Raw genomic sequence first — 56167 nt, 5'->3', positions numbered from 1 at the left:
GCAATATGACGATGCCCTTCTCGATGCCTATTCGGCGACGGTCGCCGATGCCGTCGACCGCATCGGGCCCGCCGTCTGCCGCATCGAGCGCATCGGTGGCCCGGGTGGCCATGGCTCCGGCTTCGTCATCGCGCAGGACGGGCTGGTCGTCACCAACTTCCACGTCGTCGGCGATGCGCGCAGCGTACGCGTGTCAATGCCGGACGGCGCCTCCAGGGAAGGCCGCGTGCTCGGCCGCGATCCCGACACCGACATTGCGCTGGTGCGCGCCGACGGCAACTTTGCCGACGTCGCGCCGCTTGGCGATTCCAAGCGTTTGAGGCGCGGCCAGATTGCAATTGCCATCGGCAATCCGCTCGGCTTCGAATGGACCGTCACCACTGGCGTCGTCTCGGCACTCGGCCGCTCGATGCGTGCCTCCACCGGCCGGCTGATCGACGACGTCATCCAGACCGACGCCGCGCTCAACCCCGGCAATTCTGGCGGACCGCTGGTGTCCTCGGCTGGCGAGGTGATCGGCGTTAACACCGCGATGATCCACGGTGCGCAAGGCATCGCCTTCGCGGTTGCTTCCAACACCGCCAATTTCGTCATCTCGGAAATCATCCGCTTCGGCCGTGTGCGCCGTGCCTTCATCGGCGTTTCCGCCGATACCACCAACCTGCCGCGCCGCGCAGCCCTTTTGTCGCAAGTATCGAGCAGCACGGCGGTGCGCCTGCGCACCGTCGAAAAGAACAGCCCGGCGGCCAAAGCCGGCCTCAGGGAAGGCGACATTATTGCCGCCATCGACGGCCGTCCGGTCACCGGCGTCGACGATCTGGTGCGCATGCTCGACGCCGAGCGAATCGGCCGCGAGACACTATGCACGGTGGTGCGCCGCTCCGGCATTACTCAGGTCACCGTGATGCCGTTGGCGAGGGCAAGCTAGCGCGCCGCAGCACCCTGCGCATATTGCGCCATAAATTCTGGGCTCGGCGGGATTTGCCTGATCACGTCGATCAGCACGCCGTTGGGATCCCTGGTGATGAAATGACGCTGGCCGAAGGGTTCGTCGCGCAGCGTCCGCAGGATCGGCAGGCCAGCGGCGGTGATCCGCTTATAGATGGCATCCGGATCCCTGACCTCGAAATTGATCAGCAGACCAGATGTGCGGCCCCGCCCTTCCTCCGGGATCGTCTCATGATCGCCCTGGACGATGCCGAGGTTGACGCGACGGTCTTCGGCTGAGCGCAGATGCACGTACCAGTCGGCCTCAAACAGCGGCTTGAAGCCGAAATGCGCAACATAAAAGGCTGCCGTGCCGGCAACGTCGCTCGTCATCAGCACCGGATAATAGCTCGTCGTCCTCATCTTTCCTTCTCCCGGCAAATAACATACAGTCTGCATGTAAATGGCAATAACATACAGGCTGCATGTATGCAACAAGGATCCGCTCGTCGCTCCAACCGTGATCGCACCGAGGCGACACGCGCTGAGCTCATCGCCGCGGCTCGCAAACTGTTCACCGAAAAGTCCTATGCCGAGACCGGCACACCCGAGATCGTCGCCGCTGCCGGCGTCACGCGCGGCGCGCTCTATCATCACTTTGCCGACAAGCAGGCGTTGTTTGCCGCTGTGGTCGAACAGGAGGCGCAAGCCGTCTCGGAAGAGATCGAACGCGCGTCGCCGCCTTCGCTATTTGCCCGCGATGCGCTGATTGCCGGCTCGGATGCCTATCTGGCTGCCATGCGTGCGCCCGGCCGCACGCGGCTCTTGCTGCTTGACGGCCCGGCCGTGCTCGGCCGCGCCGCCATGGATGCGATCGACAATCGCCATGGCAACCGTTCGCTGCGCGACGGCCTTGTTGCCGCGATGCGCTCGCACTCCATGACGAGACTGCCTGTGGAAGCACTGACCGCTTTGCTCGCAGCCGCCTTCGACCGCGCAGCGCTCGCAATCGAAACTGGAGCATCGATCGAGGACTATCGCGCCGTTCTCATGGCGCTGATCGACGGCCTGTCTCCGGCTCCTCCTCAGGTATCTCACCCGGTTCGAACTCGTTGAAACAGCCTAGCTGGCGCTTGAACTGGTCGATCAGCCAGGCGGCCGCCGGTTTCGGGCTGCGATCGGCGCGGTGCATGGCATAGAGCGGCGAGCGGACTTCGCTGTAAGGCTCGAGATCGAGTTCGACGAGCCGGCCGGTCGCCAGATCATCGGCGATGAGCCATCGCGGCAGCCCGCCCCAGCCCAGCCCCTCGCGCATCAGCACGTGCTTGGTGCGCACATCCGTCAGCCGCCAGGTGCGGTAGGCGAAGACGCCATAGTCACGCCCGCGCGTACGCTCGGACTGGTCCGAGACGACCAGTTGGATGTGTTCGCGGACATCCTCTAGCGCCACTGGTCTCGGCAGCAGCGCCAGAGGGTGATCAGGCGCTGCGGCTGGCACCAGGGAGAAGAAGCCGATGCGAAGCAGATTCACGTCCGTCTCACCCAGAAGCCCCCCGATGCCGAGATCGGCCTGTCCGCCGACAACATGATCGAGGATAAGGCCAAGCGAGCCGATATGCAGACGCAGCGTCACGGCCGGGAACTGCGCCTCGAATGCCTTTAGCACCCGAACCAGCACCGGCGACGGTAGCGTCACGTCGACCGACAGCGTCACTTCCGCCTCCAATCCCTGCCGGTATCCGTCGACACGCGAGCGGATGCGTTGCAGCACGCCGACCATGCGCCGCGCATCTTCCAGCGTCGCCTTGCCGACATCGGTCAGTTGCGGTTCACGCGTGCCCTCGCGCTCGAACAGCTTCAGCCCGAGCTGCGCTTCGAGGTTGGCGATGGCGTAGCTGATCACCGATTGCGCGCGATTCAATTTGCGCCCGGCGGCCGAGAAGCTGCCGGTCTCGGCCACCGCAACCAGGATCTGCAGTTGGTCAAGCGTCGGGTTCGGTTGCATCGTTCAATCCACATTTTAGATGGATAATATACAAAATATACCAGTTTTTCAAATGGGTCTGCGCACACATATCTGCCGGGAGATTTTGATCCAACCCTGGAGACCCCATTATGTCCATCCTTCTTGTCACATCGAGCCCGCGCGGCGCTGCCTCACACTCGACCCGTATTGCTACTGAATTCGCCGAAAAGCTTGTTGCCGCCGATCCGTCGAACACGCTTGTCGTGCGCGACCTCGTCGCCAATCCGTTGCCGCACATCGATGCCGATTATGCGACCGGCATCTACACGCCGGCCGAAGCGCGCACCTCGCGCCAGGCTGAAGTCGTTGGCGTCTCCGATGTCGTGCTAGATGAACTGTTCGCCGCCGATTCGGTGATTCTCGCCACCGGCTTCATCAACTTCAACATCTCCTCGACGCTGAAGTCCTGGGTCGATCACATTGCCCGTTCCGGCAAGAGCTTTGCCTATGGCGAGAACGGCCCCAAGGGCCTCGTCACCGGCAAGAAGGTCTACATCGTGCTGGCTTCGGGCGGCATCTATTCCGAAGGTGCGGCCGTGCAGTTCGATCACGCCATTCCCTACCTGCGCAGCGTGCTTGGCTTCCTCGGCATGACCGATCTCGAGGTCATCCGCATCGAAGGAGTCGGTATGGGCGCCGATGCGGTGGCAGCAGCGCTGGCCAAGGCCTCGACCAAGGTCGACGCCATTGTGGCCGCGACCGGTAATGCCGAGCGCGTCGCCACCGCGGCGTAAAGCGTCAGCATCGTCTGAATTGTACAAGGGCAGGCGCCCGGCGCCTGCCCTTGTTGTCGTTGGCGACAACCTATTGTGGTGGGCCACACAACCGCCATTGGTTATTCCGCTTGTCTGCGCTATCGGTCGCGGATGTTCCTTTCCGTTGCCACAACGCACCGTCCGGCCACCGATCTCGGCTTCTTGCTGCACAAGCATCCGGATCGCCTGCACGAGACCGACCTGTCTTTCGGCAAGGCGTGGCTGTTCTATCCCGAGGCAACCGAAGAGCGTTGCGAGGCTGCACTCCTGCTCGACGTCGACCCGGTGGGACTGGTGCGAGGCAAGGGCCAGTCAGAAGGCTTGCTAGACCAATTTGTGAACGACCGGCCTTACGCTGCATCATCCTTCCTGTCGGTGGCGCTGAACAAAATGCTGCGGACGGCGATGACCGGTATATCGAAGGAGCGCCAGGAACTAGCCGACAGCGAACTGCCGCTGGAAGCCGTGGTCACGCCACTGCCAACGCGCGGCGGTGAGGTTCTGGTTCGAAGTTTGTTCGAACCCTTGGGCTGGACAGTCGATCTGACGCCAATCGAAGGAATCGGGGGTGCTGCGGGCGAGCCCCGATACGGCCATCTGAAGCTGACCGGCACGGGCCGGCTCAGCGCCTTGTTGAACCACCTCTATGTGCTGATCCCGGTGATGGACGATGCCAAGCATTACTGGGTCGGCGAAGCAGAGATCGACAAGCTGCTGTCCAAAGGCGAAGGCTGGCTGGAAAACCATCCGGCCAAAGACCTGATCGTGCGCCGCTATCTGGGCAATCGCCGGGCTTTGGCCCGCATCGCCCTGGAGCGGCTGGCTCCCGAGACGGCTGGCGAGGCACAACCTGCCGAGCCGCGCGTTACGCCCGAGGAAGCGCTGGAGACGCCTATCCGGCTCAACGATCTGCGCATGGACGCAGTTGTCCACGCCATTCGGGCGACGGGAGGAACCACTGTTGCGGACCTGGGATGCGGTGAAGGCAAGCTGCTCGACAGGCTGGTGCGCGAGCGATGGATTCACAAGCTGTTCGGTCTGGATCCGGCGGCGCGCGAACTGGAATGGGCCGCAAAGCGTCTCAAGCTGAACGAATTAGGCGGGCCGCCCGAGGGCCGGGTCACGCTGCTGCATGGATCGCTGACCTACCGCGACAGCCGTTGGGCCGCAGCCGACGTCGCCGTTCTGGTCGAGGTCATCGAGCATCTCGACGAGGACAGGCTGCCCCTGGTCGAACGCATCGTTTTCGGTGAGACGGCGCCCAAATCCGTCATTGTGACCACTCCGAATGCGGACTACAACGCTCTGTTTCCAAGACTGGTCCCTGGCGCATTTCGCCATCCCGATCACCGTTTCGAATGGAGCCGGGCTCAGTTCCAAGCCTGGGCGGCCAAAATCGGCGAGATCTATGGCTATGCAGCCACCTTCAGCGGTATCGGAGCCGAGGACCCGACCCTCGGCGCCCCCACCCAGACGGCAGTGTTCACCCGATGAGAGAACCTGATAAGACCAACCTCACCATTCCTGACTTCGCCCTCGTCGTGCTGATCGGCTCGACCGGATCGGGCAAGTCGACTTTCGCCACCAAGCATTTCCTGACGACTGAGATTATCTCCTCGGACCAGTGCCGGGCGCTGATCTCCGACGACGAAACCGACCAGGACGTCTCTGCGGATGCCTTCGATCTGGTTCGCGAAATAGCCGGCAAGCGGCTCAAACACCGCAGGCTGGCCGTCATCGATGCCACCAATGTGCGAGCCGCCGACCGCAAGCCCTGGATTGAGCTGGCGCGCAAGTGGCACGCTTTGCCCGTCGCCGTGGTCCTCGATCCAGGCGTCGAGGTGTGCGTCGCACGCAATGCGGTGCGAGCCGACCGGCAGTTCGGCGCCGGGGTCGCCCAGCGCATGACAACCGAGGTCCGCAAGGGTCTTGGGGGCCTCCAACGCGAGGGCTTCCGCCAAGTCTGGAAGCTTACCAGCGAGGCCAGCATCGACGCGGCCGAGGTGTCGCGACAGCCGCTGTGGACCGATAAGCGCGACGACCATGGCCCGTTCGATATCATTGGCGACATCCACGGCTGTTCGGATGAACTTCATATCCTGCTCGCTCGACTGGGCTACAGCGTCGCCTGGTCTGAGTATCAGGGCGACCGAACGGTCACCGTGGTTCCACCAGAGGGCCGCAAGATCGTCTTTGTCGGCGACCTCGTCGATCGCGGCCCCAACTCGCCCGACGTGCTGCGCATTGCCGTGAGCATGGTCGCGGCTGGAACGGCTTACTGTGTCCAGGGCAACCATGAACGCAAACTCAGCCGCTGGCTAGAAGGCCGCAAGGTCACTGTCGCTCACGGCCTCCAGCAGACTCTCGATCAGCTAACTGCACAGGACCGAGGCCTGCGCGAGGCGCTGCCGGCCTTTCTCGACGGCCTGCGCAGCCATGTCTGGCTCGATGGCGGAGGCCTCGCCGTCGCCCATGCCGGCCTCAAGGAAGAGATGATCGGACGCGGTTCAGGCGCTGTGCGCGAGTTCGCTCTGTACGGCGAGACCACAGGCGAGACCGACGAGTTCGGGCTGCCCGTCCGTGCCGACTGGGCTGCGGCCTATCGTGGCAAGACGGCCATTATCTATGGACATACGCCCACGCTATCGGCCGAATGGGTCAACAACACCCTGTGCATCGACACCGGATGCGTATTCGGCGGCAAGCTGACGGCCTTGCGCTGGCCGGAACGCGAACTGGTCGAGGTGCCGGCAATCCAGACCTGGTCGGAGCCGATACGTCCGCTGGGCGGGTCCGGTCCCGGTAAATCGGCACAGGCCGACGCCGACGGCGTGCTCGATTATCAGGATGTCTCCGGTCGCCGTTGGATCGAGACCGGACTGAGGGGCCGGATTGTCGTGGCCGAGGAGAACGCGTCGGCAGCACTGGAGGTGATGAGCCGCTTCGCGCTCTCGCCGCAATGGCTGATCTATCTGCCGCCGACCATGTCGCCGTCCGAGACCAGCAGCCAGGACGGCTGGCTGGAACGTCCGGAGGATGCCTTCGCTTACTTCCGCGAGCGCGGCGTTGCGCAGATCGTGTGCGAGGAGAAGCACATGGGTTCGCGGGCAGTGATCGCGCTCTGCCGGAACGCGCAGGCGGCACGCAGCCGCTTCGGGGTCCCTGGCGACGAAACCGGCGCAATCTGGACCCGCACCGGACGCTCCTTTTTCAATGACAGTGCCATGACGGAGGACCTGCTCGCCCGTCTTCGCACCGAGGTCGACGCGGCGGATCTGTGGAAGGAATTGAACAGCGACTGGCTGCTGCTGGACGCCGAGATAATGCCTTGGTCGGCCAAGGCCGGCAGTCTGATCGAAAGCCAGTATGCGCCTGTGGCGATATCCTCTGCCGCCGGTTTCAAGGCCAGCAACGAGGCGCTGGCCCGTGCGATGGCGCGCGGCGTCGATGCAGCCGGCCTGAACGCACGCCTTGAAGACCGGGCCGTCCGCGCAGCCAAATACGCCACCGCCTGGGCGCCCTACGTATGGCCAGTTTCGGGCGTCGAGGACCTTAAGGCCGCGCCTTTCCACCTGCTGGCCAGCGAGGGACGTGTTTGGTTTGACCAGGACCATGTCTGGCACATGTCGCTCGCGGACCGTCTGGCTGCCCGTGGCGGCGTGGTCACGCCGACTCGATGGCGTATGGTTGACCTCGCCGACGGCAGCGCGTGTGCCGAGGCCGTCGCCTGGTGGGAAGCACTGACCGGCTCAGGCGGCGAAGGCATGGTGGTCAAACCACGCGACTTCGTCAGCCGTGGCGAGAAGGGGCTCATCCAGCCGGCGCTGAAGGTCCGCGGCCCGGAATATTTGCGCATCATCTATGGTCCCGAATATGATGCACCCGACAATCTCATCCGCCTCCGAGAACGCGGCCTGGCCGGCAAGCGCAGCCTGGCGCTCCGGGAGTTCGCGCTTGGCCACGAAGCGCTAACGCGATTTGTCGCCAAGCAGCCGCTACGCCGGGTTCACGAGTGTGTCTTCGCCGTGCTGGCGTTGGAAAGCGAGCCAATCGACCCAAGGCTGTAGTAGCCGATCTATCCGAAGATCTTTTCGCCCTGCTCGTCGACCAGCTGGATGCCCTTTTTGATCGAGATGTCGACGGCATCATCAAGCCCGGCAAAGCGGTCGGCGCGGATGAATTTGTGCTCCTTCATCACGCCGTCGATCTCTTTCGAAACCACGCCGCAGGTCTGGTACTGGCCCTCCGCCTTGTAGGGCGTGGCGCTGATCAAAAATCCCTTGTGCTCGATCTGCTTTGCCGGCGCCGCTGTCTTTGGCTCGGCGGCTTCGTTGCCTCCGCCGAAAAGACGCTTCAGAAAAGACATGGGGTATCCTCCAACGGCAATCATCCTGCACCACATAGCGCGACGCAGGATGATTTTCAGTACCGGTCCTTGGCTGGACCGGCAAGGGCCGCCTGCGGCTTGCCGTTAGAGGTCAGTCGCGCGTCAGTGCTTCCAGGGCTTCCGCGGCAGCTTCCAATATGCTGATTGCCTCGGCCTGCTTTGCTTCAGGCGCATCGACGATCTCGCCGAGCGCGGCGCGTAGCCGGTGGCGCACGGCGCGAAACTCGTCGCGCTTTTCCGAGCGGCCGCGGCCGCGCCGGCCACCGTCGCCGTCATCGTTCCAGCCGAACCAGTCGCGCGCCTTGGCCATCTTGCGGCCGAAGCGCTCGAGATGTTCGAGCACGTGGTCGATCATCTCGCGATTTTCGTTGAGGTGCGCCTGCCCAGCCTCGGTGATTGAAAACACCTTCTTGTTGCCTTCCGCCGCAGAAACGGCGTAGCCGGCCTCCTCCAGGAAGGTCAGCGTCGGATAGACCACGCCGGGGCTCGGGCTGTAGACGCCGCTGGTGCGCTCCTCCAGCGCCTTGATGATGTCGTAGCCGTGCCGCGGCGCCTCGGCCAGCAGTGACAGCGTGATCAGCTTGAGATCGCCGTCGGCCAGCATGCGGCCGGCGCGGAACATGTCGCCCGGCCCGCCGCGTCCGCCGCCTCTCATGCCATGCCCGAACGGGCCAAAGCCGCCGCCACGTCCGCCGAACTTGCCGGCCATATGCATGAAGACGCGCTCGGCGCGTTCGCCGAAACGATGATGGCTGAAATGATTGTCTTTGTGCATTGTCTGCTCCTTGAGTTATGTCTTACGATATATCTCAACTAAGTGCCCGCCACGGCCGAGTCAAGATATATCTTACGATGTATCTGAAAATGGCACCAGCAGGATTGATTTCGCCAGCGAGGGCAGCTAGACGGTGCATGAGGGCCGAAGGCCGCTCCGTAAGCGTCTGACGTGAAGCAACGCATCCACCCCGGTCGTTCCGGGCAGTTACGCCGACAATACCGGCGAATGGGTGCAAGGCGACGAACCGGATGCTTCAGGGAAATCCAAATGACCATGAAAACCCCGCGCAGCAGGCTGCCTGCGCGCTATGCCGCCGTGCTCGGCCCGCTGGTGCTGTCGTTGCTGACGACGTTCATCGTGTCGTTCATCTCGACACTGAAAAGCCTTGGCTTCCAGCCCGACATGCTGGCCACTTGGCTGACGGCTTGAGGCCTGTCCTGGCTGGTGGCCTTTCCGACGCTGCTGCTGGTGCTGCCGGCGGTGCGCCGCATCGTTGGCTGGCTTTGCGAGCCCGTGGCTCGATAGCAGGGCACGCGAAAGGCCCGGAAACAATCTCCGGACCTTTCGGTGCGGAGCGCATAATACCCGTTACCAGCGGCCTTTGCGCCGGTTCCAGGCATAGAGCAGATCGGCAAAGCGATCATAGCCATAGCGCGTCAACGGCAGTGCGCCGGGATTGCCGAACAGTGTTGCGAGCCAGGCTTCGCCGGGCGTCGTGCGCCATACAGCAATGGCAACATCGGCGCCGACCAGCAATTTGCCGTCGGCGTCGATCGCATGCAGCCGGCGCCGGATGTCCTCCAGGCCGATGCCGTACCCGGCCAGCGCCGCCGGTTCGGCATTGATGTCGCGAAATTCGATCCGCCCGGCCTTGACCGCCTCGATCAGCCGCCGCTTCTGCCGGCTGATGCCGGCATCGCAGACCGGACAGCGCGTATTGTACCAGACAGTCAGCAGAGGCTTGGCCATGTTTCGAAACGGCACCAGAGGACACGCACGGATTATCCGAGAAATGCCGTTGCGCCGCAACGTGACACGATACCGGCGGAATGGCCGGCTTCGCTGATCCAGGTCGCCCAAAGGGTACGCAGCGGTTTTACGATAACGACATGCATAAAAAGAAGAGTTTAAAGCGCGTCGCAAGGGCCGTTCAGCGCGACGCGCTTCAGGCGCCGCGGCTCAGCCGAGCGAGGTGATGATCTCGCGATAGGCATCCTCGGGGAAAGCCTTGAGTGTCCGCGTCCTGACGTTTCCGCCTGTCGCCAGCATCAGCGAGAAACGAGCCAGGACAGCATCGTCGGGCGCTTCGAGCACGGCCACCATGTCGCAATCCCCCATGGTGAGATAGAATGCCTTAAAGGACCCGCCCATGTCTCCCAGCAGCTTCTTGGCGGCATCGAGCCGCTTCGGCGATTCGCGCACATTTTTGGCGCCTTGCTCCGTCCAGTTGATCAGCACGATGTAAGTTGTCATGGCACACCTCCCTCCGGTGCCACGGAGCACGGCGTCAAACCGCCGGGGCGGGCATCCGGGTTTGTCGCCCAGAGAATGCGTCCGTCGCGGAATTATCCTCTCGTAGGGCACGACCCGCAAGAGCGGCGCGTCCAATCGTGATCGCCTGTGTCCAAACGGAAAAGGGCGCCACCGGCGCCCTTTAAACTGCTTGTCCGTCACCCGGCCTCAGCTGTCGAGGAAGCTTCTGAGCTTGCGCGACCGGCTCGGGTGCTTGAGCTTGCGCAGCGCCTTGGCTTCGATCTGGCGGATGCGCTCGCGGGTGACTGAGAACTGCTGGCCGACCTCTTCAAGCGTGTGGTCGGTGTTCATGCCGATACCGAAGCGCATTCTGAGCACGCGCTCTTCGCGCGGCGTCAGCGAGGCCAGCACGCGCGTCGTCGTCTCGCGCAGATTGGCCTGGATCGCCGCGTCGATCGGCAGGATCGCCATCTTGTCCTCGATGAAGTCGCCAAGATGCGAATCCTCCTCGTCGCCGACCGGCGTTTCGAGCGAGATCGGCTCCTTGGCGATCTTCAGCACCTTGCGCACTTTTTCCAGCGGCATGGCGAGCTTTTCCGCCAGTTCTTCCGGCGTCGGCTCGCGGCCGATCTCATGCAGCATCTGGCGCGAGGTGCGCACGATCTTGTTGATCGTTTCGATCATGTGCACCGGAATGCGGATGGTGCGCGCCTGATCGGCGATCGAACGGGTGATCGCCTGCCGGATCCACCACGTCGCGTAGGTCGAGAACTTGTAGCCGCGGCGGTATTCGAATTTGTCGACCGCCTTCATCAGGCCGATATTGCCTTCCTGGATCAGGTCGAGGAACTGCAGGCCGCGATTGGTGTATTTCTTGGCGATGGAGATGACGAGGCGCAGATTGGCCTCGACCATTTCCTTCTTGGCGATCGCGGCTTCGCGCTCGCCCTTCTGCACCTGGTTAACGATCTTGCGGAATTCCTGGATCGAAATCGCCGTCTCGGTGGCGAGGTTCTGGATCTCGGCGCGCAGGTCGCGGATGGCGTCCTTCTCGTTCTTGGTGAATTCCTTCCAGCCGCGCGAGGTCAGATTGCCGATCGAGCGCGTCCAGTTGGGATCGAGCTCCGAGCCCTGATATTCCTTGAGGAATTCCTCGCGGCGCACGCCATAGCTTTCGGCCAGCCTGAGCAGCTTGCCTTCGTTCTGCACCAGGCGCTTGTTGATGTCGTAGAGCTGCTCGACCAGCGCCTCGATGCGCGCCGTGTTCAAGGACAGCGACTTCACCGCCTTGATCAGCTGGTCCTTCAATTCCTTCAGCCGGCGGTCCTGGCTGGGCGACAGCGTGCCCGCGGCAGCCAGCCGGTTCTCGACCTGCTGGTCCTGCAGCTTGCGCAGTTTCTTGTAGGTGTCGGCAATGACGTCGAGCGTCTCCATCACCTGCGGGCGCAGTTCCGCTTCCATCGCCGCCAGCGACAGGCTCGCCTCGTCATCGTCTTCCTCGTCGTCGTCCACCAGGCCACGCGTGTCGCCGCCGACATTGGTAATGTCGTCCTCGTCCTCGCGCGAACGGCGCGACTTTTCCTCGGTCTTGGCTTCCTCGATACGCTCGACAACCGGCGCCTGCTTGGCCTCCGGCCCGGCATAGGTCGCTTCAAGATCGATGATCTCGCGCAGCAGGATCTTCGATTCGTTGAGCTCGTCACGCCAGATGATGATGGCCTGGAAAGTCAGCGGGCTTTCGCACAGGCCCGCGATCATCGTCTCGCGGCCGGCCTCGATGCGTTTGGCGATCGCGATTTCGCCCTCGCGCGACAGAAGCTCGACTGAGCCCATCTCGCGCAGATACATGCGGACCGGATCGTCGGTGCGGTCGGTCGGCTCTTTCTTGGTCGTGGTGGCGGCGACGGCGGTGCCGGTCTGCTCGGCCAGCTCGTTGGCGTCTTCCTCGGCGTCAGCGGCGGTGTCGGCGGCTTCGGGCTCCTCGCCCTGCTCGTCGTCCTCGACCACGTTGATGCCCATGTCGGAAAGCATGGCCATCGTGTCCTCGATCTGCTCGGAGGTCACTTCCTCCGAGGGCAGCACCGAATTCAGCTCGTCCATGGTGACATAACCGCGCTTCTTGGCGGCCTTGATCATCTTCTTGACAGCATCGTCGGAAAGGTCGAGCAGAGGGCCATCGGTCGCGGCCTCGCGTTCGGTCTCGACTTCTTCCTTTTCTTTTGTCGCCATAGTCTTTATTTTCTCCAAGCGGCTGAGTATCAAAGCCGCGTAAGCTGCCGGTCCGGTCAAATTGGATGCGCTCTTTCCAGAACGCGCTTTACCGGGCCAGTAACTGCATCTCTCGTTAAGTCCAGATTAACCCTGATATCTGTGGCAAGCTGACTGCCTGTCCAGTGATCAGTACCTTACATCGCTGCATTCCCGTCGATGCCGGGGCGGGTTAACGTTTCGAATCGACCTGATTCCGCCATTCTGCCGGAAGGTCAAGCGCCTCTCGCATGATTCGCATGAAAAAAGCGAATCAATTACCCGACTTAGAGCACCGCACGCTTGATTCAACGCGCAAGCACGTCCTTACATTTCAGTCTTCTGGAGGCTTCAATCTAAACGCGCCCAGCTCTGCCCGACGATATGCCAAACCCTTCGATCAGCGCTTCCGTTGCCTGCACATCACGAAATTGCGCCTGGATTTCGACCAGGTGCCGGTAATTTTCGTCCGTGGGATCGCTGGCGAGCGCTGCTTCCGCCTGCTTCAGCTCCTTATGTAAGGTGCGCGCGCTGCGCTGCAAGTGGAGAGCTTGGCTGAACGCATCGCGAGCATCGTCGAGCGCTGCCGTTTCCAGCGCCGGCCATTGCCGCGCACGCTTGATCAGCGCCACCGCGCGCTGCCAGATCTCACCGCAGCCGGCCCGCTCGATCGTCGCGATTACAGCCTCGCGGTTGTTGGCCATATCGTGCGCCATGGCGTCGAGGATGGCCGCATGCAGCCGCTTCAGATCGGAATTGGCGAGATCGAGGAACTCGACATGGGCGAAATTCTCGTCGATCAGCACGGGATGGTTGACGAGGGCCGCAATGATCGTCGCCTCGCGCACCGACATGCCCTCGCCGCCGCGTTTGACCAGCGCCGAGCGGCCGAGGCTTTCGGTGATCGCGGTGCGCCCACCGGCATTGCCGCCACGTGCAAACTGTCCGCCGGGTGCTGAGACCCTGCCCGGGAAGCGCTCACCGGGCCGTCCGTCCTGACGTCCCTGGCGTCCGCGCTGGGCACCGAAGAAGCTCTGCACGCGCTCGCGCATTTCCTGTTGGTAGTGGTAACGAAGGCTCTCGTCGCGGATGCGGCTGGTCAGTTCGCGTAGCGTCTTTTCGAGCTCCGCCCGCCGTTCAGGCGTGTCGAAGATGCCGCCGGCGGTCTCGCGCATCCACAAGAGGTCGGCCAGCGGCCGTGCCTCGGAAAGCACGGCGCGGAACGCATCCGGCCCGTCACCCTTGACCAGATCGTCGGGATCCTTGCCCTCCGGCAGCAGGGCGAAGCGCACGGAGCGGCCTGCCTGGACCGCCGGCAGCGCCATGTCGGCGGCGCGCCACGCTGCCTTCAACCCGGCCTGGTCGCCGTCGAAGCACAGCACCGGCTCGCCAGCCATGCGCCATAGAAGTTCGAGCTGGTTTTCAGTCAACGCGGTGCCGAGCGGCGCCACCACGTTTTCGAAGCCGGCCTGCGCCAGCGCGATCACATCCATGTAGCCCTCTACGGCAATGACCGTGCCGCCCTTGGCCAGCGCCCCCTTTCCGAGCGCTTGGCGCGCACGGGCGAAATTGTAGAGCACGTTGCCTTTGTGGAAGAGCTCCGTATCGGGCGAGTTCATGTATTTGGCCGGCGCATCCGGCGCCAGTGCCCGCCCGCCGAAGGCGATGATCTTGCCCCTGGAATCCGGGATCGGGAACATGATGCGGTCGCGGAACCAATCGTAGGAAACCGGGACGTCGTCGCCATGGCGCACCAGCCCGCACGCCTCGATGTCGGCCTTGGGGACACCCTTGGCGGCAAGATGCTCCTTCAGCGCATTGCGGCTGTCGGGGGCATAGCCGAGGCGGAAAGACTGCTGCGTCGCCGGTGTCAGCCCCCGGTCGCGCAGATAGGCGCGGGCCTTTGCCCCTTCCGGTCCCTGCAGCCGTTCCTGGAAGAACGCCGTCGCCATCTCCATGACGTCAGTCAGGCTGGCGCGTTCCTTTTCGCGCCGCTCCTCCTGGGCATCGCGAACCGGCATCGGCACGCCGGCCATGTCGGCGATCTTCTCAACCGCTTCAGGAAAGCTCATCCCGTCAAGTTCGGTCAGGAACTTGAAATGGTCGCCCGAAACCGAGCAGCCGAAGCAATGGTAGCGGCCCTTCTTGTCCTCGCAGTGGAAGGACGGGCTCTTCTCGCCATGGAAGGGACAGCAGGCCCAATAGTCGCCGCGCGGCGCGTTAGTCTTCTTCCTGTCCCACGCGACGCGCTGGCCGATCACCGAAGAAATCGGCACGCGGTCGCGGATCTCGTCGAGGAAAGCAGGCGGAAAGCGCATGGGGGACAGCTCGTTTGGCCTCCATATAATCACGCCGGCGAAGCCCGACGACTCCTAATGCGGAACCATACCCGGTTTTCACAGGGCCAAGGGGTCCAGGCGCCTGACGTTGCGTGGCCGCCACACCGCAGCGGGAATAGTCTCAAGCTTACCTGACCCGTGGCTTCAAGATTGACTTTGCATGAACTCGCCAATCTAGATGATCATAAGCAAAGGCGACTCGTCCGGAATTCAGCGCCCGTAGAGAGCAGGCCCGCCGGTCGGGGGATTTTGGGGGACGGGGTGACCGTAGCTCTGGATGCGCATGTCACCATGCGGCTGCGGCGTTTGCCGTTGTCCGCACTTTCCTTTCTGTTGTCGTCGATTTTCCTGCTTTTGTTCGCAACGCTGAGGCGCGCCCTCGCCGCCATTCTCGTGCTCGTGCTCGTGCCGACCGCGGCGTTCGCGCTGCCGACGGTGACCATCAACCAGGCAGCGGGCCAGAGCGATCCGGCGGGTTCGTCACCAATTCGGTTCGACGTGGTCTTCAGCGAGCCGGTGACCGGCTTCAATGGCAGCGACGTCGATCTTTCCGGCACCGCCGGCGCCACCACCGCGTCCGTTACCGGCTCCGGCAGCTCCTACAGCGTTGTGGTCAGCGGCATGACGGGTTCAGGTTCCGTCGTGGCCACAATACCGGCCGGCGTGGCAACCAACGCCAGCGTTGATCCGAACGAGCCCTCGACCAGCACCGACAATACCGTCACCTACAATCTGCCGCCGCCAGCGCCGCTGACAGTGACCATCAACCAGGCTGCCGGCCAGAGCGATCCGACCGGTTCCTCACCAATTCGGTTCGACGTGGTCTTCAGCGAGCCGGTGACCGGCTTCAATGGCAGCGACGTCGATCTTTCCGGCACCGCCGGCGCCACCACCGCGTCCGTTACCGGCTCCGGCAGCTCCTACAGCGTTGTGGTCAGCGGCATGACGGGTTCGGGGTCCGTCGTGGCCACAATACCGGCCGGCGTGGCGACCAACGCCGCCGTCGATCCGAACGAGCCCTCGACCAGCACCGACAATACCGTCACCTACAATCTGCCGCCACCGCCGCTGACAGTGACCATCAACCAGGCTGCCGGCCAGAGCGATCCGACCGGTTCGTCGCCAATCCTCTTCGACGTGGTCTTCAGCGAGCCGGTGACCGGCTTCAGCGGCAGCGACGTTGTGCTTTCCGGCACCGCCGGCGCCACCATCGCTGTCGTCACCGGCTCCGGCAGCACTTTCAGCGTCGCGGTCAGCGGCATGACGGGTTCAGGGTCCGTCGTGGCCACAATACCGGCCGGCGTGGCAACCAATGCCGCCGTCGATGCGAACGAAGCCTCGACCAGCACCGACAACACGGTCACCTTTACACCGCCCGTGATCACGGTCTCGCCGCCGTCATTGCCCAGTCCGGTCTACAACCAGGCCTATTCGCAGCAGCTGACGGCCAGCGGCGGTATGACGCCCTACACTTTCGCGCTGACGTCCGGAACCCTCCCGTCGGGCATCAGCTTCGACGCGGCCGGTCTGCTCTCCGGAATCCCGACTAATACCGGCACGTTCAACCTGGTCGTGGCGGCAACCGACGCAAACGGTTTCATCGGTTCGAAATCCTACACGCTGATCATTGCCGAGCCGACCGTCGAGCTGACGCCGGCATCCTTGCCAAACCCCGTATACAACCAGGCCTATTCGCAACAGCTTGCGGCCAGCGGCGGCGCGGTGCCTTATACTTTCGCGCTGACGTCCGGAACCCTCCCGTCGGGCATCAGCTTCGACGCGACCGGTCTGCTCTCCGGTACCCCGACCAATACCGGCACATTCGACTTCACCGCAGTTGCAACCGATCAGAATCGGAAATCCGGTTCCAAGGCCTATTCGGTGACCATCGACAAGCTTGGCACCACCACCTTGGTCGTTTCCAGCCTCAACCCTTCCAATCAGGGCGATCAGGTCACTTTCACGGCAACGGTTTCGGCTCCCGGCAATCCGCCGCCGGCCGGAACGGTCACCTTCAGTGTCGACGGCTCGCCCGCTGCTACGGTCGCGCTCGCCGGCGGTACCGCCGCCCTGACGACGTCCGCCCTCCCGGTCGGCACCCGTCAGGTCGTCGCGACCTACAATGGCGACGCGAACAACGCGACAAGCACCTCCAGCGCGCTCGCCCAGGAAGTCCACGCCCTAGGCTCCATCACCATCCGCCAGACCACCGACAGCGGCGACGGCTCCTTCGGCTTCTCCTCGCCGGCGCCCGGCCTCAACTTCACCATCGCCACCAGCAGCGGCTCCGGCGACGGACCGGCCGTTTCGCTGCAGACCGGCTCCTACAGCGTCACCGCCGCCGACATGACCGCCGCCGGCTTCGCCTTGACCTCGATCAGTTGCAACGATGGCGATTCCGTCGGCAATGTGGCGAACCGCACGGCCGTGATCAACCTGGCGCCCGGCGAAAGCGTCGTCTGCACGTTCGCCAGCACCAATTCACGCGAAAATACCACGGCGCTCATCAAGGAATTCATGGAGACACGCGCCAGCCTCATCCTGGAGAACCAGCCCGACATCCAGCGCCGCATCGACCGGCTCGACGGCGTCGCCGGCGGCGGCAGCCCAGTGGCCACCCTGCTCGCGTACCTGCCCGGCATGGCCGACACCAACTCGGTCAATGTCAGCGCAAGCCTTGCCTCCATGCGGCGGCTTGGCGGGGAAGATGCCAACAGCCTGTTCGACATCTGGTTCGAAGGCACTTACAGCCGCTTCGACATCAATGACCAAGACGGCAAATTCGCCCTCGCAACCTTCGGCGCCGACTATCTGGTCAGCCGCAATCTGCTTGTTGGCGCCTTCGTCCAGATCGATCGTACCGACGGCTTCACCGGCAGCGGCGGCGGAACCGCCGAGGGCACCGGCTGGATCGCTGGGCCTTATTTGACCGCTCGGCTGACGGACAATCTGTATTTCGATTTGCTCGCCGGAGCTGGAAAATCCTCGAACAGCGTCAGCCCCATGGATACCTACACCGACGGCTTCGACGCCAGCCGTTGGATGGTCAGCGCCACGCTGCAAGGGGAATGGCAATATGACGCCTGGACCTTCTCGCCGCGGGCGCGGTTCTCCTATTTCGAGGAAAAATCGGGAGCCTATGTCGACGGCCTGAACGTCCCCATTCCCTCCGTCACCGCCGGCCTCGGCCAGATCGCCTTCGGCCCCGGCGTTTCCTATCGCCATGTCACGGATGACGATGTTACCCTCGACTTTAACCTGCGGCTCGACGGCGTCTTCGACATAAGCGACACAGCGACCGAAAGCGGCGCCGACAATTTCCATGGCCGCGTCGGAGCCGGCGTCGATACCCGCATGCCGGGCGGCATGCGTCTCGGCCTCTCCACCAGCTATGGCGGCATCGGCTCCGATTCGGCGAAGTATTTCAGCGGAACCGTGAAACTTTCGGCCGCGCTGAATTAGGATCAAGATGGGCCAATGAAAAAAGGCGGCCTTGGCGGGCCGCCTCTCTTTCATTGACCAGCGCCGTGCCGGTCAGACGTTCCGCGGTCACTGCGTGGCGATGGCGCCGAAGATCAAGCCGGAAAGAACGCTGACCAGCAGATAGTCATTGCCAACCCGGATCCATTCCTGCCCGGGACCCGGACGGCGCAGGCCATAGTGGCGATAGTCGCGGATCGGCTGGTGACGCTTCCAGCTGGAATATCTCTGGCCGTTGCGCCAATGGCTGCGCTTCACAACGATCTTCTTCTTCACTAGGACGCGCTTGTTCACGTCGACATGCTTGTTCACGTCGACATGCCTGCCAGGCTTCTGCCAGTCGACCTGGCTGTAGTTCGACTGCGGCGCGTTTGGTGTGTTCAGAGGTGCGGCCTGGCCCTGCCAGGTGGTTGCAGCCAGCATCGAGAAGGCAATGGCGGAAAGAACGATGCGTTTCATGGCGGGTACTCCTTGGTTGTCGATGCCTACGGAATAGAGCCGGAAGGATGAACCGAAACTGAACACCGAGATTACGTTTTCGTAATGATTTCTTACATTTAGAACGACTAATTCAGCGCTACCTTTAAAGCGGACGCCCGAGAATGGACGCATGACCCGCCGCAACTCCGCAGGCTATGCAACCATTTTGTCAGCCATCCATTTCCGACACGCCCCGTCGCGTGGCAACACGCGTCCGAACCGGGCAAAATTTATTATTCGGCTAAAATAAATCGGAGTAATATCAACGTCTGCAATGTCCACGATTCGCGCCCACTTTTGCCTCTTTGACTTCACCGCGCCCGCGTCGCTGGCACCTGTCGCGTTGCGGGGCCTGGCATGAGTGGCTCGGTCGTCTTGCTGCACCTGGCCGGTGCGGTCGCACTGATGCTGTTTGCCACCCGTCTGGTGAAGACCGGCGTCGAGCGCGCCTATGGCGATGTGCTGCGCCACAAACTGCGCGCGACAATGCGCAATCCGTTCATGGCGGTTCTGGCCGGCTGCGGCCTGGCTGTCGCGCTGCAAAGCTCGACCGCCGTCACCTTGCTGGTCGGCTCGTTCGCCGGCTCCGGTATTGTCAGCGGCATGTCGGGCCAGCTTGCGGTGCGCGGCGCCGAGATCGGCTCGGCACTGGTGGTCAAGCTGCTCACCTTCGATCTGTCGCTGCTGGTGCCGATCTGCCTGGTCGCCGGCACCGTCATGTTCATGGCCACCGAGCGGCGCGACTGGCGCCAGTTCGGCCGCATCCTGGTCGGCATCGGCCTGCTGCTTCTGTCGCTGGAGATGATCGGCCAGGCGTCGGAGCCACTGCGCCAGAGCACGCTGATGCCGCTCATCGTCGATTACTTCTCCGGCGATCCGGTTACCGCCTATCTTCTGGCGGCGTTGGTCACCTGGCTGTTCCATTCCTCGATCGCCGCGGTGCTGCTGATGGTGACGCTGGCCGGCCGCGGCTTCATCCCGCCCGAACTCGGTATCGTGCTGGTGCTGGGTGTCAATCTCGGCTCTTCGATCATCGCGCCGCTTCTAACCCGCAACGCAGAACCCGGCGTTCGTATCGTGCCGATCGGCAATCTCCTGATGCGCGGCATGGGTTCGCTGATCATGCTGATCCTGTTCCTGACGTTCAAACCGCCGGTCGCCTTCTTGGGCAACACGGTGCCCGAGCAGATCGTCAATGCCCACATTGTCTTCAACATCCTGATCCTGATCGCCGGCCTACCGCTGGCGAGCCTGGTCTATCGCGCCTCGGAAAGGATCGTGGCGTTGGGCACCAAGCCCCAGGCCGCCAACGCGCTCGACGTCGTCGAGCTTTCGGCGCTCAACGAAAGTGCGCTCGACGTGCCGAGCCAGGCATTGGCCAACGCCACCCGCGAGGTGGTGCGGGTCTGCGAAACGGTCGAGATCATGCTGAAACGGATCATCGAGCTCTATGAGAGCGCCGATGCCGACAAGATCGGCGCGTTGGCCGCACTCGACGACCGTGTCGACAGGAAGCACGCTGCGATCAAGCTCTATCTGGCCAGGGTCACCAAGAACCCGCTGAGCGAGGACGAGGCGCTGCGTTGCCAGGAGCTGATCGGCGCCTGCGTCAAGCTGGAGCAGGTCGGCGACATCATCGTGCGCAACATGCTGGTCCACGTGAAGAAGAAATTCGAGCGTGGGCTGGAGTTCACGCCGGAAGGCTGGCGTGAGCTTTGCGCCTTCCATGCCTTGGTGCTTGCCAATGCCAGGCTTGCCTTCAACGTGCTGGTGTCCCGCGATCCGGAGACCGCTCGCCAGTTGGTGCTGGAAAAGGACCGGCTGCGCGACCGCGAGAAGGAAACCAGCCAGAGCCATTTCGTGCGGCTGCGCGACGGCACCCCCAAGAGCGTCGAGACCAGTTCCATCCATCTCGACACCATTCGCGACCTCAAGCAGATCAACTCGCTGCTCGCCTCGATGGCCTATCCCGTTCTTGAAGAGCGTGGCCTGCTCACCGGTTCGCGGCTGAAGGCCGGATAGATTGCATCCACAGGCCGGGAAGCTTCACAACATCGCCTATGAAAATTGCGGTGGGCCAATGCGCAGAAATTATCTTTGCGCCACCTCCTGTCTGTCGGCTAAAGATCGCCGCATCTACCGGAAGGAAAGTCGATGGACACCCATTCTCGCAGCTTCGCCAAAGCGCTTTCCTGGCGCATCACCGGCACCATCGATACGATGATCATTTCGCTCGTCGTGACCGGAAGCATTAAGCTCGCCGCTGCCATCGGCCTGACCGAGGTCGTCACCAAGTCGCTGCTCTACTATCTTCACGAACGTGCGTGGCTGAAAATTCCTTACGGGAGGAAGGCAGCCGCCTAGCTCTTGCCTCCGCGCGGACGCCTGACCGGCGATCAAGAAAAGCTAAAGCGGCGTCGACAATTTCTGGATTGCCCGCTGCCCTCATCCGTGGTTTGAGGCGACCTTATCTGAGGATCGCCTTTCCGCCATGCTCCCCCTCATTGCCCTGTTCATTGCCGCCTTCGCCTTCGGCACTACCGAATTCGTCATCGCCGGCGTGCTGCCGCAGGTGGCGGAGGGCCTTGGTGTCGCGATCCCGACCGCCGGCTATCTCGTTTCCGGCTATGCCGGCGGCATTGCAGTCGGCGGCCCGCTGCTGGCGCTCGCCACCAAAAGCTTCTCCCGCAAGGCCCTGCTGCTTGGACTGACTGCAGCCTTCACCATCGGCCAGGCCGCCTGTGCGCTGGCGCCCGACTTCGCCTCGATGCTGCTGTTGCGGATAGCGGTGGCCGTCGCGCATGGCGCCTATTTCGGCGTTGCCATGGTGGTGGCCGTCGGCCTCGTGCGCGAAGACCAGCGCGGCATGGCGGTGGCGCTGATCCTGTCCGGCCTCACCGTATCGAACGTAATCGGCGTTCCGGCCGGCACGGCAATCGGCAACATCTGGGGATGGCGTGCGACATTCTGGGTGATGTGCGCGCTCGGTGTGGTGGCCTTCACGGCAGTCGGCGCCCTGCTGCCGCGCAAGACGGGATCGTCGAGCCCGTCGGCGAGCCTTGGAAGCGAGGTCCGTGTGCTCGCACGCCAGCAGGTCTGGACCTCGCTCATTATTATGCTGATGCTGATGATCGGCCAGTTCGGCCTGTTCACCTACATCACGCCGACGCTGCTTGAGGTCACCGGCCTCGACGAGAAATGGATACCTTGGGTGCTCTTGCTCAACGGGGTCGGCGCAACGATCGGCGTCTTTGTCGGCGGGCGGCTCGCCGACTGGAAGCTGATGCCGTCGCTTATCGCCATGCTTTTCCTACAGGCGGCAATGCTCGCCTTGATCTACGCTGTCGGCCCTTACCCGCTGCCGATGGTGATAGCGATCTTCGTCTGGGGCGGCCTCAACTTTGCCATCGGCACTCCGATCCAGACCCGCATCCTGACCTGGACCGCGGACGCCTCCAACCTTGCCTCGTCGCTCATCCCGTCGGGCTTCAATGTCGGCATCGCGCTCGCCGCATCGCTCGGCGCGGCGATGCTCAATGCCGGCTATGGCTATCGCAGCCTGCCGGTGGTTGGCGCGATCGCCATGCTGGTCGCCGTCGCGGTTGCGCTTGCCTCGCATGTCTGGGAATGGCGCAGCCGGGCTGCGCCGCCGCTGCCGGCTGCCGCCGAATAGGGCTACAGATCGATCCGGTAGCGCAGGCTTTCCGCGCCGCCATAGGCGGCGTCCTCGAAGAAACGCCCGACGAGCCGGCCGCCATTGGCCAGAACGACCTTCTGCGAGGGCACATTGTGAGGCTTGCAGGTGATTTCGACGAAGGGCAGGCCAACCGCCCTCGCCTCCACCAGCATCAGCCGCAGCGCCTCGGTCGCATAGCCGCGTCCCCGTTTCCACGGCACCACCGCATAGCCGATGTGGCCGAGCACATGCGACGGCAGCGACGCGGTGCCGTGCTGCCAGCGCAGGCCGATTGAGCCTGCGACTTCCCCGTCCCAGATCCAGCGCCGGAATCCGGGCAGCCGCGGCACCGTCGAACCGTCGGGCAAGGTGATCGGCGGTCCCTTGCCATCGGAATCGTCGAGATCGCCAAGGAAAGTCGCTGGATCCTTTTCGATAGCCGCAAGCTGCTCGCGCGTCGCGTCGAGCAGCCGCACATTGTCCGGCGACCAGCCGCGCTCGAGGGCCGCCTTGTAGGACGGCAGGTGTTCAAACGCCGGTTTGACGAGTTCGATCACGGGCGCGAGCTTTTGGCTGCCGGATTGCGGGCGCGACGGCAAGGGCCTTCGGCGGCTTACTGCAGCAGGCTCTTGACGATGCCGCTCGCCTTGGAGAAATCCATCTGGCCGGCGTATTTTTCCTTGAGCGCCGCCATCACCTTGCCCATGTCCTTGACGCCGCTGGCACCAGTCTCGGCGATGGCGGAACGGACGGCGCTTTCCGTCTCGGCCTGGCCCAGCTGCGTCGGCAGGAAGTCGCGGATGATGGCCATCTCGTCGCGCTCCTGCGCTGCAAGCTCCGGCCGCTTGCCGTCATCGAACGCCTTGGCCGATTCTTCGCGCTGCTTCACCATCTTGGCCAGTATCTGCAGGATCTCGTCATCGCTCGCCGGCTCCTTACCGGCGCCACGATTGGCGATGTCGCGGTCGTGAATGGCCGCCTGGATCAGCCGCAATGTCGGCAGCCGGCGCTTGTCCTGCGACTTCATCGCGCTCTTCAGGGATTCGGCGACTTTGCCTCGCATGGTGCTTTCTCCTTCGAATGCGGCGGACAATAGCCGTGCCGAAAGCCCAAGGCAAATGCGAAACTACCGCCAAATCCCTGATATTGTTCGACGAAATAAATCCGGGCTCGCACTTCCTGGAATCATTGACCGCCTTGGCGCCTTCCCCTATGTACTGGGCCTTGCATGAATTGAATTCTAGTGCACGTCGCCCAAAAATGCGTAGCGGTTTTGGGCAACGACAGGCACAAATGAAAACTTAGCGCGCCGAGGCTGTGAGATCGCCGCTTCGCGCCTTTTGTTGCGCCGACTGAGGGCGCAACCTTTAGGAGTGCCGCCATGGCAACGATGACAGCCGCGTCGACCCCCCCTTGGGCCAGCGAGAGGCCGACAGCCCTGCTGGTGCTGGCCGACGGCACTGTCATAGAGGGCCGCGGTCTGGGCGCCACCGGCTCCGCCGTCGCCGAGGTCTGCTTCAACACCGCGCTGACCGGCTACCAGGAGATACTCACCGACCCATCCTATGCCGGCCAGATCGTCACTTTCACCTTTCCGCATATCGGCAATATCGGCACCAATGACGAAGACATCGAGGACCTCAACCCGCTGGCCCGCGCCGGCGCCGTCGGCGCCGTGTTCAAGGCTGATGTCACCAACCCGTCGAATTACCGGGCCGGAACCGGTCTCGACCAGTGGCTGAAGAAGCGCGGCATCGTCGCACTTTCAGGCATCGACACGCGGGCGCTGACCGCGCTGATCCGCGAAAAGGGCATGCCCAATGCCGTCATCGCGCACGCGCCCGACGGTATCTTCGACGTCGATGACCTCAAGCGCCGCGCCGCCGCATGGTCAGGGCTTATCGGGCTTGATCTCGCCAAGGAGGTGACCTCCGGCCAGTCATCAGTCTGGCGCGAGACGCCTTGGGTCTGGAACGAGGGCTTTGGCGAACAGGCTGATCCGTCGATGCACGTCGTTGCCGTCGACTACGGCGTCAAGCGCAACATATTGCGCCTGCTGGCCGGCCTCGGCGCCAAGGTCACTGTGGTGCCGGCAAAAACCGGCGCCGAGGAGATCCTGGCGATGCGGCCGGACGGCATTTTTCTATCCAACGGCCCTGGCGATCCGGAAGCTACCGGCGACTACGCCGTTCCGGTTATCCAGGATCTGTTGAAGACCGAAATCCCGCTTTTCGGCATCTGCCTCGGCCACCAGATGCTGGCGCTGGCGCTGGGCGGCAAGACCGCAAAAATGCATCAGGGCCACCACGGCGCCAATCATCCCGTCAAGGACCACACCACCGGCAAGGTCGAGATCGTCTCGATGAACCATGGCTTTGCCGTCGACGCCGACTCATTGCCGAGCGGCGTCGAGGAAACCCATGTCTCGCTGTTCGACGGTTCGAATTGCGGCATTGCGCTCACCGGCAGGCCGGTCTTCTCGGTCCAGCATCATCCCGAAGCCTCGCCCGGCCCGCAGGATTCGCACTATCTGTTTCGCCGCTTCGTCAATCTCATCCGCGAAAAGCGCGGCGAGCCGGCACTGGCCGAGCGTGTTTAGCGCATTGCGTAAAAACGGATTTGATTGACGGCGCCGGCCGGGCTCCCGGCGCCGATCAAGCCCCGTCCGTCACGGCTTCCTGCGTGTGCATGCGTTTGACTTCCTTCGGCGTCGGCTTGGCCACCCTGGTGACGAAGACGACGAGCGCCAGCGTGAGGAAAATCGCGCCGAGCAGATAGGGGGCACCGCCGAAAACCACGGGCGCGTTCGGGCCCGTGAACCAGGAAAAGATCGCCGTATAAAGCAGCGGTGTGATGATCGAGGTGATCGAGAAGATCGAGGTCATTGCGCCTTGGAGTTCGCCCTGGGCGGAAGGTGGCACCTTGGCGGCCGCCAGGCTTCTGAGCGGCGGGTCGGCCAACGCCTCGAGACATCCGACGACGATCACTGCATAGATCATCCAGCCTTGTGACGCGAAGGCGTAGCCGAAGGCGCTGAGTGCGGTAAATGCCAGACCGATTACCGCCGTCTTCCACTCGCCGAGCTTAAGGATCACGCGCGGCAGGACTGTCGCCATGACGATCGCTCCGCACAGGCCGAAAGCGCCGAGCGAGAAGCCGATCTGTTGTTCGCTCCAGCCATAGCGATAACTGGAGACGAACGACCAGACCGCAGGATACATCATGTGCCCCAGCGTCATCAGAAAGAAGACAAGTCCGGTCCAGCCGATACCTTCGTAGTTGCGCATCTGGACGAGCGTGCCGACCGGGTTCGCGCGTTTCCACTCGAAGCGGCGACGGTGCTTGTTATCAAGTGTTTCCGGCAACAGAAACAGCGCGATCAGAAAGTTTGCGAAAGCAAGCCCGGCAGCGAAATAGAACGGCACACGCGGCCCGAACGTGCCGAGCAACCCGCCCAGAACCGGCCCGATGACGAAGCCGACGCCGAAAGCAATGCCGAGCAGCCCGAAATTCTTCGCACGATTTTCGTCGGTCGAGATATCGGCAATGAACGCCGATGTCGTGGAATAACTGGCGCCGGAAATGCCGGCCAGCACGCGGCCGATGAACAGCATCGGATAGGACCAGGCGATAGCGCAGATCAGATTGTCGATAGCGAACGTCAGCACCGAGGCGAGCAGAATTGGCCGCCGCCCGAACCGGTCGCTCAACCCGCCCATCACTGGTGCGAAAACGAACTGCATCGCCGCATAGACGAAGAACAGCCAGCCGCCCTCGATAGCCGCCTCGCTGATGCCGACGCCGGTCAATTCCCTGAGATAGGCCGGCAGCACCGGCATAATGATGCCGAAGCCGATGATGTCGAGCAGCAGGGTGGTGAAAACAAGCGCAAGGCCCCGCCTGGCGGTTTTGGGGTCTATCATGATGGTATCTCCTCGGGCCGCCCGAGCGAACGGGAACACACCTTATAGGCGAGCACATCGCTGGGAACAATGAGGGAACGGGCAGAGTGCTTTCATCCTGACATCCCCTGACTGCGATCCAGTCTCTCGGATTACGAGAAAACCGTCGGCTCAGATCGGGTTGTTGAACGTGTCGCAGTCCGAAAGCTTGCCGTTCTGGAAGCCTCGCGCCAGCCAGGTCTGCCGCTGCTGCGACGTGCCGTGGTTGAAGCTTTCCGGCACGACGTAGCCCTGCATCTTCTTCTGCAGCGTGTCGTCGCCGATCTGCTTGGCGGCGTTCAGTGCCTCCGCCATGTCGCCCTGTTCCAAGATGCCTTTCTGACCGGTGAAATGCGCCCAGATGCCGGCAAAGCAGTCGGCCTGCAACTCGACCTGCACCGACATGTGGTTGGCGTCCGCTTCGCCCATGCTCTGCCGCATCTGGTTGAATTTGGGCAGGATGCCGACGAGGTTCTGCACATGGTGGCCGACCTCATGCGCGATCACATAGGCCTGTGCGAAATCGCCCGAGGCACCGAACTGCTGATCGAGCTGCTGGAAGAAGGTGGTGTCGAGATAGACTTTGCGATCGTTGGGACAGTAGAATGGTCCGGCCGCTGACGAGGCAGAGCCGCAAGCAGAGCCGATCCGTCCGCTGAACAGGACCAGTTTTGGATCTTGATAGGTCAGGCCCTCGGACTGAAAAATACCGGTCCACGTGTCCTCGGTCTCGGCCAGCACAGTCGACACGAACTGCTTCATCTCGTCGGAGGCGGGCGCACCGGTGCCGCCGCCTTGCTCGCCGCTATTGTCAGTGATCTGGCCGCCGCCGGGCTGCAAGCCGCTGTTATCGAGGATCTGACTCGGGTCGAAGCCGAAATACCACCCTGCCAGGAAAATCAACCCTACGATGATAATGCCTGACATGCCGCCGCCGCCGGCGCGACCGCCGATCGGGATGCGAAACTGCCCCGGCCCGCCGCCAAGCCCGCCGCTCTGGCCGCGCTCGTCCTCGACATTGTCACTCTGACGACGGCCCTTCCAGAGCATGGCAACCCCCGTGATGCAATTTTCCGGCCGATCGGGCCGTGTCCCGGTTCGATCGGACACGACAACAATTATCTCAACGGTTACGCCAAGTCACAGTATTTTTCGTGCGAACAAGCAATGCTTGCTGACGCTTGCCTGCTCTGGCCGAGACATCGCAAGGTCTGTGCCGTTCACCGTGCTCGTGGGAAGCGAGTCGCGCGAAGAGATACGCTGGCCATGCTTTTCAGCGGGCGGCGATTATTGCCTTGCGAAAGGCTTCGAGCGTCTCGGCGCTGACGTGATGCTCGATGCCCTCGGCGTCGATGCGCGCCGTCTCGGCGCTGACCCCGAGCGAGCGCAGGAAGGCCTCGACCGTCTGGTGGCGAATGCGGCTCTCTTCCGCAACCTTGCGGCCGGCATCGGTCAGGAACACGCCGCGATAAGGCTTCCGGGAGACCAGCCCGTCGGCGCACAGCCGCGTCAGCATTTTCGCCACCGTCGGCTGAGCGACGCCGAGCCGTGCCGCGATATCGACCTGGCGCGCCTCGTTGCCATCCTCGATCAGGTCGGCGATGAGCTCGACATAATCCTCGACCAGCGCGCTGCGGCGCGCTTCACGCGTCTGCCTGAAGCCTTCCGAGTGGATTTCTGCGTCAGGCAGCGGCTTTTCGCGAGGAACCGGTCTTTTCTTCAGCGCCAATACGCGCTCCTCCCGGCAGTTTGAATCGACATTGCGGTCATAACACGGAACCCTATTGGTTCTGGCCGTTTATTTCCATTCGGTGGCCGGCGCAACCGGCGTTCACTGCCGTTCCGGCCGCACGCCAAGTGGCCACAAGAAAAAGCTCAGACAATGAAATATAGCATATTGCATAATGTTCAGCCGTGGCATAGATAAGGAGACAACATCGATCGTTCCAGTGGAAAGCCATTTCATGTCGGAAGCCGAAGCCACCTCAGCCCCCCGGTCCATGTGGCGATTTGCCCGCCCGGAGGACGACGAGCAGCCCAGCCTTCGCGAAGTCAACGCAACGATCGCGGTGCCGCACTCGGGGATCTGGCTTCGCCGGCTGTTCGCCTTCATGGGGCCGGGCTACATGGTTTCGGTCGGCTATATGGATCCGGGCAATTGGGCGACCGACCTCGCCGGCGGGGCCCAATTCGGCTACACGCTGCTTTTCATCATCATGTTGTCGAACCTGATGGCGATCCTGCTGCAGGCACTCGCCGCCCGGCTCGGCATCGCCACCGGCCGCGACCTTGCGCAGGCGTGCCGCGCCTATTATCCGCGACCGGTCAATTTCATGCTATGGGTCGCTTGCGAACTGGCCATCATCGCCTGCGACCTGGCCGAGGTCATTGGCACAGCGATCGCCTTGCAACTGCTGTTCGGCATTCCGCTGATAGGCGGCGCCATCATCACCGCGCTTGATGCCTTCCTGCTGCTGTTGCTGATGAACAAGGGCTTCCGTTTCCTCGAGGCCTTCATCATAGCGCTTTTGATTATCATCTTCGGCTGCTTCGCCATCCAGATCTTTGCCGCCGCCCCGCCGGTCGGCTCCATCCTGCATGCGATGTTCGTGCCGTCGTCCGAGATCGTCACCAATCCGGCCATGCTCTACATCGCCATCGGCATCATCGGCGCCACGGTGATGCCGCACAATCTCTATCTGCATTCCTCGATCGTGCAGACCCGCGCCTATGAGCGCACCGATCGCGGCAAGCGCGACGCCATCAAATGGGCGACGACCGACTCGACCATCGCGCTGATACTGGCGTTGTTCGTCAATGCTTCCATCCTGATCGTGTCGGCGGTGGCGTTCCACGGCACCGGTCATCATGACGTTGCCGAGATCGGCCAGGCCTTCGAGCTTCTGTCGCCGCTGCTTGGCCTCGGCATCGCTTCCATCCTGTTTGCCGTAGCGCTGCTCGCCTCCGGCCTGAACTCGACGGTGACGGCGACGCTCGCCGGCCAGATCGTGATGGAAGGGTTCTTGCGGCTGCGCATCCCGCAATGGGCGCGCCGCCTGCTGACGCGCGGCATCGCCATCATTCCGGTGGTGGTGGTCACCGCGCTCTATGGCGAGAAGGGAACCGGTCAGTTGCTGGTCTTCAGCCAGGTAATCCTGTCGATGCAGCTCCCCTTCGCTGTCGTACCGCTGGTGCAGTTCGTCTCGGACAAGCGCAAGATGGGCAATTTTGCCATTTCCCGCGCCGTCGCCGTGCTGGCCTGGGTGGTTGCCGCGCTCATCCTGGTGCTCAACTTCAAGCTGCTCTACGATACGGTCGTTGGCTTGGGCTGAGCGTTCTCGGCTCCAAGCTGAGACGATAAGGTCGGCAGTCACCTGCCCCCGGTCCTAGAAATTTGCCGGCCGCTGTCGGACAAATGTCCGTTCGCCCGTCCTTGGCTCGAACTCCGGCCATGACGGCACGGATCAGGGAAAGGGAGCTCCAATGAGGAAGATCATCGCCGCAACATTCGTCAGCCTCGACGGCGTCATGCAGGCGCCCGGCGGCCCGCAAGAGGACCCTGTCGGCGGCTTCAAATTCGGCGGCTGGACGTTTCATTACTGGGACGATGTGATGCGCGCCGCGATGGGCGAGACGTTTTCAAAACCGTTCGCGCTGCTTCTCGGCCGCAAGACTTACGACATCTTTGCCGCCCACTGGCCTTATCAGAAAAATGATCCGATCGCCGACAGCTTCAACGCCGTCACCAAATATGTGGCGACGCACAGGCCGGATTCGCTGTCCTGGCAAAACAGCCAGCCGCTCGGCAGCGATGTCGTGGCGACGTTGCGCCGGATGAAGCAGGAGGACGGCCCCGACCTGCTCATTCAGGGATCGAGCGAGCTGATCCAGACCTTGCTCGCCAATGACCTGATCGACGAGATCAGCCTGCTGATTTTCCCGCTGGTGCTGGGCAAGGGCAAAAAACTGTTCGGCAGCGGCACAATACCCGCCGCCTTCAAGCTGACCCGTTCGCAGGCATCGACCACCGGTGTCATCATGGCGAGCTATGAACGCTCCGGCGAGATCAAGACCGGGTCATTTGCCACGGAGCAGCCGTCCGAAGCCGAGATCGAGCGGCGCAAGAACTGGAAGTAGATGCCGCAGGGCGATCAAGGACGGCTGAACACTGGCCGTCCTTTTTGCTGTTTTTAAGCCGCCTCTCGTCGCCCTGCCAACCCATCGCGGAGGTGGCCCGCGAATGCCAGTGCAGCCGGCGCGACGTCGTGCTTCGGCAAATGCAGATTGATCGAAAAATTCGGCAATGACGGCAGCTCCGGATCGTTGGCCAAAATGTCGAGGTCGACAGGCACGGTCGACGCCAACCAGGTGGTGACGGCCAAGTCCGAACGCACTGTCGCCGTCGTCGCGTCAATGCTGCCGTTTTCGAATACGGTGCGCCATTCCAGCCCATGCTCGTTAAGCGCCTCCAGCACCACCGGGCGGAACGCACAGGTCTCGGCGACCATCGAAACCGGCAAGGGCCGCTTGCCGCGGGCGGCGCCGCCTTTGGCGCCGACCCAGACCAGCCGGTCGACAACAAGGCATTCGCCGGCCGACCGACCGATCGGCTCCTCGATCACCGCGAGTTCTATCGTGCCGGTCGCCAAGGCTGCGGCCAACTCTGGCGACGAAGCACAGACAAGCGAGATCTCGACCTGCGGATAGGCCTCGGCATAGGCCTTCAGCACCGGCGCAAGCAAGGTGCCGACAAGGTCGTACGGCACGCCGAGCCGCACCTGACCGGCAACCGCATCGCCCGCCATCTCCGCCAAGATCTCGTCATTGAGGGAAAGCAGGCGCTTGCCCTTGCCGAACAATCGCTCGCCGGAGCGGGTCAATCGCAATCCGCGCCGATCGCGATCGAACAGGCTGCAGCCGAGAACCTCTTCCAAACGCTTGATCTGCTGGCTGACGGCACCTTGCGTCAAATGCAGCGCGTTGGCCGCCGCCGTCATGCTGGCCTTGTCGGCAACGGTGACGAAGGTTCGAACCAGGGCAGTATCGAGGTTGCGGAGCATCTGGCTATTATATTTGCTAATACAGATCATAGCAAACATTGCATTTACTGATGAGCCAAACAGCCTACCGTGCAGGCTTCAAAGGAAGCAGCATGTTTGAAACCGTCCTTCCCCTCGTCCTGTTCGCGCTGGTCTCAACCTCAACGCCCGGCATGGCCACGACCTTATCGACGGCGTCCGGCGCGCAGTTCGGCTTTCGCCGCTCTATCCCGCTGATGGCCGGGAGTGCGGCCGGCTTGGCCACGGTGGCTGCGGCAGGTGCTGCCGGGCTCGCCGGTCTGCTGGCCGCCGCTCCTTCGCTGCAACTGGCAATGAAAATGGCCGGTACCCTCTATCTGACGTGGCTTGCCCTCAAGATCGGCCGCAGCGGTCCGCCCAATCTGGACGTGGCCATGGCAAAGCCGAACAGCTTTTTGGGCGGCGCCGGCCTGCAATGGATGAACCCCAAGGGCTGGGCCATGGGGCTGGGAGCGGCGGCATCCTTTGCCGCGCTCGCCAACGGGCCGCTGCAGCTCGCCGTGCTGCTCGGCACGGTCTTCGGTCTTGCAGCGGCCCTATCGCTGGCGGCGTGGTGCGTGGCGGGCACGCTGCTCGCCCGGTTGCTGCGAACCGAGCGGCAGTGGCGCATGCTCAACGCCGTGCTTGGTCTGCTGCTGGCCGCCTCGATCATCCCGATGTGGCGGACAGCGTAGGGTCAGTCTTTAGCTATGTCAGGCAGCGTAACGCGCCGCCGGCTTGCCGGCCAGAAGGCTGCCGAAGAAGCCTTGCGGACGCGAAGAAAGGCACCTCCCCCGGCAATATCGGCAAGACCCGGTACCGTGAATGCTTCACCCTTTGCCAGGCCAACCAGCGCTGCATCGACCAGATCGTCGGCGGTCATGACGATTTCTTGCGGAACGTTGGCGCGCTCGCTTCCGGCTACTTCCCAGAATTCGGCACTGGACGAAATCGCCGCGCTGGATTTTGACGCATCGCCCGCCGCGACTTGAACTATCGGCGGCGGGCAGCCAAGCTCCACTGACAGCCTTATTCGGCCGGCATCGCCACCGGACGCGCCGCCAGATGGCCCGCCAGTACTACGCCCAGACCGATGATCGGGAACGCCGCCGCGACCACGCCGAAGTCGGCCGGTGCGCCATAGCGCAGCACAGCGGCGCCGACCACGGCACCCAGTGCCACGCCGAGATAGAGCGCCGAAGCGTTCAGCGATAGCACGATGGGCGCGGCATCGGGCGCCAGCTTGATGATACGGCTGGCCTGCGCCGGCGGGAACGCCCAGCCGACGATGCCCCACGGCACCATCATGGCCATGAGCGCCGGCCCGGCGATCTCGCGCGGCAGAAACATCGGGATCAGCGAAAACGTGACCAGCATGGCGGCACTCAGCGCCAGCGACCAGCAGACGGTGCGCGTCGCGCCGAAACGGTCGGCGGCCTGCCCGCCGCCGATATTGCCGATGACCGCGCCAACGCCGAAAGCGAGCAGCATTCCGGGAAGCGCGATCGGGTTCAGTCCGCCGCCTTCGATCGCGAGCGGCGCGACAAAGGCAAAGACGGTGAAGGCGCCGATCAGGGCCAGGATGGTCGTCACCAGGATAGGCATGACGCCGGGGCGAAGTGCCGCTGCAAGCCGCATCCGGAGCGGCAGCCTGGTGCCGACGATGCCGCGCGGCAGCCGGTACCACAGGATCGCGCCGGCGAGCGCACCAAGGCCGGCGATTGCAAAGAAGGTGCCGCGCCAGCCGGCAACCGTCGCAACGAGCGCGCCGAGCGGTGCTCCGACCGCGACCGCAACCGTAGTGCCGCCGACGACCACGGCAATGGCGCGGGCGCGATGATGATCGTCGACAAGCGCAACGGCCGTTCCCTGTGCGGTCGCCGCGAACAAGCCTGACGACAGCGCCATGACGATGCGCGCGATCAACAGCAATTCGAAGGAGGAGCTTAGCGCCGCGGCGACGTTGCCCAACACGAAGAACACCAGCGTCCACAGGATGACGCGGCGCCGGTCCCATTCGCCGGTCAGCGTTGCCAGGATCGGCGTGCCGATCGCATAGGCGAGCGCAAACGCGGTGATCAGCGTGCCGGCGAGCGGAACGGAGATGGCGGCATCCTTTGCGATGTCGGGCAAAAGGCTGGAGATGACGAAACCTTCGGTCGAAATCGTGAACGATCCGAGCGCAAGCCAGATTAGGCGCTTATCCATGGCAATTTCCTTAGTTCAAAGGTTATTGAACAATTGGACATAACAGGGCATGATGTCAATAAAGCCGCTGCAAAATAGCCGAACCATCCTGACAGCCCGGTGTCAGGACGGGGCGACGGGACGAAACTATGTGTCCTTGGCCACGAGAGGAGATGCGTTGAAATCGGCTCCGAATGTGCTTAATTCCTGGGCATGACCTTGCCCCATCCGACCGCCGACCAGATCAGCCTGCCGAACGTGCTTGCCGTGCTCGGCGACCCGACGCGGCTGGCCATCGTGCGCTATCTCGCCAGCAAAGAGGGCGTGCCGCTGAATTGCAGCCGGTTTCTCGATCTCTGCTCGAAGACCAATCTGAGCTACCATTTGGCCAAGCTGCGTGAGGCCGGCGTCACCCGCACCGAGGCGGTTGGAACCAGCCGGCTGATCACGCTGCGCCGTGACGATCTCGACCGCCGCTTCCCGGGCCTGCTCGACAGCGTGATTGCCGCGGCCGGCGACGACGCATCGTTGCCGGCGGTCGGCGGCCACGAGATCGAAGTCCGCGCCTGAACGGCCCGAAGCTGGGTTCCGCTCTCGCCCGCTTCGCGAGGCGGGCAAAATAGCTTCACCTGCCCTCCAGCCATTCCAATTAACGGAGCCTGCCATGCGCATTGCCGTCCTCGCCGACATCCACGGCAATGTCCTGGCGCTCGACGCCGTGCTCGATGATCTGCGGCAGCGCGGCGGCGCCGACCTCATCGTCAATCTCGGCGATTGCGTTTCCGGCCCGCTCTGGCCGCGCGAGACCATGGAGCGGCTCGAGACGCTCGACCTGCCGACGGTGCGCGGCAACCACGACCGCCGCGTTGCCCGCGACACCGCCGACGAGACCATGTGGCCGTCCGACCGCTACGCGCAGGAACGGCTGACCGCAGGCCAACGCGAGGCGCTATTTGCGCTGCCCCTCACGCTGAAGGTGGCGCCCGGCATACTCGCCTTCCACGCCCGGCCCGACCACGACGAAAAATACCTGACTGACGCGATCCTCGACGGCCGGCTGGTGCGCGCGCCGCTGGCCGCCATCGAACGGCGGCTCGGCGCGATCGATGCCACCTGCCGTATCATGCTTTGCGGCCACAGCCACCGCAGCGAGCTGGTCCGCATTCCCGGCGGTCCGGTCATCTTCAACCCGGGCAGCATCGGCTGCCCGGCCTATCACGATGATACGCCGCCGGCGCATGTCTCCGAGCAGGGCTCGCCGCACGCCCGCTACGGCATCGTCGACTTGCATCCTGATCGTTTCGAAGCCATCGCCGTCGACTATGACCATGAGGCGGCGGCGTATCAGGCCGAGCAGGCGGGACGGCCCGAATGGGCCCACGCGCTGCGTACCGGCTTCATGCCGGGCTGAGCTTGCTCATCCCGGGCTGAGCCTGCTCATGCCTAGCTGAACGGATGACCGCCTTCGAGCGGCAGAAGTCGCGACCGGTCCAATCTTCAGTCGTCAGACGCCGATCGCTTCGATCGCTTGGCAGGATGTCGGGCGCTGGCCGCCGAAGTCTTGGACGCCAAAGTCTTGGACGTCGAAGTCTTGGTCGCCGAAGCCTTTGGCCGTGACGTCTTGGGCGCCAGTTGCGTTGGGTTGAAACTCTGTGCTGGGGCGGATTCGGAACCGGCCCGAATGTCGGCGTCGCGCACCTGCTGGCCAAAGTTCAGGCCGGTCAGCTCTTCAATCTCGGCCACCGTCGAAAGGAACTCCGATACCCTGGCAATTTCAAGCGGGTCATCGAATGCCTCGGCACGCTCGCCGAACGCTTCGGGCATCACTTCCAAAACCGGCTTCTGGTCCGCCAGCAGCGCGATGGCGCGCAGGCCAGCTTGATCGGACCACAGCGCGATCTTCCAGAACTTCAGCGGAACATGGCTTTCGAAGCGGTAGGGAGGATCGTCCTCGCCGAACACTGGCCCGGCAAACACCGTGACACGGCCTCGCATCGTATAGGCGTTGCGCAGCACATAGGTTTCTACCGCGCGCCATCTCAACTTCCCTTTGGAGCCGGGATGGTTAAGCGAGCTTCCTTGATTGAAGAAGCCGACTTGCGGCGCAGCATTGGTATAAAAGAACGTGTCGCGTTCTGCCGCGACCGCCTCCTGATCGACGCCCCATGCGGGGTCGCCGCGAAGTGTAATATGGCCCTTCTGGAACATTCGAGCGATTCGTTCCTTGGATTTTGCGACGGGAAATCCAGGCACATTCTGGCTCGAATAGAATTCCTGGGTCATCTGCTCGCCAAGGTCGATGCGCCGATCCGGCCGGAAAGCATCGCTGGCTTCCGAACCGGAAATCGACTCCACCCCCAATTCGACAAGCGACGGGTTGTCGATGACCGTCTTGTCCTCACGATTGACCGCCTTGGTGCGGGATCCATCGATATTGCAGGCGGTGACGAAGGCAAGCCTGCGATCGGCGTTCATCAAGATCGAAAAATGATGGTAGCGCAATTCGTGTGGGTCCTCTCCCGGTTTGGCAAGAAGGTTTTTGGCCAACCGGTAAGGTGAATTGGCAACCGTCGGCATTGCCAGGACAAAGCCCGGTATGAAGCCGGGCTCATACCCTCCACGATCGTCGAAATCCTCTGTTTTCCAACCCGCGGCCTCGGCGATGGCCACCTTCCCGGGTTCGCTTGCCGGGCCTTTGCCGTCGTTTCGTCTCGCATCGCCTCCGTCGCGGTCGATCAGCGGCGCCCGGACATTTATCTCGACGGGAAAAGTCCAGGTGACCGAGCCATCGGCATTGTGTCTCGTCGCCGGCGGATTGCGATCCGGTTCCGGCCGCTGCACCGGCCTGTCCGGCACATCTTCGCGAATATCGGCGTTCAGCCGAACTGTCTCGTCCATCATGCGCGGCATGCCGGCCCAAATCGCCAGAGCTTGCGAAACCGCCGATGCCGAGGAGCCCGGCAGCTTGGACTTTCTAGCACCCAGATGGTCAACGATGGCGCTGATCCGTATGCCTTCGTTGATCTCGCGCGCGAGCGCATAGCCACCTATGCCCGTCACCTCGTGGAACGGGCCGGCCCAATGGTGCAGGGCGATAGGTTCCCATTCATTGTTGAAGACCGGGGAGCCGGAAGAACCCTGTTCGGTGTCGGCGACATAGTGCAGCACTTGTACCGTTTCGTCGCGGGCCACCAGCCGGTTTTCACGCAACACCAGTTCCTTGAAGCGGCCATCGGGATGTTGGACGATGTTGGCGATTTCGCCGAGCATATGCTTGTCGCGCGCATCCGACAGCGAGATAAAACCGAACTCCCCCAGTTCCTTTGGGCCGGAACGCCGCTCGCCGACTCCGATCAGCGTATAGTCCAGACCCTCTATGCTATCGCTCACGAAACAGGATTCAGGATCGAACAGGAACGTCGTCGGCGTACGCACGGCATTCGCACCGTCCTGCTCATAATCGAACTGGACCTGGAAGCGCCGGGAATCCGCCGGCGACGAAATCACATGGTTGTTTGTGAGGAACAACCTTGGCCCGACGAGAAAACCCGATCCTTGCGGATTGCCGTTGAGAAAGGCAACGCGGCCAACCGCATCGGCAGCACGGCGCCCACGCTCGAGGAATGCGACCCCGATGAAATCGAGCGTTGGGCCGAGAATTGCCTCCGGCCCCGGCTGCTTGGCGGCGGCCTTTCTTTCCCCGGCAGACCTCATGTCGATCGCTGCCGATATCATCTCCGCTTCGGTGCGGCTGAGCGACGCCTTTACCTGCAGCCTGTCGAGCCGCCTGGAGAGGGTCTGTTCGGCGGCCAGCGGATTGCCGTTGGCGATGTGACCAAGTGAAGCCTCAATCTCGGCGCGCGTTTTCTTGATACGCTGGCGAACTATGTTTTCCACCTGCGCAAATATTTCAAGGTCGACCATATTGCCCTCCTCAACCTTACTTGAGAGAGTGCATATTTACATGAAATGTGCAATATTTTGCCGGCTGTTAGTTCACGGAAGTGGCTCGGTCGCGATTCAACACGCGGCACCTTTTCGGGCTTACACAGCGCCGTCTCGTCGCCTATAAAAACCGGCTGGCGTGCGATGGCGCTTTCGTGCCTGGCCGCGCCTTCGGCAATCGAACCTACCGCCCATGGCAGATGATTAGGCGCACAGTAACACTCCCGACGACGCTGCTTGCGATGGTTGCCGCTCCGCTGATGCTGGCGGAGTTGCCGGCCAATGGCCAGGAGCCGGAGCCCATCATCTCGATTGTGACGGGTCTTGCTCCGGATGATCTCCTGAACGTGCGCGCCACGGCGTCGGCCATGGGCAAGATCGAGGCGCGGCTGCCGAGTGGTTCGAGCGTGAAAAATCTCGGCTGCGGCGACGTCAGCGGCTACAAATGGTGCAAGGTCGAAGACATTGACGACCCGAAGCTGAGCGGATGGGCTCCCGCACGCTACCTCGATCCGATCAATCTCCGGCAAGTGACACCCCAGGCGGCGGCCGATACGGAGAGCCCTGCCTCTCAACCGCTGCCCGATCTGACAACGCGCCTCGGCGCAACCGCTCCCGAAACGACGCTGAACTCCGCTGACGCAATCGGCAGGGTGGCTATCGAGGACGCTTACCGCCTGGCCCTGGCCGCTGGAAACCCCTCGACTGGACAGGTTGATGGATCGCCGCCCGTGGCTGCGGACCCCGTCCGGAATTTCGGCGCGGCCAACGCGGCGCCCCCGGCCGACGCACAGACCGTTGCGCGGCTGCAGCCGCCGGGGACACCGGTACCCGGTGCCGGCAACGCCATCCCCTGTGCGCGCTATCTCGGCCAGCCGATGACCAGCTGCAAGGCAGGCGTGGTGCGCACCGGCGACAAGACCGACGTGACCGTGACCTGGCCCGATGGCGGCACGCGCATCATCAGCTTCAAGGCCGGCAAGCCGGCCGGTGCGGACGCACCCGGCGAATTCCGCTTCACCCGCGAGGGCAGCCTGAACATGATCCGCGTCGGTGCTTCCGAACGCTTCGAGATTACGGACGCTTTGGCGTTGGGGGATAGTGATAAGGGGAATAAGGCAGTAGGGCAGTAGGGCAATATGTTTAAAGGGCGCTCGAACCTCTGCCCTACTGCCCTACTGCCCTACTGCCCTACTGCCCTACTGCCCTACTGCCCTACTGCCTGCCATTTTAGGGGCTTACATCCGGCAAAACTCTTCCCTATAAGGCCCTCCTAGCCTGATACCAGAATCGCGCGCGCAACCGGCCGGGTCATCCCGTCCGGCTTTTTGTGCAAGCCGCCCGCCGAAACGGACCCTCGACATGCCAAGACGCACCGACATCAAGTCGATCCTGATCATCGGGGCCGGCCCCATCGTCATCGGCCAGGCCTGCGAATTCGACTATTCCGGCACCCAGGCCTGCAAGGCGCTGAAGGAAGAGGGTTTTCGCGTTATCCTGGTCAATTCCAATCCGGCCACCATCATGACCGATCCGGAACTGGCCGACGCCACGTACATCGAGCCGATTACGCCCGAAGTGGTGGCCAAGATCATCGCCAAGGAGCGGCCGGACGCGCTGCTGCCGACCATGGGCGGCCAGACCGCGCTCAACACGGCTTTGTCGCTGCGCCGCATGGGCGTGCTCGACCGCTATCAGGTCGAGATGATCGGTGCCGACGCCACCGCAATCGACAAGGCCGAGGACCGCGCGCTGTTTCGCGAGGCGATGAACAAGATCGGCCTGGAAACGCCGAAGTCGATGCTGGCCAACGCCACCGACGTCAAGAATGCCGACCGCAAGACGCACGAGGCCGAGCGCGCCGAGTTGAAGGCCGAGAAGCCCGAAAATCTCGACGCCGCGCTCGATGCTCTGGAAACGCGCTGGAACCTCGGTGAGGGCGACCGCAAGCAGCGCTATATCAGCCATGCCATGGCGATTGCAGCACAAGCGCTCGACCATGTCGGCCTGCCCGCCATCATCCGCCCGTCCTTCACCATGGGCGGCACCGGCGGCGGCATCGCCTACAACCGCGCCGAATTCTTCGAGATCGTCCAGTCCGGCCTCGACGCCTCGCCGACCACCGAAGTGCTGATCGAGGAGAGCGTGCTCGGCTGGAAGGAGTACGAGATGGAGGTTGTCCGCGACAAGGCCGACAATTGCATCATCGTCTGCTCGATCGAGAACATCGACCCGATGGGCGTGCATACCGGCGATTCGATCACCGTCGCCCCTGCGCTGACGCTGACCGACAAGGAATACCAGATGATGCGCAACGCCTCGATCGCGGTGCTGCGCGAGATCGGCGTCGAGACCGGCGGCTCCAACGTGCAGTTCGCCGTCAACCCGGCCGACGGCCGCCTGGTGGTGATCGAGATGAACCCGCGCGTCTCGCGCTCGTCGGCGCTCGCCTCCAAGGCGACAGGCTTCCCGATCGCCAAGATCGCCGCCAAGCTCGCCGTCGGCTACACGCTGGACGAGCTCGAGAACGACATCACCGGCGGAGCAACGCCGGCCTCGTTCGAGCCGAGCATCGACTATGTCGTGACAAAAATCCCGCGCTTTGCCTTCGAGAAGTTTCCCGGCGCCGAGCCGGTGCTGACCACCTCGATGAAGTCGGTCGGCGAGGTCATGGCCATCGGCCGCACTTTCCAGGAATCGCTGCAGAAGGCCTTGCGTGGACTGGAGACCGGCCTGACCGGTCTGGACGAAATCGAAATCCCCGGCATCGGCCATGGGACGACAGCTGCCAGCCACGTCGACGACCGCAACGCCATTCGCGCCGCACTCGGCACGCCGACGCCGGACCGGCTGCGCATGGTGGCGCAAGCGATCCGCATGGGCACCTCGCTGGAAGACGTGCACGCGATGTGCAAGATCGACCCGTGGTTCCTCGAACAGATCGCCGGCATTCTCGACATGGAAGCCCGCATCCGCGAGCACGGCATCCCCGAGGACGCCGCCAATCTGCGCATGCTGAAGGCGATGGGTTTTTCGGACGCCCGCCTCGCCTCCCTGGTCAGGAAGGATGTCGAAGAGGTCCAGAAGATACGCGACAAGCTCGACGTTCATCCCGTCTACAAGCGTATCGACACTTGCGCCGCCGAGTTCGCCTCGCCCACCGCCTACATGTATTCGACCTATGAGGTTCCCTTCGCCGGCGCGCTCGCCAACGAGGCGCAGGTCTCGTCGCGCAAAAAGGTCGTCATCCTCGGCGGCGGCCCCAACCGCATCGGCCAGGGCATCGAGTTCGACTATTGCTGCTGCCATGCCGCCTTTGCGCTGCGCGACGCCGGCTTCGAGGCGATCATGATCAACTGCAACCCCGAGACCGTGTCGACCGACTACGACACCTCGGACCGGCTCTATTTCGAGCCGCTGACGCCGGAGGACGTGCTGGAGATCCTGCGCGCCGAGCAGGCGTCGGGCGAACTGGTCGGCGTCATCGTCCAGTTCGGCGGCCAGACGCCGCTGAAGCTGGCGGATGCGCTGGAGAAGGCCGGCATCCCGATCCTCGGCACCTCGCCCGACATGATCGATCTGGCCGAGGACCGCGACCGCTTCCAGAAGCTGCTGCACAAGCTCGGCCTCAGCCAGCCGAAGAACGGCATTGCCTATTCGGTCGAGCAGGCCCGCCTCGTCGCCGGCGAGCTCGGCTTCCCGCTGGTGGTGCGCCCGTCGTACGTGCTCGGCGGCCGCGCCATGCAGATCATCCACGACGAGAGCATGCTGCAGTCCTATCTGCTCGACACCGTGCCCGGCCTGGTACCGGAGGACATCAAGCAGAAATACCCCAACGACAAGACCGGCCAGATCAACACGCTGCTCGGCAAGAACCCGCTTCTGTTCGATACCTATCTGTCGGGCGCCATCGAGGTCGATGTCGATTGTCTCTGCGACGGCAGGTCGACCTACGTCTCCGGCATATTGGAGCACATCGAGGAGGCCGGCATCCACTCGGGCGACTCGGCCTGCTCGCTGCCGGTGCACTCGCTGCCATCGGAGCTCGTCGACGAACTCGAGCGCCAGACGGCAGCGCTGGCCCGTGCGCTCAATGTCGGCGGGCTGATGAACGTGCAGTACGCGATCAAGGACGGCACCGTCTATGTGCTGGAGGTCAACCCGCGCGCATCGCGCACCGTGCCCTTCGTCGCCAAGACCATTGGGCGGCCGATCGCAAAGATCGCCGCCCGCATCATGGCCGGCGAAAGCCTGGAAGACGCCTTCGCCCATTACGGCGCCATGCCCGACCCGCGCAACCCCGGCCACATCGCCGTCAAGGAAGCGGTATTCCCGTTCGCCCGCTTCCCCGGCGTCGACATATTGCTCGGCCCGGAAATGCGCTCGACCGGCGAGGTCATGGGCCTCGACCGCGACTTCGCGCTGGCCTTCGCCAAGAGCCAACTGGGGGCGGGTGTTGATCTCCCCCGCGCGGGCACGCTGTTTGTCTCGGTGCGCGACGAGGACAAGAAAGGCATCCTGCCGGCGGTGAAACGTCTCGCCGGCCAGGGTTTCAAAGTGCTCGCCACCTCAGGCACCGCCCGCTTCCTCGCCGAGAACGGCGTCGTCGCCGAAAAGATAAACAAGGTGCTGGAAGGCCGCCCGCACATCGAGGACGCCATCCGCAACCGCCAGGTCCAGATCGTCTTCAACACCACGGACGGCCAGAAAGCGGTGTCGGACTCCAAATCGCTGCGCCGGGCGACGCTGATGCAGAAAGTGCCGTATTACACGACGCTGTCGGGCGCGGCTGCGGTGGCCGAGGCGATCGCGGCGCTGAAGGCGGGGAGCCTGGAAGTGCGCCCCTTGCAGGAGTATTTTGCTTAGGCGATTAGCCAATCTCCCTCCTTGTGGGGGAGATGGCCGGCAGGCCAGAGGGGGCGCTGTCCCGGTTCCTGGACAGCTCATGTCGGCTCACTCAATCGGCTTCGAAGCAGGGATGAACCATACAAAAGCCTGACGCGGCCACAAGTCTCTAGCTGCTCGTACCAGTCCACCCTGCCCTCCAAGGTAAAATCCCTCAGGTTCTACAGGACCTCGCACGTTTCGATGGCGCGCGGGTCCTGGCCGGGTCCGCAACGCATAACTCGGAGCTCCCGAGATTAGTCGCCAAATCGGCCAACAGTGCCGCCGCCCGGCTTAGTTGAGAAACCCAATAAACCGTCCGGCGAAAAGCACGGACGTCCACAGCACCACCGAAAATACAGCCAGCACGGTCGCGGCCCCGCCGGCCGGCTCGTCGCCGCCTCTTGCGCGGCGCATGAAGACGAGGAAGTTGACCCCGGCAAGCAGGATGAGTGTCATCTTGGCGAGGAAGATCGGCATCGCCGCATACTCGCTCGCCCGGACTGAAAACAGCAGCGACCCCGTGACAAGCGCGCCGCCGAACGCGGCCAATGCGGTACGGCGCAGCAGCGCGACGAACGCCGTCTGCGGCAGCGAGCGGAAGGCGCCGAGGATCCTGAGATCCATGAGCCAGACGCTGGTGAGCAGCGCGCCGATCGACATAATGTGCAGTGCATTGATGATGGGGTAGGCGACGAACGAGGCCTTCAGTCCCCGCACCATAGCGAGCTGCTCGATGCCGGCAAAAAACCCGTCCATTCAGGCCGGCGGCACGCGGTCGGGATAGACATCATAGGTCTTGCCGCCGACGATGACGCGCACTGCCTTCATGCGTTTTTCGTTTTCGTCGCGCGAGCGGTTGCCGATCGCGGTCACCTCGTCGCCGATCTTGGCGACCTCCTCGGTAAAGCCGGCGGCGATCGTGCGGGACGGCGTCGCCATCTCCACCCGCCAGGCCTCTCCCTCGGCATCGACGTCCAGCGTGGCGTGCGGATTGCCGATATAGATGGCCGTGATCTTGCCCTTGAGTTCGAAAAATCCGTCCTGCGTCCACGACCAGCCGTGATGGGCATAGGCTGCGGTGGCGGCGGCAAGGATCACCGCCGCTGCCAGCATGACGCTTCGGTTGAAAGGTGACTGCATCGCTCGTCTCCTCGGTTCGGCATTAGAGGGTAGGTCAGCGCGCGGCAGCGTCAAATCACATGAGGTGTGCGCTGCCCCTCATTGCCCTGCCGGGCATTTCTCCCCGTATAGTGACGGGGAGAAAGGTGCCTTCGCCAAGGATTTCGCCAATCTCCAGAGTTGAAGAAAGGGAGCTGAGTTTGCCGCCAGCCCCCTTCTCCCCGTCCCTCTACGGGGAGAAGATGCCGGCAGGCAGATGAGGGGCGGCGCCGACTTCTACGATCGAGCGCCCGCTTGCCCCGACCCCTCACGCCGCCCAGTCGACTTCGGACATCCCCAGCCGTTCGTAGAGCCGGACCGCGGCGGCGTTCTCGACAGTGTTGGTCTTGAGATCGACATGCGCAGCACCCCTTGCCTGAAACACGGCGAAAGCGTGCCGCATCAGCGCCTCGGCGATGCCCTTGCCGCGCGCCTCGGGATGCACGGCAAGGTCTTTGACGAACGCCCGTGTCCAGCAGAGCGCCGCGCCCGTCAGCCGGCCCTTGCCGTCGATGACCAGGAAACACAAAGCTGGGTCGAATTCCGCGTCGGCCGAAATGCGCGGCCACCATTCGTCGAACGGCCCGTCGGCGCCATCGTCAAACACCGCGGTCAACAGCGTATGCAAAGCGAGTGCATCCGCGGCTTCGAAGGCGCGCATGAAAAAACCTTCGGGCCAGCGCGGCGCCAGAAGCGTGTCGTCGAGGATCTTGCGCAGGCGGATGTCGTTTGGCGCCGGCGGACGCGGCTCAGGCATCGGGTTGCATGCGGCGGCGCAGGCTGTCGCTGCCGAGGCCGGTTTCGCCCAGCATCCCCTTACGCTTGGCGTCATAATAATAGCCGCTCTGGTAGAGCCGGTCGGCGCGCTTGGGGTTGCCGCCTGAGACCAGCCAGGCGCCGCGCAGATATTTCACCGCATATTTCAAATTGGTCTCGGCATCGAACAGGCCGCTTGCCGGCCCGTCATAGCCCATGCCGCGCGCCGTCGCGTGCTTGATCTGCATCAGCCCCCAATGGCCGTGATTGTAGGCTTTCGGGTTGAACGTGCTCTCGCGGTTGACGACGCTGCGCACCAGATCGACCGGCACCTGATAAAGCGCGGAATATTTCTCGATCAGCCGCTCGATCTCGCTGCGGCCGCCGGCGTTGGACTGACCCTCGGTGGGGTCGGTCGCGGCCAGAGCGGCCGGGTCCTGCGGCAGCGTGTAGGAAACCGGCTGAACGCCGGGCATGGCCTCGGTCTGTTGGCTGACCGGCATGGCGACGGCTGGCGTCGCGGTAACAGGCAGGGCGTTGGCGGTCATGACGGCGGGGGTACTTGCCGCCAGCGGCGTCGGCCCGGCAAAGGCGGCGGCCGGCTCGATCGGCAGCGCCGCTGTCTGGGCGACGCCGGACGGCTCCGGCAGGACCGAAACCGTGTCAGGCAGCGCCAACGTAAAGCCGGCATCGGTATTGGCCGTATTTTCGGTGAAGGCTGGCGTCGGGGTCACCGGCGAAGTCGAGGTGCAACCGCTGAGAGCGGCCACGGCCAACACCGCCGCAAGGACGGGAAAGAGGAATTTTGCTGGCAAGCGGCGCTCGGGTCCGGTTCGTCGGGTGTTAAGAAGTCCTTACACCAGCATCTTTCCTCGGGCAATCCGCGGTAGCCGGTGGTTTTCGGGTGGCGAGCCGGGCCGCGAAATGCGATATTGTTCTGGATTTGTACTTCGAAGGATTCCGGAAAGGAGCACGCCATGCACGCCTCTCATGCCACCGCCGGCCACGCGGTCTTCGAAACCGTGCTCGGCTTCATGGGCATCGCCTGGAGCGATGCCGGACTGACCCGGCTCTGCCTGCCGCAGCGCAATCGCGACGCGGTCGAGCGCCGGCTGCTGCGCCATGCCGCCGCCGACCAGCCTGCGAAGCCCGAGCCGCAATGGGTTGCCGAGCTGATCGCGTCGATCAAGGCCTATGCCGCCGGCGAGGATATAGATTTCTCCAACGTGCCGGTCGATCTCAGCGGCGTCGACGAGTTCCGCCTGGCGATCTATGACGCGGCACGAAAACTCGCCTTCGGCGAAACCACCACCTATGGCGAACTGGCCAAACGCGCCGGCCATGCCGGGCTGGCGCGTGAGACGGGCGCCGCACTCGGCGCCAACCCGGTGCCGCTGGTCATCCCCTGTCACCGCATCCTTGCCGCCGGCGGCAAGATCGGCGGATTTTCCGCGGCCGGCGGCTCGGCCACCAAAGAAAAGATGCTGGCAATGGAAGGCGTACGCGTCGGCCCGCCGCCCCCGGCGCAGGTGTCGTTCGGGTTTTAGTGGTGCTGATATTCAGGCGAGGCCGGCACCCGGCGCACCATTTCGTCCCACTCTAATCCGGAAGCAGGCGCCGGCGAAAACGCCGGTCGATCTCAACCCGCTTGCATTTGTAGACGGTGCAGGAATTCGTGTCGGCGCTCGGCACCGAGGCCCGCGCCCTGACCTCGCCGATGTCGCAGAATTGCTGGCTCCGCACGTAGCGGTCGTAGAGCGCCAGCCCCGGCACGCGCGCCGATCTGTAACGCAGGATGACCGCGCCCTCGCGCGCGATCGTCGCCTGCACCTTGCCGCAGCTCATGCGGGTCGGGTCGTAGCGCGAGCCCGCCTGCGCCTCGGCGGCCACCAGCGTCAGGCAAGCGGCAAGCAGAACGATTTTCATGTCCCTCTCCCCAAAACCCGGTCGCGCCCGAAGCCGGCGCGATCCTCCCGGGTCAGGCGCGCAACGACGACGCTCTCACGCGATTGGGGCGGCCGTTGGGCAGCGTTGCCGTCGCGCCATTTTCCGCCCCGTCTTGTTTTTTGCGCGAAGGCATATTATATGCGGTCCATTGATATTTCGGCCGATCGATCCGGGCCTCGCGATCTTCGCGTTTGCTGACGTTCTATCTCCAAAATCTCGATACAAACCGGCTGGGTTTCGGCCCAGTCAAACTAAAGCAAACGTAAAGGACTATCGAAATGGCAACAGGTACGGTCAAGTGGTTTAATTCCACCAAGGGTTTCGGCTTCATTCAGCCTGACAGCGGCGGCGCGGACGTTTTCGTCCACATCTCCGCAGTCGAGCGTGCTGGACTGTCGACCCTGGTTGAAGGCCAGAAGATCAACTTCGAGATCGAGCAGGACCGCCGCACTGGCAAGTCGTCCGCTGGATCTCTGAGCAAGGCAGCCTGATTTTGCGAATGGCGCGCGCCGGGCGATAGCCCGGGGGCCGGGGGCACTCACGGATGTACTGGCGGTCGCGCGAGAAGCGCGCCGGAGCGAAAGACCCGACAAGCCGCAGCAGCAGATTGCTGCCGGCCCGGCCAAAACGCTCCAGATCAGGCTACCAAGCATGGGAAGGCGGGATTTTGTCCCGCCTTTTTGCTGTCTGGATTCCAGTGAACCGCTGCCTTGGGCCTATAGTCCCACTTTGTGGTGTTTTTGGCCCAATGTGGTACTATTGATTCATGAGCAAGCTTGAACAGATTGAGAAATCCGTTGCCGAACTAAGCCCCGAAGAGCTGAGAGCGTTTGCCGCATGGTTCGAGGCGCTGCAGGCCGACATGTGGGACCGGCAGATCGAAGCCGACGCCAAGGGCGGCAGGCTGGACAAGCTTGCCGAGCAGGCCTTGGCTGATCATCGCGCCGGCCGGACCCGGCCTCTGTGAATCATTTTGCTACTCCCTCGTTTTGGGAGGCCTACGCAAAACTGCCCTCGTTAATCAGAGCAAAGGCGAACAGACGTTTCGCCAAACTGAATTCTGACCCGTTCCACCCGTCGTTGCATTTCAAACAGGTCGGGCGCTACTGGTCGGCGCGGGTTGATATCAACTACCGCGCCGTGGCTGTTCGCGACCACGATGACGTGGTCTGGTTCTGGATAGGCACCCATTCCGAATATGATCGCCTGCTGAAATAGCCGCGCGACCATTCACGTCATCGGCCGAGGGCCGCAAGCCCGACCTCCGGAGCGAGCCGCGAAGCGCCGAGAAGCGTGACTAAGGCAGCCACTCCAGCGGCACGTGCCCCGGATCGGCCTCGACCCTTTTCAGCCAGGCGGCAACCGCCGGATAGGCGTCGAGCTGAAACCCGCCCGTCTCGGCCGTATGCGTATAGGCATAGAGCGCGATGTCGGCGACGCTGAGCGCATTGCCGGCGAAGAAGCTGCTCCCGGCCAGGTGCTTGTCCATGACGCCGAGCGCCTTGTTGCCGCGCTCCAGCGTCAGGGCCAGCCGCTCCGGCGTCGCATCCTTGGCTCTTTCAGGGAAGGTCAGCAGCGCCCTGCGCACGGCGATATAAGGCTCATGGCTGTATTGCTCGAAGAACAGCCACTGATAGGCCAGCGCGCGTTCGTATCTGTCCGCCGGCAGAAACCGCGTGCCTTCGGCGAGATAGAGCAGGATGGCATTGGATTCGGCCAGCCGGCGGCCGTCGTCGAGTTCGAGCAGCGGCACCATGGCGTTCGGGTTTTTCGCGACATAGTCGGGCTTGCGCGTGTCGCCGGTGTGCGAGCTGACCTCGACATTGGTGAAAGCGATGCCGAGCTTGGCCATCAACAGGCGCGGCTTGTAGCAATTGCCGCTGTCGATCATTCCATAGAGTATCATCGGTGCTCCCCCTTGCTCGCAACCACCCGTCTCAGGGCTTGATCCAGCCTCTATCGCGGCAGCGGCGGCTTCATCCAGTGATTTGTTTTGGCGTAACCATCAGCGCCGCTGATGCATTTCAGGATATATCGAGATTCAAGTCAGGCCGAGCCGAGAAGGGTGGGTTCCGAGAACCGGAGCGGAGCGTACTTTGGGTACGTGAGCACCGGAAGCGCAGGAAACCGCCGTTCGCAGGCCGGCATCACTTGAATCTCGATATATCCTAGCCGAATAGGGGGATGACGTTGTTGTCCCTGCCAAGCAGCCTGTCGATCGACAGCGGCTCCTCGTCGAACAGCGTACCGGCCAGCGCCGGCCGGGCAAGGTAAAAGCCCTGCAGCAGGTCGACGCCGCCATCCAGCGCGACGCGCAGATGCGTGGCGTTCTCGACGCCTTCGACCAGCACCTTGGCGCCACGGTCGTGCAGCGTCGAAACCAGCGGCCGGAAAAACCGCTCGGCGGCGGCATGGCGGCAGAATTCTGCGAACCAGGTGCCGTCGATCTTGACGATGTCGGGCTGCACCAGTGCTACCCTTTCTTCGGTCGAATGCCCGGTGCCGAAATCGTCGATGGCGATGCGGACGCCGTCGCGCCGCATCTCGCGCGCCAGGCTGACAAGCACCTTGTCGCCGGCCGCCTGCTCGGTAATCTCGCAGACCAGCATGCCGGGATGCAGGCCGAAATCCGTCAGATGCCTGGTCATCAGCCTGATTTCGGCCAGCGCCCGTGCGGGGTCATCGTTGATCAGCGGATTGTAGTTGAAGAAGAGGTCGAGCCCGTCGACGCCGATGTTGCGGAAGTTGCGCAAATGCAGCACCCGGCACATGGTTTCGACAAACAGCCGATCCGCTGCCGGCACACCTTCGAAGAAGATTTGCGGCGCCACCGGCCTGCCTGCACGGTGCGGCTCGATCAGTCCCTCGACCGCGACGGCGGCGAGAAACCTGCCGCGCGGCGCGAAGACCGGCTGGTAGGCGCTCCTCAGCCGGAATGCGCCGTAGACGCCATATTCGATGCCGACCTCGTCGGCAAAGATCGCTTCGCCGACCTTGCGCCGCATGTCGGCCCGCCCGGTCACGATGCCACCCTGCGGCCAAAGGCCCGCATCGGCCGCCGCGATGGCGAAACGGCCGCGGGAACTTTGTCCTTATCGGGCGACACCGCTGATGCCTGCCCGGCCTTGTCGAAGACGTGAAAGCTGGTCGGTGCAAGCTCCGGGCGTGCCAGCACGAAGCCTTGCACCATCGAGGCGCCCGACTTTTCGGCGAGCTCGAGCTGCCAGCCCGTCTCGATGCCCTCGAATACCGTACGGATGCCTTGCTCTTCGAAGCTGGTCACCATAGCGGTCAGCAAGGCGAAGCCGGCACCGGACTCCATCAGCGTCATGATCCAGTCGGCGTCGAACTTGACGATGTCTGGCCTGAGTTCCTTGATGCGATTGATGTCGGATTCGTCGGCGCCGTAATCGTCGACGGCAATGCGCAAACCATTGCCCCTGAGCGCCTCGACGAAATTGTAGAGCGTTTCCTGCGACGCCGATTTCTGTTCGGTGACCTCGCAGACGACGCGGCGCGGATCGATGTCGGCCTCGTGCAGCACCAGCCGCATTTCGCGCAGCGCCTTGTCGGCGATGCTGCGGTCGGTGAACACCGATGGATCGAAATTAATGAAGATGGAGGCGTCTCGCGGCAGGCAGGCGCCGGCGTTCAGAAGGTGCAGCGTCCGTGTCAGCGCCTCGATATGCAGGCGGTCGACCGCCGGACAACTGTTGAAGAAACTCATTGGCGGCTGCGGCTCGCCTTCGCGGAACGGCCGGATCAGCCCCTCGAACGCGACGACGGAAAGCTTGCCCTTGTTGAAGGCGAAGATCGGCTGGAACGCGCTTTGCAGCGTATAGACCCCCCAGACACCGCTGGCGGTGCCGTCATCATGGCGGATGATATGGGCAAGCCCGATGCTGCGTGTCACGGTTCCTCGCTATGCGAGACTGGCGGACCGGCTACGGTCCTGCCGTTCAAGCTTTTACCGATCGTTGATGAATTTATTGTTGCCAGCATTGCGCGCTGGCTCATTCGACAATGCCTGCGCTGGGCTTGCGCTTGACCAGATGATGCGACATGAGAGGCGCCGCAGCGCCTTCGCCCGCCGGTCCTTTCTGGAGATATCTGTCATGGCCTTTCTTGCCGACGTCCTTTCCCGCGTAAAGCCTTCCGCGACCATCGCGGTGACGCAGAAGGCGCGCGAGCTGAAAAACGCTGGCCGCGACGTGATCGGGCTGGGCGCCGGCGAACCGGACTTCGACACCCCCGACAACATCAAGAACGCCGCGATCGAGGCCATCCGCCGCGGCGAGACGAAGTATCCGCCGGTATCCGGCATCGTGCCGCTGCGCGATGCGATCGCGAAAAAATTCAAGCGCGAGAACAATCTCGACTACCGGCCGGAGCAGACCATCGTCGGCACCGGCGGCAAGCAGATCCTGTTCAACGCCTTCATGGCGACGCTGAACCCCGGCGACGAGGTGATCATCCCGCGGCCCTACTGGGTGAGCTATCCCGAAATGGTGGCGATCTGCGGCGGCACCTCGGCCTTTGCCGACACCTCGATCGACAACGGCTTCAAGCTGACGGCGGCCGTGCTGGAAAAGGCGATTACGCCGCGCACCAAATGGCTGTTGATGAACTCGCCGTCGAACCCATCGGGCGCCGCCTATACCGAAGCGGAGCTCAAGAGCCTGGCCGACGTGCTGTTGAAGCACCCGCATGTCTGGGTGCTGACCGACGACATGTACGAGCATCTGACTTATGGCGACTTCGTCTTCAAGACCATCGCCGAGGTCGAGCCGAAGCTCTATGAGCGCACGCTGACGATGAACGGCGTGTCAAAGGCCTATGCCATGACCGGCTGGCGCATCGGCTACGCGGCAGGCCCGGTGCCGCTGATCAAGGCGATGGACATGATCCAGGGCCAGCAGACCTCCGGCGCCTGCACCATCGCCCAATGGGCGGCGGTCGAAGCGCTGAACGGCCCGCAGGATTTCATCCCGAAGAACAAGGCGATCTTCCAGGGCCGGCGCGATCTCGTCGTCTCGATGCTCAACCAGGCGCGCGGCATCACCTGCCCCTCGCCGGAGGGTGCGTTCTACGTCTATCCCTCCTGTGCCCAGCTGATCGGCAGGAGGACCAAGAACGGCAAGGTGATCGACAGCGACGAAACCTTCTGCTCCGAACTGCTCGAGGCCGAGGGCGTGGCGGTTGTTTTCGGCTCGGCCTTTGGCCTCGGCCCGAACTTCCGCATCTCCTACGCCACGTCGGAGGCTCTGCTCGAAGAGGCCTGCACGCGCATCCAGCGCTTTACCGCCGCGCTGGTCTGAGACGTTTCAGCCGCCATACTGCTCGTCGTTCACCTTCTCCAGCCAATCGACATGCGCACCCTCGAGCGCCTCCTGCATGGCGATGTGGGTCATCGCCGATTTGGGCGCGGCGCCGTGCCAGTGCTTTTCGCCGGCCGCAAAGGAGATGACGTCGCCGGCCCTGATCTCCTGCAGCGGCCCGCCCCAGCTTTGCACGAGACCGGCACCGGATGTGACATAGAGCGTCTGGCCGAGCGGATGCGTGTGCCAGTGGGTGCGGGCGCCGGGCTCGAAACTGACCAGCGTGGCGCGTAGCCGCGCCGGTGCCTCTTTCTCGATGATCGGCGTCTGCAAAACCCGGCCAGTGAAGTATTTTTCCGGCGCAACAATCGTCGGCACGCTGCCGCAGGCAATGATCTTCATCGTCGCAAATCCTCGATCAATCCAGTGTCTTAGACCCTACCACTTTCGTCCGATGCCGGCTGCATCTCCTGCCGGCTGCGGGCAAAACGCGGCCAGAACAGACCGGTCCGCGTGCGGTAAGCGTCGTAGGCATCGGCCAACCTTGTCCGCGAAAATTTTCGCTCTTCGTCCAAGGCCGCGATCACGTAGATCGTAACGATGCCGGCGACCGGCACCACCGCCCAGACCGACCAGGTCGCGATACCCCATCCGATCCAGAAGATGATGTAGGACGTGTAGAACGGATGCCGGACATGGAGATAAGGGCCTTCGGTCACCAGGCTGTCGGGATTGTCAGGATCGAATGCGAACCGCAGCCCCGCCTTGCGGGAGACCGAGATCGCCCACCAGAACAGCGCCGAGCTTGCCAGTTCGATGGCGAGCCCGCCGATCTTCGCCGCCACCGGCTGCCGCTCGATCCACAGCAGCGCAAGAAAGAACAGCGCCGTGCCGACCACGACGGCCGAAATGATCATCGCGCCTTGAGACATGCTCGGCGACTGGAAATGCGCGCGCATCGACCAGGCATATTGGCCGAGCGTCGCGATGCTGCTGATCGAGACGAGAAGGTCGAGTGTGGATTCCATCATCAGGCTCCGGGGGTTAGCTGTGGTGGATTCGTTCATCATACCCGGCGCAAGCCGAGAAATCATTTCTTAACCACCGTTCTAAACAACATGGTGACCTCGGCATGCGATGTTGACCTTGAGACAATCCCAAGGTCCAAACCAGATATGGCCGTTTCCCATCGCACGATCCGCACGCCGCAAGCGGATTTGCGCCTCAGCCAGTCGTCGGGACCCGGCATCCCGCTTGTCCTGATCCACGGCTCGGGCAGTTCGCGCGCCGTATTCGCTCGCCAGTTCGACAGCCCGTTGGCCGCTGCCCATCGGTTGATTGCTTTCGACCTGCCCGGCCATGGCGAATCGTCGGACGCCCGCGATCCGACGACGGACTACACCATCGCCGGCCTTGCCCAATCGGCGGCTCAGCTCCTCGATGCCTTGGGCATCGGCCGCGCCGTCGTCTTCGGCTGGTCGCTTGGCGGGCACGTGGCAATCGAACTCGCCAGTTTTCACCGCGCTGTCGGCGGGCTGATGCTGACCGGCGCGCCGCCGGTATCGAAGGGTCCTTTCGGCATGCTGCGCGGCTTCCACGCGCATTGGGACATGCTGCTGGCGTCCAAAAAGACGTATTCCGAACGCGATGCCGAGCGCTTCGAGACGCTGTGTTTCGGCGACACCGCCGATCCGTCCTTTCGCCAAGCCATCCTGCGCACCGACGGCCGGCTGCGCGCCGCGGTGACGCGCGGCATGCTCACCGGCAAGGGCGCCGACCAGAGACAGGTGGTCGAGCAAGCCGCGTTTCCGGTCGCTATCGTCAATGGCGAGAACGATCCGTTCGTCCGGCTCGGCTATTTTGAGACGCTCGCATACGGCTCGCTGTGGGAGCATTGCCACATCGTCTCCGGCGCCGGGCATGCGCCTTTCTGGGAGCGCGCGGACCTGTTCAATCCGTTGCTGGCGCGCTTTGCCGAGACGGTGGCGGTGCAGCGCATGGACGCACCCCCGCTGGCGTCGCGCCTGACCGGCACCGGCTGAACCGGCCTCAACTTCAAATCCCTTCAACTTCAAATCCCTTGCCCTCCCGGCCTGCCCGTGGGACGATGCCCTTTGGGTAGGTGGCAAATTGAAAAAAGCCTCGCCCGCGACGGCCGACAGGCCGGCCGCCGCTCACAGGGAAACGCCTGAGTGGAGGTCAGCCATGGGTACTCGCGCCGGAGGACGACGCACGGGACCGAAATGCATTGCCATAGTCGGTCCCTTCGCAAGCGGTAAGACGACACTTCTCGAAGCCATACTCGCCCGTACAGGCGCCATTCCCCGCCAGAATCCCGTTTCGTCCGGAAATACCGTTTCCGATCATTCGCCCGAGGCGCGCGCTCACGGCATGAGCGTCGAGGCGACCTTCGCCACCACCGATTTCATGGGCGAGCCGTTCACCTTCGTCGATTGTCCCGGCTCCATCGAATTCTCCTTCGAAGCCGAGCCGGTGCTGGCCGCCTGCGACGTCGCCGTGGTCGTTGCCGAGGCCGACGAGAAGAAGATCCCTGCCCTGCAGCTGATCATGCGCAAGCTCGACGAGCTCGGCGTGCCGCGCATGCTGTTCCTGAACAAGGTCGACAAGGCGATAGCAGGTGTGCGCGACACGCTGAAGATGCTGCAGCCGGCAAGCTCGGTGCCATTGCTGCTGCGCCAGATCCCGCTGCGCAAGGACGGCGTCGTCATCGGCTCGATCGACCTCGCTCTGGAGCGTGCCTACATCTACCGCGAATATGCCGAGAGCGAGGTCGCCCAGATCCCGAGCGACGACAAGGCGCGCGAGCTCGAGGCGCGCTTTTCCATGCTGGAGACGCTCGCCGACCATGACGACCGCCTGATGGAGCAATTGCTGGACGAGATCGAACCGCCGAAGGACGCGATCTTCGACGACCTCGCCGCAGATCTGCGCGACGGCACGGTGACGCCGGTGCTGATCGGCACCGCCGAGAAAGGCAATGGCGTGCTGCGCCTGCTGAAGGCGATCCGCCACGACGCACCGGACATCGCGGCGACGCGCCAGCGTCTCGGCGCGCCCGATGGCGATGCCACCGTGGTCCAGGTGATGAAGACCATCCACACCGCGCATGGCGGCAAGCTGTCGGTCTCGCGCATCCTGTCCGGCCAGGTCGCCGACGCCGCCGAGCTGTTCCTTCCCAGCGGCGAGACGGCAAAGGTCTCCGGCATCTACAAGATGCTCGGCAAGGACCAGGTCAAGCTGACTTTGGCCAAGGCCGGCGACACTGTGGCGCTCGGCAAGCTGGACGCCGTCAGGACCGGCCAGACGCTGAGCTCGACCAAGGGTGGCATCAAGCCGCTGGTCACGCTGGCGCCGCCGCAACCGGTCTTCGCCTTCGCGCTGCGGCCGAAAGAGCGCAAGGACGAGGTCAAGATGTCGGCGGCCATCCAGCGCCTGGCCGAGGAAGATCCCTCGCTCAACCTGCATCACAACCAGGATTCCGCCGAAACCGTGCTGTCCGGTCATGGCGAGATGCATCTGCGCGTCGTGCGCGAGCGGCTGGAAGGCAAGAACCAGATCCCGGTCGAAGGCCATGTGCCGGCCGTGCCCTATCGCGAGACGATCCGCAAAGCGACGCAGCAGCGCGGCCGCCACAAGAAACAGTCGGGCGGCCACGGCCAGTTCGGCGATGTGGTGCTGGAGATCAAACCGCTGCCGCGCGGTTCAGGCTTCCAGTTCACCGATACGATCACCGGCGGCGTCGTGCCGAAGACCTACATCCAGTCGGTCGAGACCGGCGTGCGCGATTACCTGAAATCGGGCCCGCTCGGCTTCCCGGTCGTCGATGTTGCCGTCAACCTTTCCGACGGCTCCTACCATGCGGTCGATTCCTCCGACATGGCCTTCCAGATGGCGGCGAAGCTGGCGATGAAGGAAGGCATGGCCGCGTGCTCGCCGGTGCTGCTGGAGCCGGTGATGAAGGTCGAGATCGTCACGCCGTCGGATGCGACGTCGAAGATCATCGCTCTGATCCCGCAGCGGCGCGGCCAGATCCTCGGCTACGACGCGCGGCCCGACTGGCCGGGATGGGACGTGGTCGAGGCGACCATGCCGCAGGCTGAGATCGGCGACCTCATCATCGAGCTGCGCTCGGCCACTGCGGGTGTCGCCAGCTACCGGGCCGTCTTCGACCACATGGCCGAACTCACCGGCCGGTTGGCCGACGAAGCGCTGAACGCCAACGGCAAGGCCGCCTGAGCTGCCCTTGCGGCCCAACAGGAAACGGGGGCCCCCGCTAGCCCTCCGCCGGTTGTTTTGGGGGGGGGAGGGGGGGGGGGGGGACCGGGGCGTCCCCCCTGGTCGGAGCGGGGGGGTTTGGGGGGGGGAGGTTGTGCCGGGGTCGG

The 56167-nt window shown here is 63.4% G+C and carries 52 protein-coding genes and 1 pseudogene (1 of these 53 cut by a window edge); 25 read left to right on the top strand and 28 right to left on the bottom strand.

Annotated elements, in window-relative coordinates:
- Window positions 1-928 carry the 3' portion of a S1C family serine protease gene (locus NKH90_RS26785; RefSeq protein ID WP_023678284.1) on the top strand. The gene continues 23 nt to the left of window position 1, outside the view, so the window shows 928 of its 951 coding nt (coding positions 24-951); the start codon falls outside the window, past its left edge; the stop codon is at window positions 926-928.
- Here NKH90_RS26785 and NKH90_RS26780 read toward each other — a convergent pair.
- Entirely contained in the window at window positions 925-1350 is a 426-nt protein-coding gene (locus NKH90_RS26780) for a VOC family protein (protein ID WP_352771694.1), read from the bottom strand. The genes NKH90_RS26785 and NKH90_RS26780 overlap by 4 nt on opposite strands.
- A gap of 66 nt (window positions 1351-1416) precedes the next feature.
- On the opposite strand from NKH90_RS26780, the gene NKH90_RS26775 reads away from it, so the two are divergent.
- Window positions 1417-2043 (top strand): TetR/AcrR family transcriptional regulator, encoded by a 627-nt coding sequence (locus NKH90_RS26775; protein WP_352683626.1) that lies wholly within the window; start codon window positions 1417-1419, stop codon window positions 2041-2043.
- Here NKH90_RS26775 and NKH90_RS26770 read toward each other — a convergent pair.
- Window positions 1976-2932, bottom strand: coding sequence for a LysR family transcriptional regulator (locus NKH90_RS26770; RefSeq protein WP_352450726.1), 957 nt, complete (start codon window positions 2930-2932; stop codon window positions 1976-1978). The genes NKH90_RS26775 and NKH90_RS26770 overlap by 68 nt on opposite strands.
- 110 nt (window positions 2933-3042) lie before the next feature.
- On the opposite strand from NKH90_RS26770, the gene NKH90_RS26765 reads away from it, so the two are divergent.
- The 3 genes from NKH90_RS26765 (at window position 3043) to NKH90_RS26755 (ending at window position 7775) form a co-directional block, all read left to right on the top strand.
- Window positions 3043-3687, top strand: coding sequence for an FMN-dependent NADH-azoreductase (locus NKH90_RS26765; protein ID WP_352491493.1), 645 nt, complete (start codon window positions 3043-3045; stop codon window positions 3685-3687).
- Between the two features lie 132 nt (window positions 3688-3819).
- Window positions 3820-5202 (top strand): 3' terminal RNA ribose 2'-O-methyltransferase Hen1, encoded by a 1383-nt coding sequence (locus NKH90_RS26760; RefSeq protein WP_352822038.1) that lies wholly within the window; start codon window positions 3820-3822, stop codon window positions 5200-5202.
- On the top strand, window positions 5199-7775 hold the full coding sequence (locus NKH90_RS26755; protein ID WP_352822035.1) for a polynucleotide kinase-phosphatase: 2577 nt from the start codon (window positions 5199-5201) through the stop codon (window positions 7773-7775). Before NKH90_RS26760 ends, NKH90_RS26755 begins: the two co-directional genes overlap by 4 nt.
- Before the next feature lie 8 nt (window positions 7776-7783).
- Here the strand turns inward: NKH90_RS26755 and NKH90_RS26750 are convergent, their stop codons facing one another.
- Together NKH90_RS26750 and NKH90_RS26745 are read right to left on the bottom strand one after the other, a co-directional pair.
- Window positions 7784-8074 carry an HlyU family transcriptional regulator gene (locus NKH90_RS26750; protein WP_023678291.1) on the bottom strand — a complete coding sequence of 97 codons (291 nt, stop codon included), beginning with the start codon at window positions 8072-8074 and terminating at the stop codon, window positions 7784-7786.
- 112 nt (window positions 8075-8186) lie between these two features.
- Window positions 8187-8870 (bottom strand): PadR family transcriptional regulator, encoded by a 684-nt coding sequence (locus NKH90_RS26745; RefSeq protein WP_352491496.1) that lies wholly within the window; start codon window positions 8868-8870, stop codon window positions 8187-8189.
- A gap of 270 nt (window positions 8871-9140) precedes the next feature.
- Here NKH90_RS26745 and NKH90_RS26740 point away from each other — a divergent pair.
- Window positions 9141-9398: pseudogene (locus tag NKH90_RS26740) on the top strand (DUF2798 domain-containing protein).
- Window positions 9399-9461: 63 nt separating this feature from the next.
- Here the strand turns inward: NKH90_RS26740 and NKH90_RS26735 are convergent.
- The 4 genes from NKH90_RS26735 to dnaG all read right to left on the bottom strand — a co-directional run bounded on the left by NKH90_RS26735 (window position 9462) and on the right by dnaG (window position 14911).
- Complete coding sequence (locus tag NKH90_RS26735) at window positions 9462-9842, bottom strand: thiol-disulfide oxidoreductase DCC family protein (RefSeq protein ID WP_352542055.1); 381 nt, start codon at window positions 9840-9842, stop codon at window positions 9462-9464.
- A gap of 210 nt (window positions 9843-10052) precedes the next feature.
- The gene (locus tag NKH90_RS26730; protein ID WP_292658752.1) at window positions 10053-10346 is read right to left on the bottom strand and encodes a GYD domain-containing protein; all 294 of its coding nucleotides are present in this window, start codon (window positions 10344-10346) and stop codon (window positions 10053-10055) included.
- A gap of 207 nt (window positions 10347-10553) precedes the next feature.
- A complete protein-coding gene (gene rpoD / locus NKH90_RS26725) occupies window positions 10554-12575 on the bottom strand; it encodes an RNA polymerase sigma factor RpoD (RefSeq protein ID WP_023678297.1) in 2022 nt (673 codons plus the stop codon).
- A gap of 374 nt (window positions 12576-12949) precedes the next feature.
- A complete protein-coding gene (gene dnaG / locus NKH90_RS26720) occupies window positions 12950-14911 on the bottom strand; it encodes a DNA primase (protein ID WP_352683620.1) in 1962 nt (653 codons plus the stop codon).
- A 282-nt stretch (window positions 14912-15193) separates the two neighbouring features.
- Between dnaG and NKH90_RS26715 the strand changes: the two genes are divergently transcribed.
- Window positions 15194-18394 carry a putative Ig domain-containing protein gene (locus NKH90_RS26715; protein ID WP_352822031.1) on the top strand — a complete coding sequence of 1067 codons (3201 nt, stop codon included), beginning with the start codon at window positions 15194-15196 and terminating at the stop codon, window positions 18392-18394.
- An 87-nt stretch (window positions 18395-18481) separates the two neighbouring features.
- Here NKH90_RS26715 and NKH90_RS26710 read toward each other — a convergent pair whose 3' ends face one another.
- A complete protein-coding gene (locus NKH90_RS26710; RefSeq protein WP_352473947.1) occupies window positions 18482-18871 on the bottom strand; it encodes an RcnB family protein in 390 nt (129 codons plus the stop codon).
- Window positions 18872-19249: 378 nt separating this feature from the next.
- On the opposite strand from NKH90_RS26710, the gene NKH90_RS26705 reads away from it, so the two are divergent.
- From NKH90_RS26705 to NKH90_RS26695, 3 genes are all read left to right on the top strand, one after another.
- Complete coding sequence (locus tag NKH90_RS26705) at window positions 19250-20914, top strand: Na/Pi cotransporter family protein (protein WP_352822027.1); 1665 nt, start codon at window positions 19250-19252, stop codon at window positions 20912-20914.
- A 132-nt stretch (window positions 20915-21046) separates the two neighbouring features.
- Window positions 21047-21256, top strand: a complete 210-nt coding sequence (locus NKH90_RS26700) for a DUF2061 domain-containing protein (RefSeq protein WP_292658743.1) — start codon at window positions 21047-21049, stop codon at window positions 21254-21256.
- Between the two features lie 127 nt (window positions 21257-21383).
- On the top strand, window positions 21384-22565 hold the full coding sequence (locus NKH90_RS26695; RefSeq protein WP_352473943.1) for an MFS transporter: 1182 nt from the start codon (window positions 21384-21386) through the stop codon (window positions 22563-22565).
- Window positions 22566-22567: 2 nt separating this feature from the next.
- Here NKH90_RS26695 and NKH90_RS26690 read toward each other — a convergent pair whose 3' ends face one another.
- On the bottom strand, window positions 22568-23125 hold the full coding sequence (locus NKH90_RS26690) for a GNAT family N-acetyltransferase (protein WP_352473942.1): 558 nt from the start codon (window positions 23123-23125) through the stop codon (window positions 22568-22570).
- 56 nt (window positions 23126-23181) lie between these two features.
- Window positions 23182-23631, bottom strand: coding sequence for a GatB/YqeY domain-containing protein (locus NKH90_RS26685; RefSeq protein ID WP_352822024.1), 450 nt, complete (start codon window positions 23629-23631; stop codon window positions 23182-23184).
- Between the two features lie 318 nt (window positions 23632-23949).
- On the opposite strand from NKH90_RS26685, the gene carA reads away from it, so the two are divergent.
- Window positions 23950-25167, top strand: coding sequence for a glutamine-hydrolyzing carbamoyl-phosphate synthase small subunit (carA, locus tag NKH90_RS26680; protein ID WP_084641355.1), 1218 nt, complete (start codon window positions 23950-23952; stop codon window positions 25165-25167).
- 55 nt (window positions 25168-25222) lie between these two features.
- Here carA and NKH90_RS26675 read toward each other — a convergent pair whose 3' ends face one another.
- From NKH90_RS26675 to mntR, 3 genes are all read right to left on the bottom strand, one after another.
- Complete coding sequence (locus tag NKH90_RS26675) at window positions 25223-26491, bottom strand: TCR/Tet family MFS transporter (protein WP_352822021.1); 1269 nt, start codon at window positions 26489-26491, stop codon at window positions 25223-25225.
- A gap of 150 nt (window positions 26492-26641) precedes the next feature.
- The gene (ypfJ, locus tag NKH90_RS26670) at window positions 26642-27559 is read right to left on the bottom strand and encodes a KPN_02809 family neutral zinc metallopeptidase (protein ID WP_352822019.1); all 918 of its coding nucleotides are present in this window, start codon (window positions 27557-27559) and stop codon (window positions 26642-26644) included.
- A gap of 223 nt (window positions 27560-27782) precedes the next feature.
- Window positions 27783-28238 (bottom strand): manganese-binding transcriptional regulator MntR, encoded by a 456-nt coding sequence (gene mntR / locus NKH90_RS26665; protein ID WP_023678308.1) that lies wholly within the window; start codon window positions 28236-28238, stop codon window positions 27783-27785.
- 235 nt (window positions 28239-28473) lie between these two features.
- Here mntR and NKH90_RS26660 point away from each other — a divergent pair, with 235 nt between their 5' ends.
- Window positions 28474-29841 (top strand): Nramp family divalent metal transporter, encoded by a 1368-nt coding sequence (locus tag NKH90_RS26660; protein ID WP_352473938.1) that lies wholly within the window; start codon window positions 28474-28476, stop codon window positions 29839-29841.
- A gap of 151 nt (window positions 29842-29992) precedes the next feature.
- Entirely contained in the window at window positions 29993-30646 is a 654-nt protein-coding gene (locus tag NKH90_RS26655) for a dihydrofolate reductase family protein (RefSeq protein WP_352473936.1), read from the top strand.
- A gap of 53 nt (window positions 30647-30699) precedes the next feature.
- On the opposite strand, the gene NKH90_RS26650 is transcribed toward NKH90_RS26655, so the two are convergent.
- Window positions 30700-31569, bottom strand: a complete 870-nt coding sequence (locus NKH90_RS26650; RefSeq protein ID WP_352567932.1) for a LysR family transcriptional regulator — start codon at window positions 31567-31569, stop codon at window positions 30700-30702.
- A 92-nt stretch (window positions 31570-31661) separates the two neighbouring features.
- Between NKH90_RS26650 and NKH90_RS26645 the strand changes: the two genes are divergently transcribed.
- Window positions 31662-32261: a LysE family translocator gene (locus NKH90_RS26645; protein WP_352473933.1), complete on the top strand. Its 600-nt coding sequence runs from the start codon at window positions 31662-31664 to the stop codon at window positions 32259-32261.
- Window positions 32262-32263: 2 nt separating this feature from the next.
- Here the strand turns inward: NKH90_RS26645 and NKH90_RS26640 are convergent, their stop codons facing one another.
- Both NKH90_RS26640 and NKH90_RS26635 read right to left on the bottom strand, forming a co-directional pair.
- Window positions 32264-32449 (bottom strand): hypothetical protein, encoded by a 186-nt coding sequence (locus NKH90_RS26640; RefSeq protein ID WP_352822014.1) that lies wholly within the window; start codon window positions 32447-32449, stop codon window positions 32264-32266.
- A gap of 146 nt (window positions 32450-32595) precedes the next feature.
- Window positions 32596-33774 (bottom strand): MFS transporter, encoded by a 1179-nt coding sequence (locus NKH90_RS26635; RefSeq protein ID WP_352822011.1) that lies wholly within the window; start codon window positions 33772-33774, stop codon window positions 32596-32598.
- Window positions 33775-33966: 192 nt separating this feature from the next.
- On the opposite strand from NKH90_RS26635, the gene NKH90_RS26630 reads away from it, so the two are divergent.
- Together NKH90_RS26630 and NKH90_RS26625 are read left to right on the top strand one after the other, a co-directional pair.
- Window positions 33967-34323: an ArsR/SmtB family transcription factor gene (locus NKH90_RS26630; RefSeq protein WP_023719360.1), complete on the top strand. Its 357-nt coding sequence runs from the start codon at window positions 33967-33969 to the stop codon at window positions 34321-34323.
- Window positions 34324-34417: 94 nt separating this feature from the next.
- Window positions 34418-35164 carry a metallophosphoesterase family protein gene (locus NKH90_RS26625; protein ID WP_352822008.1) on the top strand — a complete coding sequence of 249 codons (747 nt, stop codon included), beginning with the start codon at window positions 34418-34420 and terminating at the stop codon, window positions 35162-35164.
- Window positions 35165-35250: 86 nt separating this feature from the next.
- On the opposite strand, the gene NKH90_RS26620 is transcribed toward NKH90_RS26625, so the two are convergent.
- Window positions 35251-37677: a DNA/RNA non-specific endonuclease gene (locus NKH90_RS26620; protein ID WP_352822005.1), complete on the bottom strand. Its 2427-nt coding sequence runs from the start codon at window positions 37675-37677 to the stop codon at window positions 35251-35253.
- 281 nt (window positions 37678-37958) lie between these two features.
- Between NKH90_RS26620 and NKH90_RS26615 the strand changes: the two genes are divergently transcribed.
- Together NKH90_RS26615 and carB are read left to right on the top strand one after the other, a co-directional pair.
- The gene (locus NKH90_RS26615) at window positions 37959-38831 is read left to right on the top strand and encodes an SH3 domain-containing protein (RefSeq protein ID WP_352822003.1); all 873 of its coding nucleotides are present in this window, start codon (window positions 37959-37961) and stop codon (window positions 38829-38831) included.
- Window positions 38832-39060: 229 nt separating this feature from the next.
- The gene (gene carB, locus NKH90_RS26610; RefSeq protein WP_352822000.1) at window positions 39061-42564 is read left to right on the top strand and encodes a carbamoyl-phosphate synthase large subunit; all 3504 of its coding nucleotides are present in this window, start codon (window positions 39061-39063) and stop codon (window positions 42562-42564) included.
- 312 nt (window positions 42565-42876) lie between these two features.
- Here the strand turns inward: carB and NKH90_RS26605 are convergent, their stop codons facing one another.
- The 4 genes from NKH90_RS26605 to NKH90_RS26590 form a co-directional block, all read right to left on the bottom strand.
- On the bottom strand, window positions 42877-43341 hold the full coding sequence (locus NKH90_RS26605; RefSeq protein ID WP_352821997.1) for a DUF6644 family protein: 465 nt from the start codon (window positions 43339-43341) through the stop codon (window positions 42877-42879).
- The gene (locus tag NKH90_RS26600) at window positions 43342-43725 is read right to left on the bottom strand and encodes a DUF6152 family protein (RefSeq protein WP_352772968.1); all 384 of its coding nucleotides are present in this window, start codon (window positions 43723-43725) and stop codon (window positions 43342-43344) included.
- Between the two features lie 286 nt (window positions 43726-44011).
- Window positions 44012-44500 carry a GNAT family N-acetyltransferase gene (locus NKH90_RS26595; RefSeq protein ID WP_352821995.1) on the bottom strand — a complete coding sequence of 163 codons (489 nt, stop codon included), beginning with the start codon at window positions 44498-44500 and terminating at the stop codon, window positions 44012-44014.
- A complete protein-coding gene (locus tag NKH90_RS26590; RefSeq protein WP_352541078.1) occupies window positions 44493-45269 on the bottom strand; it encodes a transglycosylase SLT domain-containing protein in 777 nt (258 codons plus the stop codon). Before NKH90_RS26590 ends, NKH90_RS26595 begins: the two co-directional genes overlap by 8 nt.
- A gap of 207 nt (window positions 45270-45476) precedes the next feature.
- On the opposite strand from NKH90_RS26590, the gene NKH90_RS26585 reads away from it, so the two are divergent.
- Window positions 45477-46046, top strand: a complete 570-nt coding sequence (locus NKH90_RS26585; RefSeq protein WP_352541077.1) for a methylated-DNA--[protein]-cysteine S-methyltransferase — start codon at window positions 45477-45479, stop codon at window positions 46044-46046.
- 52 nt (window positions 46047-46098) lie between these two features.
- On the opposite strand, the gene NKH90_RS26580 is transcribed toward NKH90_RS26585, so the two are convergent.
- Window positions 46099-46425: a hypothetical protein gene (locus tag NKH90_RS26580; RefSeq protein WP_352772958.1), complete on the bottom strand. Its 327-nt coding sequence runs from the start codon at window positions 46423-46425 to the stop codon at window positions 46099-46101.
- A 299-nt stretch (window positions 46426-46724) separates the two neighbouring features.
- On the opposite strand from NKH90_RS26580, the gene NKH90_RS26575 reads away from it, so the two are divergent.
- The 3 genes from NKH90_RS26575 to NKH90_RS26565 all read left to right on the top strand — a co-directional run bounded on the left by NKH90_RS26575 (window position 46725) and on the right by NKH90_RS26565 (window position 47664).
- Complete coding sequence (locus tag NKH90_RS26575) at window positions 46725-46937, top strand: cold-shock protein (protein ID WP_023678332.1); 213 nt, start codon at window positions 46725-46727, stop codon at window positions 46935-46937.
- A 275-nt stretch (window positions 46938-47212) separates the two neighbouring features.
- Window positions 47213-47413, top strand: coding sequence for a hypothetical protein (locus tag NKH90_RS26570; RefSeq protein ID WP_352475039.1), 201 nt, complete (start codon window positions 47213-47215; stop codon window positions 47411-47413).
- Window positions 47410-47664: a type II toxin-antitoxin system RelE family toxin gene (locus NKH90_RS26565; protein WP_352616729.1), complete on the top strand. Its 255-nt coding sequence runs from the start codon at window positions 47410-47412 to the stop codon at window positions 47662-47664. The genes NKH90_RS26570 and NKH90_RS26565 overlap by 4 nt, the downstream gene beginning before the upstream one ends.
- Before the next feature lie 79 nt (window positions 47665-47743).
- On the opposite strand, the gene NKH90_RS26560 is transcribed toward NKH90_RS26565, so the two are convergent.
- The 3 genes from NKH90_RS26560 to NKH90_RS26550 form a co-directional block, all read right to left on the bottom strand.
- Window positions 47744-48352 carry a glutathione S-transferase family protein gene (locus tag NKH90_RS26560; protein ID WP_352646486.1) on the bottom strand — a complete coding sequence of 203 codons (609 nt, stop codon included), beginning with the start codon at window positions 48350-48352 and terminating at the stop codon, window positions 47744-47746.
- Between the two features lie 262 nt (window positions 48353-48614).
- Window positions 48615-49469 carry an EAL domain-containing protein gene (locus NKH90_RS26555; RefSeq protein ID WP_352622192.1) on the bottom strand — a complete coding sequence of 285 codons (855 nt, stop codon included), beginning with the start codon at window positions 49467-49469 and terminating at the stop codon, window positions 48615-48617.
- Entirely contained in the window at window positions 49466-50359 is an 894-nt protein-coding gene (locus NKH90_RS26550) for an EAL domain-containing protein (RefSeq protein ID WP_352816137.1), read from the bottom strand. Before NKH90_RS26550 ends, NKH90_RS26555 begins: the two co-directional genes overlap by 4 nt.
- Before the next feature lie 202 nt (window positions 50360-50561).
- Between NKH90_RS26550 and NKH90_RS26545 the strand changes: the two genes are divergently transcribed.
- Window positions 50562-51764: a pyridoxal phosphate-dependent aminotransferase gene (locus tag NKH90_RS26545; RefSeq protein WP_352821989.1), complete on the top strand. Its 1203-nt coding sequence runs from the start codon at window positions 50562-50564 to the stop codon at window positions 51762-51764.
- 6 nt (window positions 51765-51770) lie between these two features.
- Here the strand turns inward: NKH90_RS26545 and NKH90_RS26540 are convergent, their stop codons facing one another.
- The gene (locus NKH90_RS26540; RefSeq protein WP_352683825.1) at window positions 51771-52166 is read right to left on the bottom strand and encodes a (R)-mandelonitrile lyase; all 396 of its coding nucleotides are present in this window, start codon (window positions 52164-52166) and stop codon (window positions 51771-51773) included.
- Between the two features lie 29 nt (window positions 52167-52195).
- Complete coding sequence (locus tag NKH90_RS26535) at window positions 52196-52792, bottom strand: methyltransferase family protein (RefSeq protein ID WP_352821987.1); 597 nt, start codon at window positions 52790-52792, stop codon at window positions 52196-52198.
- Window positions 52793-52939: 147 nt separating this feature from the next.
- On the opposite strand from NKH90_RS26535, the gene NKH90_RS26530 reads away from it, so the two are divergent.
- Entirely contained in the window at window positions 52940-53806 is an 867-nt protein-coding gene (locus NKH90_RS26530; protein WP_352821984.1) for an alpha/beta fold hydrolase, read from the top strand.
- Between the two features lie 163 nt (window positions 53807-53969).
- Window positions 53970-56021 carry an elongation factor G gene (locus NKH90_RS26525; protein ID WP_352821981.1) on the top strand — a complete coding sequence of 684 codons (2052 nt, stop codon included), beginning with the start codon at window positions 53970-53972 and terminating at the stop codon, window positions 56019-56021.
- The last annotated feature ends 146 nt before the right edge of the window (window positions 56022-56167 follow it).

This window comes from Mesorhizobium sp. M0898, from assembly GCF_040319695.1.
Lineage (GTDB): Bacteria > Pseudomonadota > Alphaproteobacteria > Rhizobiales > Rhizobiaceae > Mesorhizobium.
Note: the sequence above shows the minus strand (reverse complement) of the source record. Positions and strands in the feature narration are given on the sequence as shown.

Excerpts from the sequence above, each read along its gene's own strand:
- NKH90_RS26635 (WP_352822011.1), bottom strand. The coding sequence starts at position 33,774 with ATGGATAAGCGCCTAATCTGGCTTGCGCTCGGATCGTTCACGATTTCG.
- NKH90_RS26765 (WP_352491493.1), top strand. The coding sequence starts at position 3,043 with ATGTCCATCCTTCTTGTCACATCGAGCCCGCGCGGCGCTGCCTCACAC.
- NKH90_RS26695 (WP_352473943.1), top strand. The coding sequence starts at position 21,384 with ATGCTCCCCCTCATTGCCCTGTTCATTGCCGCCTTCGCCTTCGGCACT.
- NKH90_RS26585 (WP_352541077.1), top strand. The coding sequence starts at position 45,477 with ATGCACGCCTCTCATGCCACCGCCGGCCACGCGGTCTTCGAAACCGTG.
- NKH90_RS26770 (WP_352450726.1), bottom strand. The coding sequence starts at position 2,932 with ATGCAACCGAACCCGACGCTTGACCAACTGCAGATCCTGGTTGCGGTG.
- NKH90_RS26530 (WP_352821984.1), top strand. The coding sequence starts at position 52,940 with ATGGCCGTTTCCCATCGCACGATCCGCACGCCGCAAGCGGATTTGCGC.
- NKH90_RS26580 (WP_352772958.1), bottom strand. The coding sequence starts at position 46,425 with ATGAAAATCGTTCTGCTTGCCGCTTGCCTGACGCTGGTGGCCGCCGAG.
- NKH90_RS26650 (WP_352567932.1), bottom strand. The coding sequence starts at position 31,569 with ATGCTCCGCAACCTCGATACTGCCCTGGTTCGAACCTTCGTCACCGTT.
- NKH90_RS26655 (WP_352473936.1), top strand. The coding sequence starts at position 29,993 with ATGAGGAAGATCATCGCCGCAACATTCGTCAGCCTCGACGGCGTCATG.
- NKH90_RS26535 (WP_352821987.1), bottom strand. The coding sequence starts at position 52,792 with ATGGAATCCACACTCGACCTTCTCGTCTCGATCAGCAGCATCGCGACG.
- NKH90_RS26710 (WP_352473947.1), bottom strand. The coding sequence starts at position 18,871 with ATGAAACGCATCGTTCTTTCCGCCATTGCCTTCTCGATGCTGGCTGCA.
- NKH90_RS26570 (WP_352475039.1), top strand. The coding sequence starts at position 47,213 with ATGAGCAAGCTTGAACAGATTGAGAAATCCGTTGCCGAACTAAGCCCC.
- NKH90_RS26525 (WP_352821981.1), top strand. The coding sequence starts at position 53,970 with ATGGGTACTCGCGCCGGAGGACGACGCACGGGACCGAAATGCATTGCC.
- NKH90_RS26700 (WP_292658743.1), top strand. The coding sequence starts at position 21,047 with ATGGACACCCATTCTCGCAGCTTCGCCAAAGCGCTTTCCTGGCGCATC.
- ypfJ (WP_352822019.1), bottom strand. The coding sequence starts at position 27,559 with ATGCTCTGGAAGGGCCGTCGTCAGAGTGACAATGTCGAGGACGAGCGC.
- NKH90_RS26630 (WP_023719360.1), top strand. The coding sequence starts at position 33,967 with ATGACCTTGCCCCATCCGACCGCCGACCAGATCAGCCTGCCGAACGTG.
- NKH90_RS26755 (WP_352822035.1), top strand. The coding sequence starts at position 5,199 with ATGAGAGAACCTGATAAGACCAACCTCACCATTCCTGACTTCGCCCTC.
- NKH90_RS26750 (WP_023678291.1), bottom strand. The coding sequence starts at position 8,074 with ATGTCTTTTCTGAAGCGTCTTTTCGGCGGAGGCAACGAAGCCGCCGAG.
- NKH90_RS26735 (WP_352542055.1), bottom strand. The coding sequence starts at position 9,842 with ATGGCCAAGCCTCTGCTGACTGTCTGGTACAATACGCGCTGTCCGGTC.
- NKH90_RS26545 (WP_352821989.1), top strand. The coding sequence starts at position 50,562 with ATGGCCTTTCTTGCCGACGTCCTTTCCCGCGTAAAGCCTTCCGCGACC.
- NKH90_RS26745 (WP_352491496.1), bottom strand. The coding sequence starts at position 8,870 with ATGCACAAAGACAATCATTTCAGCCATCATCGTTTCGGCGAACGCGCC.
- NKH90_RS26640 (WP_352822014.1), bottom strand. The coding sequence starts at position 32,449 with ATGACCGCCGACGATCTGGTCGATGCAGCGCTGGTTGGCCTGGCAAAG.
- carA (WP_084641355.1), top strand. The coding sequence starts at position 23,950 with ATGGCAACGATGACAGCCGCGTCGACCCCCCCTTGGGCCAGCGAGAGG.
- NKH90_RS26775 (WP_352683626.1), top strand. The coding sequence starts at position 1,417 with ATGCAACAAGGATCCGCTCGTCGCTCCAACCGTGATCGCACCGAGGCG.
- dnaG (WP_352683620.1), bottom strand. The coding sequence starts at position 14,911 with ATGCGCTTTCCGCCTGCTTTCCTCGACGAGATCCGCGACCGCGTGCCG.
- NKH90_RS26595 (WP_352821995.1), bottom strand. The coding sequence starts at position 44,500 with ATGCCTGAGCCGCGTCCGCCGGCGCCAAACGACATCCGCCTGCGCAAG.
- NKH90_RS26705 (WP_352822027.1), top strand. The coding sequence starts at position 19,250 with ATGAGTGGCTCGGTCGTCTTGCTGCACCTGGCCGGTGCGGTCGCACTG.
- NKH90_RS26780 (WP_352771694.1), bottom strand. The coding sequence starts at position 1,350 with ATGAGGACGACGAGCTATTATCCGGTGCTGATGACGAGCGACGTTGCC.
- NKH90_RS26540 (WP_352683825.1), bottom strand. The coding sequence starts at position 52,166 with ATGAAGATCATTGCCTGCGGCAGCGTGCCGACGATTGTTGCGCCGGAA.
- NKH90_RS26620 (WP_352822005.1), bottom strand. The coding sequence starts at position 37,677 with ATGGTCGACCTTGAAATATTTGCGCAGGTGGAAAACATAGTTCGCCAG.
- NKH90_RS26760 (WP_352822038.1), top strand. The coding sequence starts at position 3,820 with ATGTTCCTTTCCGTTGCCACAACGCACCGTCCGGCCACCGATCTCGGC.
- NKH90_RS26645 (WP_352473933.1), top strand. The coding sequence starts at position 31,662 with ATGTTTGAAACCGTCCTTCCCCTCGTCCTGTTCGCGCTGGTCTCAACC.
- NKH90_RS26600 (WP_352772968.1), bottom strand. The coding sequence starts at position 43,725 with ATGCAGTCACCTTTCAACCGAAGCGTCATGCTGGCAGCGGCGGTGATC.
- NKH90_RS26560 (WP_352646486.1), bottom strand. The coding sequence starts at position 48,352 with ATGATACTCTATGGAATGATCGACAGCGGCAATTGCTACAAGCCGCGC.
- NKH90_RS26575 (WP_023678332.1), top strand. The coding sequence starts at position 46,725 with ATGGCAACAGGTACGGTCAAGTGGTTTAATTCCACCAAGGGTTTCGGC.
- rpoD (WP_023678297.1), bottom strand. The coding sequence starts at position 12,575 with ATGGCGACAAAAGAAAAGGAAGAAGTCGAGACCGAACGCGAGGCCGCG.
- NKH90_RS26605 (WP_352821997.1), bottom strand. The coding sequence starts at position 43,341 with ATGGACGGGTTTTTTGCCGGCATCGAGCAGCTCGCTATGGTGCGGGGA.
- NKH90_RS26730 (WP_292658752.1), bottom strand. The coding sequence starts at position 10,346 with ATGACAACTTACATCGTGCTGATCAACTGGACGGAGCAAGGCGCCAAA.
- NKH90_RS26660 (WP_352473938.1), top strand. The coding sequence starts at position 28,474 with ATGTCGGAAGCCGAAGCCACCTCAGCCCCCCGGTCCATGTGGCGATTT.
- NKH90_RS26615 (WP_352822003.1), top strand. The coding sequence starts at position 37,959 with ATGCTGGCGGAGTTGCCGGCCAATGGCCAGGAGCCGGAGCCCATCATC.
- NKH90_RS26625 (WP_352822008.1), top strand. The coding sequence starts at position 34,418 with ATGCGCATTGCCGTCCTCGCCGACATCCACGGCAATGTCCTGGCGCTC.
- carB (WP_352822000.1), top strand. The coding sequence starts at position 39,061 with ATGCCAAGACGCACCGACATCAAGTCGATCCTGATCATCGGGGCCGGC.
- NKH90_RS26685 (WP_352822024.1), bottom strand. The coding sequence starts at position 23,631 with ATGCGAGGCAAAGTCGCCGAATCCCTGAAGAGCGCGATGAAGTCGCAG.
- NKH90_RS26675 (WP_352822021.1), bottom strand. The coding sequence starts at position 26,491 with ATGATAGACCCCAAAACCGCCAGGCGGGGCCTTGCGCTTGTTTTCACC.